Source organism: Streptomyces sp. NPDC052107 (assembly GCF_040680215.1).
Taxonomy (GTDB): domain Bacteria; phylum Actinomycetota; class Actinomycetes; order Streptomycetales; family Streptomycetaceae; genus Streptomyces.
Window position 1 is genome coordinate 1 of the sequence record NZ_JBFAWG010000060.1, and the last position, 40789, is coordinate 40789.

Annotated in this window: 31 protein-coding genes and 3 pseudogenes; 22 read left to right on the plus strand and 12 right to left on the minus strand. The window is 69.5% G+C overall.

The window, feature by feature from the left end; all coding sequences use genetic code 11:
• Positions 1–378 precede the first annotated feature (378 nt).
• The 3 genes from AB0M27_RS35900 to AB0M27_RS35910 all read left to right on the plus strand — a co-directional run bounded on the left by AB0M27_RS35900 (position 379) and on the right by AB0M27_RS35910 (position 4759).
• Complete coding sequence (locus AB0M27_RS35900; RefSeq protein ID WP_365728234.1) at positions 379–1377, plus strand: fatty acid desaturase; 999 nt, start codon at positions 379–381, stop codon at positions 1375–1377.
• A gap of 213 nt (positions 1378–1590) precedes the next feature.
• On the plus strand, positions 1591–1914 hold the full coding sequence (locus AB0M27_RS35905) for a hypothetical protein (RefSeq protein WP_365728236.1): 324 nt from the start codon (positions 1591–1593) through the stop codon (positions 1912–1914).
• 172 nt (positions 1915–2086) lie between these two features.
• Positions 2087–4759 (plus strand): glycosyl hydrolase, encoded by a 2673-nt coding sequence (locus AB0M27_RS35910; protein WP_365728238.1) that lies wholly within the window; start codon positions 2087–2089, stop codon positions 4757–4759.
• Positions 4760–4842: 83 nt separating this feature from the next.
• Here AB0M27_RS35910 and AB0M27_RS35915 read toward each other — a convergent pair whose 3' ends face one another.
• The 8 genes from AB0M27_RS35915 to AB0M27_RS35950 all read right to left on the minus strand — a co-directional run bounded on the left by AB0M27_RS35915 (position 4843) and on the right by AB0M27_RS35950 (position 14715).
• Positions 4843–4989 (minus strand): hypothetical protein, encoded by a 147-nt coding sequence (locus tag AB0M27_RS35915; RefSeq protein WP_365728240.1) that lies wholly within the window; start codon positions 4987–4989, stop codon positions 4843–4845.
• Between the two features lie 533 nt (positions 4990–5522).
• Positions 5523–5936 (minus strand): carboxypeptidase-like regulatory domain-containing protein, encoded by a 414-nt coding sequence (locus AB0M27_RS35920; protein WP_365728242.1) that lies wholly within the window; start codon positions 5934–5936, stop codon positions 5523–5525.
• A gap of 1267 nt (positions 5937–7203) precedes the next feature.
• Positions 7204–9120: an exo-alpha-sialidase gene (locus AB0M27_RS35925; RefSeq protein ID WP_365728244.1), complete on the minus strand. Its 1917-nt coding sequence runs from the start codon at positions 9118–9120 to the stop codon at positions 7204–7206.
• A 138-nt stretch (positions 9121–9258) separates the two neighbouring features.
• The gene (locus AB0M27_RS35930; protein WP_365728245.1) at positions 9259–9714 is read right to left on the minus strand and encodes a hypothetical protein; all 456 of its coding nucleotides are present in this window, start codon (positions 9712–9714) and stop codon (positions 9259–9261) included.
• Positions 9715–10862: 1148 nt separating this feature from the next.
• Positions 10863–11000: a hypothetical protein gene (locus AB0M27_RS35935; RefSeq protein ID WP_365728248.1), complete on the minus strand. Its 138-nt coding sequence runs from the start codon at positions 10998–11000 to the stop codon at positions 10863–10865.
• A gap of 469 nt (positions 11001–11469) precedes the next feature.
• On the minus strand, positions 11470–12927 hold the full coding sequence (locus AB0M27_RS35940) for a HAMP domain-containing sensor histidine kinase (RefSeq protein ID WP_365728249.1): 1458 nt from the start codon (positions 12925–12927) through the stop codon (positions 11470–11472).
• A 171-nt stretch (positions 12928–13098) separates the two neighbouring features.
• Positions 13099–13881: a class I SAM-dependent methyltransferase gene (locus AB0M27_RS35945; RefSeq protein ID WP_365728251.1), complete on the minus strand. Its 783-nt coding sequence runs from the start codon at positions 13879–13881 to the stop codon at positions 13099–13101.
• A gap of 150 nt (positions 13882–14031) precedes the next feature.
• Positions 14032–14715, minus strand: a complete 684-nt coding sequence (locus AB0M27_RS35950) for a PepSY domain-containing protein (RefSeq protein ID WP_365728253.1) — start codon at positions 14713–14715, stop codon at positions 14032–14034.
• A 123-nt stretch (positions 14716–14838) separates the two neighbouring features.
• On the opposite strand from AB0M27_RS35950, the pseudogene AB0M27_RS35955 reads away from it, so the two are divergent.
• The 4 genes and pseudogenes from AB0M27_RS35955 to AB0M27_RS35970 all read left to right on the plus strand — a co-directional run.
• A pseudogene (locus AB0M27_RS35955) lies at positions 14839–15030 on the plus strand (response regulator); the annotation flags it as partial.
• A gap of 643 nt (positions 15031–15673) precedes the next feature.
• On the plus strand, positions 15674–16417 hold the full coding sequence (locus AB0M27_RS35960; protein WP_365728254.1) for a beta-phosphoglucomutase family hydrolase: 744 nt from the start codon (positions 15674–15676) through the stop codon (positions 16415–16417).
• Positions 16414–18810 (plus strand): glycosyl hydrolase family 65 protein, encoded by a 2397-nt coding sequence (locus tag AB0M27_RS35965; RefSeq protein WP_365728256.1) that lies wholly within the window; start codon positions 16414–16416, stop codon positions 18808–18810. Before AB0M27_RS35960 ends, AB0M27_RS35965 begins: the two co-directional genes overlap by 4 nt.
• Before the next feature lie 37 nt (positions 18811–18847).
• A pseudogene (locus AB0M27_RS35970) lies at positions 18848–18994 on the plus strand (IS5/IS1182 family transposase); the annotation flags it as partial.
• Positions 18995–19163: 169 nt separating this feature from the next.
• Here AB0M27_RS35970 and AB0M27_RS35975 read toward each other — a convergent pair.
• Together AB0M27_RS35975 and AB0M27_RS35980 are read right to left on the minus strand one after the other, a co-directional pair.
• The gene (locus AB0M27_RS35975) at positions 19164–19736 is read right to left on the minus strand and encodes a dihydrofolate reductase family protein (RefSeq protein ID WP_365728259.1); all 573 of its coding nucleotides are present in this window, start codon (positions 19734–19736) and stop codon (positions 19164–19166) included.
• Between the two features lie 142 nt (positions 19737–19878).
• Complete coding sequence (locus tag AB0M27_RS35980; RefSeq protein WP_365728260.1) at positions 19879–20043, minus strand: hypothetical protein; 165 nt, start codon at positions 20041–20043, stop codon at positions 19879–19881.
• 494 nt (positions 20044–20537) lie between these two features.
• On the opposite strand from AB0M27_RS35980, the gene AB0M27_RS35985 reads away from it, so the two are divergent.
• From AB0M27_RS35985 to AB0M27_RS36040, 12 genes are all read left to right on the plus strand, one after another.
• Positions 20538–23276 (plus strand): insulinase family protein, encoded by a 2739-nt coding sequence (locus AB0M27_RS35985; protein ID WP_365728262.1) that lies wholly within the window; start codon positions 20538–20540, stop codon positions 23274–23276.
• Positions 23273–24643: a TldD/PmbA family protein gene (locus tag AB0M27_RS35990; RefSeq protein ID WP_365728264.1), complete on the plus strand. Its 1371-nt coding sequence runs from the start codon at positions 23273–23275 to the stop codon at positions 24641–24643. The genes AB0M27_RS35985 and AB0M27_RS35990 overlap by 4 nt, the downstream gene beginning before the upstream one ends.
• The gene (locus AB0M27_RS35995; RefSeq protein WP_365728266.1) at positions 24640–25956 is read left to right on the plus strand and encodes a metallopeptidase TldD-related protein; all 1317 of its coding nucleotides are present in this window, start codon (positions 24640–24642) and stop codon (positions 25954–25956) included. The genes AB0M27_RS35990 and AB0M27_RS35995 overlap by 4 nt, the downstream gene beginning before the upstream one ends.
• Positions 25953–26228: a PqqD family protein gene (locus AB0M27_RS36000; protein ID WP_356310670.1), complete on the plus strand. Its 276-nt coding sequence runs from the start codon at positions 25953–25955 to the stop codon at positions 26226–26228. The genes AB0M27_RS35995 and AB0M27_RS36000 overlap by 4 nt, the downstream gene beginning before the upstream one ends.
• On the plus strand, positions 26225–27160 hold the full coding sequence (locus AB0M27_RS36005) for a prenyltransferase/squalene oxidase repeat-containing protein (protein ID WP_365728268.1): 936 nt from the start codon (positions 26225–26227) through the stop codon (positions 27158–27160). The genes AB0M27_RS36000 and AB0M27_RS36005 overlap by 4 nt, the downstream gene beginning before the upstream one ends.
• Complete coding sequence (locus tag AB0M27_RS36010; protein WP_365728270.1) at positions 27157–28683, plus strand: alkaline phosphatase family protein; 1527 nt, start codon at positions 27157–27159, stop codon at positions 28681–28683. Before AB0M27_RS36005 ends, AB0M27_RS36010 begins: the two co-directional genes overlap by 4 nt.
• 297 nt (positions 28684–28980) lie before the next feature.
• Positions 28981–30297 (plus strand): radical SAM protein, encoded by a 1317-nt coding sequence (locus AB0M27_RS36015; protein WP_365728272.1) that lies wholly within the window; start codon positions 28981–28983, stop codon positions 30295–30297.
• Positions 30294–31409 (plus strand): radical SAM protein, encoded by a 1116-nt coding sequence (locus AB0M27_RS36020; protein ID WP_365728274.1) that lies wholly within the window; start codon positions 30294–30296, stop codon positions 31407–31409. Before AB0M27_RS36015 ends, AB0M27_RS36020 begins: the two co-directional genes overlap by 4 nt.
• Entirely contained in the window at positions 31409–32707 is a 1299-nt protein-coding gene (locus AB0M27_RS36025) for a radical SAM protein (RefSeq protein ID WP_365728276.1), read from the plus strand. The genes AB0M27_RS36020 and AB0M27_RS36025 overlap by 1 nt, the downstream gene beginning before the upstream one ends.
• 39 nt (positions 32708–32746) lie before the next feature.
• The gene (locus AB0M27_RS36030) at positions 32747–33961 is read left to right on the plus strand and encodes an MFS transporter (protein WP_365728278.1); all 1215 of its coding nucleotides are present in this window, start codon (positions 32747–32749) and stop codon (positions 33959–33961) included.
• Positions 33958–34941 (plus strand): hypothetical protein, encoded by a 984-nt coding sequence (locus AB0M27_RS36035; RefSeq protein ID WP_365728280.1) that lies wholly within the window; start codon positions 33958–33960, stop codon positions 34939–34941. Before AB0M27_RS36030 ends, AB0M27_RS36035 begins: the two co-directional genes overlap by 4 nt.
• A gap of 12 nt (positions 34942–34953) precedes the next feature.
• On the plus strand, positions 34954–36303 hold the full coding sequence (locus AB0M27_RS36040; protein ID WP_365728282.1) for a DUF455 family protein: 1350 nt from the start codon (positions 34954–34956) through the stop codon (positions 36301–36303).
• Here AB0M27_RS36040 and AB0M27_RS36045 read toward each other — a convergent pair.
• A pseudogene (locus AB0M27_RS36045) lies at positions 36304–36742 on the minus strand (oligopeptide/dipeptide ABC transporter ATP-binding protein); the annotation flags it as partial.
• A 109-nt stretch (positions 36743–36851) separates the two neighbouring features.
• Here AB0M27_RS36045 and AB0M27_RS36050 point away from each other — a divergent pair.
• From AB0M27_RS36050 to AB0M27_RS36060, 3 genes are all read left to right on the plus strand, one after another.
• Positions 36852–37160 (plus strand): helix-turn-helix transcriptional regulator, encoded by a 309-nt coding sequence (locus AB0M27_RS36050; RefSeq protein ID WP_365728283.1) that lies wholly within the window; start codon positions 36852–36854, stop codon positions 37158–37160.
• Positions 37160–38683, plus strand: coding sequence for a helix-turn-helix transcriptional regulator (locus tag AB0M27_RS36055; protein ID WP_365728285.1), 1524 nt, complete (start codon positions 37160–37162; stop codon positions 38681–38683). Before AB0M27_RS36050 ends, AB0M27_RS36055 begins: the two co-directional genes overlap by 1 nt.
• A 197-nt stretch (positions 38684–38880) precedes the next feature.
• A complete protein-coding gene (locus AB0M27_RS36060; RefSeq protein ID WP_365728287.1) occupies positions 38881–39456 on the plus strand; it encodes a transcriptional regulator in 576 nt (191 codons plus the stop codon).
• Positions 39457–39807: 351 nt separating this feature from the next.
• Here AB0M27_RS36060 and AB0M27_RS36065 read toward each other — a convergent pair whose 3' ends face one another.
• A complete protein-coding gene (locus AB0M27_RS36065; protein ID WP_365728288.1) occupies positions 39808–40314 on the minus strand; it encodes a hypothetical protein in 507 nt (168 codons plus the stop codon).
• Positions 40315–40789 lie beyond the last annotated feature (475 nt).

A 40789-nucleotide genomic window follows, 5' to 3' on the forward strand; every position in this document is an offset into this window, starting at 1 on the left:
CTCGACACCTCGAAGCGTGAAGAACGGCCGTCCTGCTGTCCCGAGAACGAACCAAGATCAGCGGGTCAGGTGAACGGCCGAGGTTAAACACCAAGCTGAGAGCGCACGGAGGCCCGCCTGCCCGGATCTGGCCGAACTTGAGGGTGCCAACCTGCCTACATGTCAATACGGGCCCTGTCTCGACTTGGTTGAGCCAGAAGCCGACGGAGATTCAGTCCCGCGACGTTCATGCCCTGGACATCCGCGACGACCTGCGCGGATGCCGCCCAGTGCGATCCTGAGCCCAGGACCGCCGAGCGCGTTCGAAAGCACTCGGGCGCGTGATCCAGGTCGGTCCGGCGCCGGCTCCGAAAAGGCTTGAGCGATGACGAGGAACCGATGAACCCGAGCGACGTCGACCGTACCGAACAGACCGCTGTCGAACATGATGCCGATGCCGGGGTCAAGCCGCTGCTCGACGCCCCCCAGACGGCCGCGGCGGGGGCGGCAATGTGGATCTTCGTCGTCGGCCCGCCGATCTCCCTGATCGCCGTGGTGCCGTTCGTGTGGGGATGGGGCCTGTCCGCGCTCGACGTCGGCATGGCTGCGGTAGCCTACCTGGTGTCCGGCTTCGGCCTGACGGTGGGTTATCACCGCCTCTTCACGCACCGCGCGTTCAAGGCACGGCGGGGCCTGCGGATCGCCCTGGCCGTCGCGGGTTCGCTGGGGGTCGAGGGCTCGCCGGTCCAGTGGGTGGCGAACCACCGGCGCCACCACGCCTTCGCCGACCGCGAGGGTGACCCGCACTCACCCTGGCGCTACGGGACCGATACCCGCGCGCTGCTCAAGGGACTTCTCCACGCGCACATCGGCTGGATGCTGAAGCGTGAACTGAGCAACCGTGCCAGGTTCGCGCCCGACATCGCCGCCGATCCCGATCTTCGGCTCATCGGTCACCTCTTCGGGTCACTGGCTGCCGTCTCGCTCCTGGCCCCGGCGCTGGTCGGCGGGTTCGTCACGGGCACCTGGACCGGTGCGCTGACCGGCTTCTTCTGGGCCGGCGTGATCCGGATGGCGCTGCTGCACCATGTCACCTGGTCGGTGAACTCGATCTGCCACGTCGCGGGCAGGCGCCCCTTCGCCAGCCGGGACAGGGCCACCAACTTCTGGCCGCTCGCACTGCTGTCCTTCGGCGAGAGCTGGCACAACTCACATCACGCCGATCCCACGGGCGCGCGCCACGGCGTGCTGCCGGGCCAGCTCGACCCGTCGGCCCGCCTCATCTGGATGTTCGAGAAGCTTCGCTGGGTTCACGACGTACGCTGGCCGAGCTCGGACCGTCTCAGCGCTCGACTGCTGCCCAAGCCGGGTGCCCCGCACGGGTCCGCGGGCTGCTGACGCTCGGACAACGCGTCGCCGCGGTTCCCGTGCCGATGGGACACAGCGACGGCGCGGGAATCACCGGATACTTGGCGACGGTGACCGGCTTGCTCCATGTGCGGCCCTGGTCGCTCGACTTGACGCCGGTGCTGTAGTCGATGTCGTACGTCTGCCAGCCGAAGACGTCATAGAGGGTGTCGGTGCGCGGGTCGACGAGGGAACGCCACCACCTTGCCCGCCGCCTGGCTGGTCACCTTCCCCCGTGATGCGGAAAACCGTGCGACCGAGCGCCGTATTTCCCGCGTCTTCGACTGGCTCAAGGCCCCTTACGCCGGAGGCCACTTCCTCGGCGACTATGAGGGCCATGCTACAGATGGCCGCTCCGCTGTACGGCCGCTGTTCGTCGAGACCAACACCAACGTGCCGCAGGACTCCACGGACGCCTACAGCGGGCTGTTCTCCACCGGCAGGGACGACGGCGCCTCTGCTGCGGTCGCGGCCACGCCGCGCGCGACGGGAGCCCTGAAGGCTCGGCCGCATCGGTTCGTCCGGTGATCGGAGCGCGCTCGAAACACGCTGTGGCGAGCGTGACTTCGGGTTCATCTGAGGCGCAAGGTAAACAACCCACCATTTTTCCTGTGAGCCCTTTGTGTGACTGTTGTGGTCACGCCAAGATCCCCTCTGCGCCCGGCACACCCCCATATGCCCGGCGCAGGGAGGAGAGGGCATGTTGCCCCCGAAGCACCAGCGACGGTTCATAACCTGCACCGTCGTAGCAGCTGCGTTCGGACTGGTAAGCACCCAGTCGTTCGCGGCGTCGAACAACGCAAGACCCCGGCCCTGGCAGGCACGCCACCTGGCCGCCATGGGCCGGCAGCACATCAAGGCGGTGCACGCAGGCCATGAAATGTCCGCGTTCGCCGCGGAGGGCGATGACGACGGGGCCGACGAGGCGGAGAACTCCGCCGAGGCGACGGCCCAGTTCACCGAGGCCCGCACCGCACCCGGCGTGGTCGCGCCCGGCGCCTACGGGGCGGCCTGGCAGCAGATGCAGTCGATGCGGCACACGAACGGCAGCTGGGACCACGTCACCAAGAAGGCGTACAACGCCGACGACCCCCGCTACCGGGACGTGAACTCCAACTCCAGTGGCGGCGCGGGCGACGTGACCGGCCGGATCACCGGGATCGCCGCCGACGACCAGGGCTATGTGTACGCGGGCGGCGCGAACGGCGGTGTCTTCCGGTCCGCCACCGGTGGCGGGCACTGGAAGCCGATCTCCGACAAGCTGCCGTCCCTGTCGACGGGCACCCTGGCCCTGGACGGCCAGAAGCGACTCTGGTACGCCACGGGCGAGTCCAACACCGGGGCGACGTCCTTCGTGGGGACGGGCGTGTACGTCCTCAAAGACCCGCGCCACGGGCAGTTCCAGCCCGGCGACCGCGTCGGTGGTGCCGAGCTGGAGTCCACCGTCATCCACGCGCTGCGCTTCGCCGGCACCAAGGTGTGGGCAGCCACCAGCACCGGGGTCTGGTCGCACTCCACGACCAGCCTGTCCGGGCCCTGGAAGCACGAGTTCGCCCCCAACCCGGACTATCTGCCGGGCGGTTCGAAGGCGGACGACCCCGGCGCGCCGTACAAGAACATCGCCAACGACATCGCCGTAGACCCGAAGGACCCGGACAAGGTCCTTCTTGCGGTGGGCTGGCGCGGCGGTGACACCTACAACGGGCTGTACGCCAAGCAGGACGACGGCAGCTGGAAGCCGGTCAGCGGCCTCGGTGACCTGCCCACCAGCAGCGCTGATGTCGGCAACATGACGTTCGCCGCGGCGGCCGACGGCTCGCGCCTGTACGCCATCGACCAGTCGCCGGCGCAGATGGCGGCCAACCCGGACAGCGGGCTCAAGGGCGTGTATGCGTCGAAAAACGGCTCGCCGTTCGGGCCGTGGACGCTGATCGCGGACTATACCAAGCTGAAGGCGTCCGGGTCGGCCCTGCAGAGTGCCGGCTACATGCCGGGCATCCAGTCCTGGTACAACCAGTTCCTCCAGGTCGACCCGGCCAATGCTGACCACGTCTACCTTGGTCTGGAAGAGGTCTTCGAAACCAAGAACGGCGGCTCGACCTGGACGACCCCGGGTCCGTACTGGAACTTCCCCTTCCCCTGCTGGAGCATCGACCCGGTCAAGCAGACCGGCGACTGCTCACCGACCACGCACTCCGACCAGCACGCGGTCGCGATCGGCAGCTACAAGGGCAAGAACTGGGCGTACGTCGGTAACGACGGCGGCATCTACCGGCGACCGCTCAACGGCGCCGTCGACTCCGGTGGCCACGCCAAGGACTGGCAGTCCCTCAACGATGGCACCATCGACGCCCTCCAGTACTACTCCGTGGGCGTCGGCAAGGACCTCGACCGGGGCGGCGTCTCCGTCACCGGTGGCCTGCAGGACAACGGCCAGTCGATCCTGCGCGGCCACGACAAGGTCATGGGCTCCAACTTCGGCGGCGACGGCGGCGACACCATCGCCGGCACGGCCAACGGCTGCAACATCGCCGCCGAGTACGTCTACCTCGACATGTGGGTGACGCAGAACTGCGGCGTGAACGACGGTTCCTGGGCGACGGACCCGACCAAGGCCACCGAGTACGAGGTAGCCCCGCCGGACAAGGACCAGGGCGGCGCGGGCGCCCGCTTCATCGCGCCGATCACCGCCGACGCCAAGGACACCAACACCTGGATCGCCGGTGGCCGGCACGTGTGGGTGAACACCAAGGGTTTCGCGATCCGCTCCGGCAAGGAGTGGGCGAACGCCTATGACCTCGGCGAGGGCCACGTGGCCACGGCCGTGGCGTCCTCCGGCGGCACGGTCTACGTCGGCTGGTGCGGCCCCTGCAACAACCAGGGCTTCACCCGGGGCATCGCGGTCGGCAACGCCGACGGCACCGGCTGGCACCAGCTCAACCTCCCGGTCGACGGCACCATCCCCAACCGGTACGTCTCCGGCTTCGAGATCGACCCGGCCAACGCCCAGCACGTCTACGTGGCGATCAACGGCTTCTCCCGCCGCTTCACCGAGGGCCCGGGCGCGGGCGTGGGCCACGTCTTCGAGTCCAAGGACGGCGGCGCGAGCTGGACGGACATCTCCGCCAACCTGCCCGACGTCCCCGCCGACACGGTCAAGCTCCTGCCGAACGGCGGCCTCGCCCTCGGCACCGACCTGGCCACCTTCTACCGCCCCGCCGGCGCCAAGAACTGGCTGGTCCTGGGGCACAACCTGCCCACCACGGCCGTGATGCAACTGCGCCTCGGCCCTGACGGCAAGCTGTACGCCGCCACCCACGGACGCGGCATCTGGTCCTTCGACGTACGGCGCCTCAAGGGCCGTAAGGACTGATCCGACCGAGTACGCCACGCCGCACGACGATGGCCGGTGCGAACCCCGCTCCCGGGGGCGCACCGGCCGTATGTCGTTCGGGCTCACTGCACCGGATACGCCGCCACACTCAGCCGAAGCGCGAAGAGGGGCGCGCTCTCGGGACCCCAGGTCACGGCCACCGTCCCGGTGCGCGCGGCACGCACCGTGACCCGGGTGACGCCCTTGCTGTCGGTTCCGGAGGAGGTCACCAGCGCTAGCATCGGATTGCTGCTACGCGGTTGCGGTCAGGGGCCCTGGGCGCGGGGCTCCAGGACCACGGTCACCGTCGTACCGGATCGCACACACAGGGCATGGACGGAGGCGTCGCCGGGGCCGTGGGCGACAGTGGCGGAGCCCGCATCGCACCCCGGGGACGCGGAGGCCGTCCCATGAGGGGACGGGGCTCGTGTCGACGGCGACGACGGTGGTGTCGCCGACCTTGTTAGGGAGGGCGAGCCGGGGGATCCAGGCGTGCTGGGGCCGCCCTCCGAGGGAGTAGCGGCGGGCGGACTCGCGGAAGGAGGCGGCGGTGCCGAGCCGGCCTCCGAGTCGCCGCCGCTGCCTGCGCAGGCGGTCAGCAGACAGGACAGCGCAACCAGGGCGGCCGCGAGCGAGGGCCAGGATCCTCGACCGCGTCTGCAGTCCTCCATCATCATGACCACTCCTTCGCACCACCGGATGTCACTGCGACGTCCTCGTCCGCCGTCCGGTTCCCGCAGCACCCGACGAGCAGCGGAGGGCCTCAGCGGATGCCCGAGTCGAAGGGGATGACGATCGTGGTGAACCGCCCGCTCGTGACGGTGACGGACACCGGTTGGGCGATCGGGGCGACGGCGCCGGTGAGGTTGGCGGGGCGGACGGTGTAGGTGCCTGGCGGCAGCGAGACACGGAAGTGGCCGTCGGCATCGCTGGTGGTCTCGGCGACCGTCCGTTCTGGATCGCCGCTGGTGATGGTCAGCCGGGCACTCAGAGGCCGGTCGGGACAGGGGCTCCCTTCGCGGACCACTGGGCAGCCGCCGTCGACCATGGTGCGGCCCTTGATCCCGGAGTGGGGCGCGCCCGGCGAACCGGCTCCGTGAGAGTCCCCGCACCCGGCGGCCAAGACCGCGGCGGCGAGCGCCAGGGCGGCGAGCGCGGTCCGAAGGTGGCTCTTCATAAGGGTTGGACTTCCCACGGTGCTGGTCGGTTCCTCTGCGGGTAAGGCCCGGAAGGCCGGGCGGAGACGGTCCTTCGCCCGGCCCCGGAGCGCTTGCTGCGGGTGATGCTAGGAGAACAGAACGTTGTGCGGCTCGGGGTAGGCGCCGGCGGCGCCGCAGTTTCCGCCCTTCTCGCATAGCCGGCGGCGACCCAGCGGGTCGGGTCGGACTGGTAGGGCGCGCGGTGAGGTAGTCGCCCCAGCGGGGCAGACCAGCGTAGGTGCAGGTGTTGCCGGCACCCCGCAGGTAGTAGTTCGGGCTGGTGTCGATGGCGTTGGCGGGCTGGGAGTTGATGCCGCTGCCGGGGTAGTAATGGGTGCCGGCGGTGCCGCCGCCCCGGGCGAATTCCAGACCCACCCGGCCGAGCGAGTTGGGCGCGAGCGAGGCGAACTGGATGGCACCCCAGCTGCCCCACAGGTCACCGGAGCCGTTGAGGTTCTTGTCGGACTCGTTGAACCAGACGAACCGGGTGTAGGGGAACGGATGGCTGCCGTCCTGCTTGGCGTTGAAGGAGAAGCCGATGAGTCCGGTGGTCCGGTAGGCGCCGAGGACGCGGGAGTCGGCGTACTGGCACCAGTTGGTCACCACGCCGTCGGTACTGGCGCAGTTCTGCCCGCTGTTGCGGGTGTAGAAGCCGTAGGAGGGGACGGTGCGGTCCCACCAGGAGTAGTTGCCGGAGTTCTCCGGCCACGCGAACACGCGGAACGAGCTGCCGTTGGTCTGGCCCCAGTTGCTGCCCCAGTAGCGGGTGTCGGTGGACCCGGGCACCAGCTTGAAGGTGAGGTTGTCCGTGCGGGTCAGGTAGCTGTAGCTGAACCCGCTACAGGTGCTCATCGGACTCTTCGGTAGTCGTAGCAGCCCGGCACCGCTTCCCCCGCTGCTCGGGAAGAAGTTGGTGGAGATGTTGACGTTGCTGTTGCTGATGGACATGTCGCGGCATCGATCGCCACTCCCCCCACACGTGCTGGGCAGAGCACTGCCGTCGCACGCCAGCGAACCTAGCGACCCGTGACCGGCGCACCAAGAGCCATGGGAAAAGAACCGGAATGGGTCCGAATTCCCTTCCAGTGAAAGGAAACTGGAATATCACCAGGCCCGCACGATGGCGGTAGTCGCGGTGCCTGCGGGGTTGCAACAGCGCATAACAGCCAAGTTCTCACCCCAGCACGTGGCCGAGGTGCGCTCCGGCGGACACCGGAACGCACCTCGGAGCGGACAGTGGAGAGGTCAGCGCCGGACGGGCAACGGCACGGACCCAGCGGACCGATGCGGTGCGGCGACTGTCGTCGCGCCGTGGGTGGTGGAGCGCGCGCTGCCGCCGGTGACGGTGAGCGGGCCGGCGGTGTAGAGGGCCTCGTCGAAGGCTTGCCCGTTGGCCGGGGGCTTGCCGACGGCGAAGGCGGAGACGGCCTTGCCGCTGATGACGGAGGTGGAGATGTAGTCGCCGACCATGCTGCCCTGCGTGCTGTCGGCGATCTGGGACAGGGACATGGGGCCGGCGACCGTGGTCGGGCTGCTCCAGGTGCTGCCGCCGTTGGCGGAGGAGATGTAGCCGACCTCCAACTGGCAGGTGGACGCAGTGCAGTTGGCGTTGGGGTAGAAGTAGTAGTAGAGGCCGATCTTCGCCGTCGCGCCGGAGGTGGCGGGGTCGATGCCGATGCCGGGGATGAAGTGGTCGACGCCGCTGGTGGTTGCGTCGATCGGGACGCGGGTCACGGCCGACCAACTGGTGCCGTTGGTGGAGGTGGCGTAGACGATGTCGTTGGCCGGGCAGCCGGAGCGGAAGCGGCAGTCCTGCCAGGCGACGTAGATCTTGCCGGAGCCGTCGATCTCGGCGGACGGCAGGCCCTCACCGTCGCGCAGGTTGCCGGCCACGCCGTGGCTGGAGACGTTGGCGATCAGCGTGCTGGAGGACCAGCTGGAGCCGCCGTTGGTGGAGCTGAATGCCCGGACGGCGCTGCCGTTGGCCGAGTAGGGGACCACGACCGCGCCGTTGGGCTGGACCAGAGGCTGGCCGCCCAGGCCGCTCGGGCCTCCGGACGGTGCCACCGGCGTCGACCAGGTGGCGCCGCCGTCGGTGGAGCGGCTCATCACCACCGCGTTGCCCGAGGACGTGACGTCGACCTCGACGTAGCAGGTGCCGTAGTAGGGGCTGGTGGCGGAGTTGTCGCAGACGATCCACTCCTTGTCGTAGCCCTTACCGTCGTTGCCTACCGCTATCACGGGGTTCTGCCAGCTCGTGCCGTTCGTGGAGCGGCTGACGGTGACGCCGGCACCGTTGACGTTCGAGTCGATGACCAGACCGGCGACCATCCAGGTGCCGTGCTTGGCGTCGTAGGCCACGGCCGGGTCGGAGACGCGGGCCCAGCTGCCGCCCCCCTGGTAGGTGGTGATGCCGGGGAGCATGCCGTGCTGCCAGGTGGTGCCGCCGTCGGTGGAGGTGTTCCAGCCGATGTCGGAGGAGCCGCCGTCGGTGAACCGGCCGACCTGGGAGGAGGCGACGATCGTGTTGCCGTATGCGAAGGTGTCGGGTTCCAGTTCGGTGGCGTGCTGGCTGGAGGTGTTGGTGAACGGGTCGGTGCTGACCTGGGTCAGGCCGGGCGGCGGGGCGGCGGTGGCGAAGGCCACGTCGTCGTAGAGCGTGTAGGTTGCGTCGCCGGTGTAGTTGTCGTCGTGGCTGACGAGTTTGAGCGTGTAGTTGTGCCCGGCGGTCACGGAGGACGTGACCTGCTTCCAGCCCTGGCCGTTGGTGCAGGTCTTGGCCAGGACGGTCGTCGTCGTGCCGGCCGTGGTGTCGGCGAGGGTGGCCGTGGCCCAGTCGTAGGTGAGCGTGTCCGGGCAGGTCACGCTGTACCAGAACGACACCTGGGTGGCGCCGGTGGGCGCCGTGAAGGTCTGGGCGATCGAGGAGTCGCCGTTGGTGGGTGAGGTGCCGCCGACCCGGGCGGCGTACGTACCCGTGTGGGCACCGGAGCCGACCACGGAGGTGGTTCCGGTGGAGGTCCAGCCGGTCAGACTGCCGGATTCGAAGCCGCCGTTGGAGACGTCGGCCAGTGCCGGGTGAGACGCGAGAAGGAGACCGCCCAACGACAGCAGGGCGGTGGTGGCGGTCGCCACGGATCTACGGACAGCAGTGCGCGACATGAGGAGACCCCTTGTCGTCGATGGGGGGGGAGTACGCCCTCAGACGAGGACGTTCGAGGTGGGGCGGAACACCGGCGCAGGGCCGTTGGTCCGCCCCGGGCACGACGCTTCAGAAACCGATCTCTGGCCCGACGCCGGTCAGGACAGAGTCACGTCGTCGTAGCGGGTGTACGTGGCGTCACCCGTGTAGTTGTCGTCATGGCTGATGAGCGTGAGCGTGTAGCTGTGCCCGGCCGTGACCGAGGCGGTCTTCTGGAGCCAGCCGGACGACGACACACAGGTCTTGGCCAGCACGGTGGTCGTGGTGCCGGTGGTGTTGTCCTTGAGCGTGGCCGTGGCCCAGTCGTAGGTGAGCGTGTCCGGGCAGGTCACGTTGTAGTAGAAGCCGAGCGTGCTGGTCCCGGACGGGGCCGTGAACGTCTGGGCGATCGAGGAGTTGTCGTTGGTCGGCGACGTACTGCCGGCCCGGGCGGCATAGGTGCCGCTGTGCGCGCCGGAGCTGACCACCGAGGTGGTCCCCGACGAGGTCCAGCCGGACAGGCTGCCGGTCTCGAAGCCGCCGTTGGTGATCGCGCCGCCGCTGCCGGAGGTCACGATGAGCGCGTAGGTCGCGGTGTGGGTGGCGGAGACGTCCTTTACCGGTGGCGGTGATGTTGTACGTCCCCGCCGGCGTCGACGAGGAGGTGGCCACCGTCAGCGTGGACGAGCCGTCCGCGGTGACGGAGGAGGGGTTGAAGCTCGCGGTCGCACCGCTGGGCAGCCCGGACGCGGACAGGCTCATCGACTGTGCCGAACCGGAGGTGACAGCGGTGGACACCGTGGTGGTCGCCGCATTGCCGGCGGCCACACTGGACGAGGCCGGGCTGACGCCGATCGAGAAGTCGTTGGTCGCGGTGGAGCCACAGTTGGGCAGGGTGAACGAGGCCAGCCTGGTGTGCCAGTTGAAGTTGCCGTTGGCGGGGAGTCGGGGCCGGTGTCGGCCGAGTGGTGGGCCGCCGGGGTGTGGGGTGTGGGGTCGGCCTGGGCCGCGGGAGCGGCGAGCCAGAGGGCGGGGACTGCGGTCAGGATCGCGGTGAGCGCGGCTATGCGGCCGCGTCTGCGTCTGGATCGGGACACGGAACATCCTTTCGGCCAGCCGGAGGTCGCCCGGCATGTGGGGAGGAGAAGGACGTTCACGCCGATGGAGCGCGTGTTCGCAATCCGGGATGCTTGCACCGGACATGTCACTCAACAAGAGAGATGCAGCCGGTGTGGCGCGAAGCAACCGAGAATTTACGCAGTGCAGTCAACTCACAGTAAAAACACAGGGTTTCCTCTGTATCGGCGCAAGGGATTTCCCTGTATCGCCCGTAACCGGAGAGCGAGAGCCGCCGGACCACGCAACGGATCGAGCGACAGCCGCGTCCCCACTCTTGGACTGTCCCGACTCCACCTGGGGGCATCGTGAGGCACCGCCGCACTGGCGCCCGTTCACCAGTGGTGCTCGCCCTCATCGTTTCAGCCGCCGCCTGCACATCGGACACCGGGGTCACCGCGCCCGCCAAGAAGAGCCCCTCGGCCCCCGCCTCGACCCGGTCGTTCCTCGGGAGCCCGACCCTCGCCGGGTCGGCCGCCTCCAGTTCCGCCCGACGGTGCCTCATCGGTACCGTCACAGTGCTCTACCCGCCGGCCGACAACCCCCTGCGCACCGCCTGCCTCCACATCGGCACAACGATCCGCATCACCCTCAAGTCGTCGGCCAACTACAGCTGGGCGACGGTCAGGAGCTCGAACCCGAACACCGTCACGGTGCTCGACGACCACACCATGCCCGGCGGCACCCACTCCGCCAGCGCGCCCGCCGCCTCCGCGGGTAGCGCCACACTCAACTCAGCCGACACCTACACTCCCGACCGACACGGCCCACCCTCGCGGGACTGGCGACTGACTCTCACCGTTGTCCCGTAACGGTCGTTCGCCTACGACGGTTCGACGTCCATCAGCAGCCGCCAAAGCCGCGTCTGCGGCCCGAACGGGTCCCCGCGGAACGACGACGATGCCTGCACACCGCGGTGGTCGTCGCTGTCGCACGGGCCTGGGTGTGCCGGTGCCCCCGGGCCACGTGGCTCTGGCCTACCTCACGGCGAGCAGTGCGGCGGTGCTGGTGCCGACACCGGGCGGTGTGGGTTCGCAGGACGCTGCCCTCGCGTTCGCGCTCGTGACAGCGGGCGTGCCCGGGTCGCCGCCGCCGCGGCGGTGCTCGGCTACCGGCTGCCGACGGTGTGGCGTCCGCTGGTGCCGGGGCTCGTCACGCTGGGAGTGCTTGTCCGGCGTGGGGTGCTCTGAGGACGCCCCGGCCGGTTCTGCCGATCAGCGAGGCGTGGCGGCGGAGTCGGCCGTCGGCGCCGTAGGAGGGTGTTCGACGCGGGAGGCAGGGGCGACGGTGAAGCCGATGACGGCGCCGCCGCCGGGGCGGTTGCGGGCGAAGGCCGTGCCGCCGTGGGTGAGGGCGACGGCGTGCACGATCGCCAGGCCCAGCCCGGAGCCGGGCAGGCTGCGGGCGCTGTCGGCGCGGTAGAAACGGTCGAAGACGCGGGACAGGTCGGCATCAGCGAGGCCCGGTCCCCGGTCGCGCACCTCCAACCGCGTGCCTGTGATCGCGACTTCTATCGGCTCGGTTCCGTTCTGGTCGAATTTGGCCGCGTTCTCCAGCAGGTTGGACAGCGCCCGCTGCACCGCGGCCGGCCGGACTCGTACGACGGTGTCGTCGGCGTCGACGAGGATCTCCCGGCCGGTGCGGCGCCGGGTGAGGGCGGCCGCGTCCTCGGCCACGGCGCCGAGGGTCACCTCCGTGGGCTGCTCTGCATCCCGGTCGCCGGCGGCCAGCTCGACCAACTCATTGACCAGGTTGACCAGTTCGCGGGTCTCGCTCTTCACGTCCGCGATCAGGTCCGCCTTGGCCTGCGGCGGGAGTCGGTCGATGCGGTCCAAGAGAGCCGCGTTGGCCTGCAGCGAGGTCAGCGGGGTGCGCAGTTCGTGCCCCGCGTCCTGGATCAGACGACGCTGGATCTCCTCGGACGCGGCGAGCCGTCCCAGCATGCCGTCGAACGCCCGTCCGAGCCTGCCGACCTCGTCCTGTCCGGCGACGGGGACCTCGGTGTCGAGCCGGCCGGTGCGGGCCACGTGCTCTGCGACCCGGGTCAGCCGAACCAGCCGTCCGGCGATCCTGCGCGCCAGCCACCAGCCCGCGAGGCCGGCCACCAGGATGACGACGGCGCTCAGCTCGACGGTGCGCTCCTTGAGTTCCCGGAGCAGGTCCTCGGTGTCGCTGTACTGCTGGGCCACCTGTACGGCGCCCCGCCCGCCGCCGAGTGCGACGGTGGCCACCCGATAGCGCTCACCCTCGATCTCGGTCTTGTAGTAGATGGTGTGCCCGGCCTTGCCGTGTGCGGCCGCGGCTCGGTCGGGGGCGCGGACCTTCAGCGCCGGGAAACCGCGTTCCTCGACACGGCCCGCGGCACCGAGGACCTGGACGTCGGTGCGGATGCGGCGCGAGAGGTCGTCGCGGGGACTGTCGGTGTCGGGGCTCACGCTGAAGTAGTCCGCCGGCGACAGACGGTGCTGGGCGACCTGCTGGTGGAGGTCGCCCACGACGCCGCGGAAGACGTCGTCCTGGTCGACCCGCACCATCTGCGCCGCCACGTTGTAGCTGACGAAGCCGCCGAGGAGGGTGGTGGCAGCGGTGACGCAGGCGAAGGAGAGCGCGAACACGGTGCCCAGGCTGCGACGGGGACGCAGGATCGTGAGCCGCTGTCGTGTGCTGTCCATGGGTGGGGCTTCCTCCGGGACGGTCGGCGCAGCCAGTGTGCCTGGCCGAACCCACCGACGGCAGCGCCCGAAGGCTGTCGGCAACTCCTCTTACCGGCCTCTCACCAGGTCTGATGCATCTGCTCGCCAAGCCGAGCGGACCCATGGAGATCGATGGGTGTCGCTGAACCGCTACGCCGCCATCGCGTGCGTGACCCGGATCTTCGACTGGCCGTGCGGGCGCCGTTCCCAGTCGTCCATGAAGCGGGCGCTCAGACCGTGCCGTCCAGCCAGCGAGAGGAGGGTTTCGGTGCGGTAGTAGAAGTCCTCGTGGAGCACCTGGTGCTCGGTGCCCTCCGTGCGGTCGAACGTGAAGTCGAAGAAGCCGCCGGGGGCCAGCACCCGCCCGACGTTGGCCAGGCACTCGTCGATCACCTCGAGCGGCGAGTGCGAGAAGACGCTGTGGGCGTGCACCACGGTGAACCAGCCCGGGGGCAGGAAGTCGAGCGTCAGGTTCTCGACGAGGGCCAAGTGGGGGAGGCGGCCCTGCAGGCCCCGGCGGACGAGGGTGCGCTGTGCCTCGAGGAGGATGTCCGGCGAGATGTCGATCCCGTAGTAGTGGCCGGGTGCGAGGTAGTCGATGAACCGCCACCCCGCGCGCAGGTTCCCGCAGCCGATTTCCAGCATCCGGTCCTGCGGCTTCACCCTGTGTTCGAGCAGGTAGTCGAACTGCATCTGCCCGAGTGCCAGCCAGCCGGCCTCCGAGCCGCTGCCGACGGCACGCTCGGGGCTGCGCGCGGTGTCGGAGGCCATGACGGCGCGGTAGTACGCGACGTGGTCACGGTGCCGCAGGCCCAGCCAGGTGTTCCGCGCGGCCCGGCGCAGATAGGGAGGGATCCGACCAGGGTGCCGTACGGCATAGCGCAGCTTGTGCCCCAGAGACGACCTGTTCCTCGACAGCTCGGGCTTCGGCATGGCTGCCTCCGTGATCCACGACAGCCCCCGCCTGGCAGCGTAGCCCGGCGCACGCGGTACGGCCTCCCCACAGCGCGGTGTGACCGGGCGGGGCGGGGGTGTCCGCCGGAGCGGTCCCCGCCCGGTCCGTCGTACGCCGGTGCTGTGCCGTCAGTCCTCGTCGTGGTCGCCGGAGTCGTTGCCGTGGTGGTTGTCGTCGTCGGTCTTGGCGGCCGTGACCTTGCCGTTGGCCGCGTCAACGGTGACCTCGTGGTCCTTGCCCTTGGTGTCCGTCACGTCCACGTGCCAGGCAGTGGTCTTGCCGTGGTCGTTCTCCAGGCCGGCGGAGGTCGCGGTGCCCTTGACCTTGGCGAGGGCGGCGTCCACGGCCTCGGCCAGGTCGGTCTTGGCCGACTTGGCGAGGGCGGCGTCACCGCTGCGGTCGTCGGAGCCGTTGTCCCGGTCGGGCTTGGTCGCGGTGACCTGGCCGTCGGTGCCGTTGACGGTGACCTCGTGCTCGGTGCCCTTGGAGTCGGTCACGTCGACCTTCCAGACCGGCTTGCCGTTCTGGCCCTCCAGGTCGACGGCGGTGACCGTGCCCGCGACGGACTTCGTGGCGGTGCCGGCGGCCTGCTTGATGTCCACCTTGGCGCTCTTGATCAGCGTGGCGTCGTTGTCGTGGTCGTCGTGGTCGGTGCCGGGGGAGGTGGTGGCGGCCACCTGGGTGTCGTCGTGGTCGCCCTCGTCGGTGAAGGCGGTGGCGGTCGCCGCTCCGGCTCCGCCGAGGACCAGGGTGGCGGCGAGCGCGGCGACGGTACGGCGGCGGCCGGTCAGCGTGTGCTCGAGGGACTTCATGAGGTTGCCCTTTCTACCTGGTGACTGTTTCGTTCTGACGCCGTCCACCATGGGCGAGGGATCCTGAAGCTCCGCTGAAGCTTCCTGAAGATCACTTCAGGAAGGGGCTGAGACGCTGGACGCATGCGCCTGCTGATCGTGGAGGACGAGAAACGCCTCGCCACCGCCCTGGCCCGTGGCCTGGGCGCCGAGGGCTTCGCCGTGGATGTGGCCCATGACGGCGTCACCGGTGTGCACTTGGCGCAGGAGCAGGATTACGACCTGATCGTTCTGGACATCATGCTGCCCGGCCTGAACGGCTACCGCGTGTGCGCGTAGCCGCGGGCCGCAGGTCGTGACACGCCGATCCTGATGAAGCCGATGTCGGCCAACTCGTGGGTGATCCGTTGTGCGGACCACTTGTGCTCGCGCCGCCAGATCCCGATCTTGTCGATCACCCGCGCGGACCACGCGTTCGGATTCCGGCGCGGGGTCGACGGGCGGTCTTGCAGGCCAGCCTCACGGCGTTCCTTTTTGGCGTTGGTGCCCCCTCGACGGTCCGGGGCATCCGCGCGGGTGCGGAGGTCGTACCGCGGTCCATCTCCGATCGGACCGGGGCCTTCCGTCGGCGGCAGCTCTGTCGCTGCCGCGCCTGTCCCTGGGGAGGGGAGTTGTGTGAAGACGCGCCCTGACACAGTCCTTGGTCGCCTCGCCGTGGCTTCCCGCCCTCCATGGCCCTGGCTGCGCATTCATGTAGCCAGTTGGCGGACCCGCATCCTCCTGGCGGGTGGCGCTCAAATCCGTGAGCGCCCACTCACCGGCGGCCCGGTCACCAGGCTGCGCGCGGCCGCCGCCCGCCACGCGTGCTACTCGCACGGCATCAAGGCCGCCCGCACCGCCTCGACCGACCGGGTGTCTCCCTGCGTGCCGGACGGTGTCCTGCCGCGCCCGTCCGCAGGTGCCTTCTAGCCTCTACGGCATGCTGGGGCTTCCTGCGCACGTCCGTGCCTGCCTGTTCGACCTCGACGGGGTGCTCACCCAGACCGCGAAGGTGCACGCGGCCGCCTGGAAGGAGATGTTCGACGGATATCTCCGCGAGCGCGCGACGCGCGAGGGCACCGAGTTCGTGCCGTTCGACGAGGTCGGTGACTACGACGAGTATGTGGACGGGCGGCCCCGTGAGGACGGCGTGCGCACGTTCCTCGCCGCACGCGGGGTGCACCTGCCCGAGGGATCACCGGACGACCCGCCGGAGGCGGAGACGGTGAACGGCCTGGGCACCCGGAAGAACGAGCTGGTCCTGCGGCGTATCCGCGAGGAGGGGGTGGAACCCTACGACGGCTCCGTCCGGTTCGTGCACGCGGCGCGGGCGGCGGGCCTGCGCTGCGCGGTGGTGTCGTCGAGTGCGAACACCCGGGACGTCCTGCGAGCGGCCGGCATCGAGGACCTGTTCGAGGAGCGGATCGACGGAGTGGTCGCCCACGAGCGCCGGCTGCGGGGCAAGCCCGCCCCGGACACCTACCTGGAGGCGGCCCGAGGGCTCGGCACGGATCCGGGAGAGGCCGCGGTGTTCGAGGACGCCCTCGCCGGCGTCGAGGCCGGGCGGGCGGGACGGTTCGGTGTGGTGGTGGGCGTCGACCGGGTGGGCCAGGCGGAGCAACTGCGGGCCCACGGCGCCGATGTGGTGGTCCGTGACCTGGCCGACCTTCTGGAGGACCGGTGATCACCCATCCCAGCTTCACGGTCGAGCCGTGGTGTCTGCGCGAGACCGAGCTGAACCTGGACGTGCTCGCGCAGAGCGAATCGGTCTTCGCCCTCTCCAACGGGCACGTCGGGTGGCGCGGCAACCTCGAGGAGGGAGAGCCGCACGGACTGCCCGGCGCATACCTCAACGGCGTCCACGAACGGCATCCACTGCCCTACGCCGAAGCGGGCTACGGCTATCCCGAGTCCGGCCAGACGATGATCAACGTCACCGACGGCAAGATCTTCCGGCTGCTGGTCGACGACCACCCGTACGACCTGCGCTACGGCCGACTGGTCGCGCACGAGCGCGTCCTGGACTTCCGCTCGGGCATCCTTAGCCGCACCGCACGATGGACCTCACCCGGCGGTCGTACGGTGCGGATCTCCTCGCGGCGGCTCGTGTCCTTCACCCAGCGAGCGGTGGCCGCGGTGGTGTACGAGGTGGAGCCGGTCGACGGGCCGACCACGGTGGCCGTGCAGTCCGAGCTCGTCGCCAACGCGCAGCTGCCGCGATTCGAGGGCGATCCGCGCGTGGCCGCGGCGATCGAGTCACCGTTGGTGGCCGAGGAGAACTTCGCGTACGACACCCGGCTGCGGCTGGTGCACCGCACCGACCGCAGCGCGCTGCGGGTGGGGGCAGCGGCCGACCATCTCGTCGAAGGGCCGGAGAGCACCCGCTGGACGGCGCAGTGCGAGGCTGACGTCAGCCGTCTGACGGTGACCGCGGATCTGGTGCCCGGGCAAACGCTCCGGCTGGTGAAGTTCGTGGCGTACGGCTGGTCGGGGGAGCGTTCGCTGCCGGCGGTGCACGATCAGGTGGACGCGGCGGTGGCGGCCGCTGTCAGCACCGGCTGGGACGGTCTGGCCGCGGCACAGCGGGCGTACCTGGATCGTTTCTGGGCGGGCGCGGACGTCGAGGTCGAGGGCAGCGCGCGCATCCAGCAGGCGGTGCGGTTCGCCCTCTTCCATGTGCTCCAGGCGGCGGCCCGTGGTGAGAACCGGGCGATTCCCGCCAAGGGCCTGACCGGAACCGGGTACGACGGGCACTGCTTCTGGGACACCGAGTCCTACGTGCTCCCCGTGCTGACGTTCACCGCTCCGGAGGCCGTCGCGTCGGCGTTGAGGGCGCGTCACCAGATGCTTCCGGCGGCGCGGGAACGCGCGCGTCAGCTGGGGCTTGCCGGGGCGGCGTTCCCTTGGCGCACGATCGAGGGTGCCGAGTGTTCCGCCTACTGGCCGGCCGGAACGGCCGCCTTCCACATCAACGCCGCCATCGCCATGGCCGCCGACCGGTACGTCATGGTGACCGGGGACGAGGACTTCGAACGCGGTGAGGGGCTCGACCTCCTGGTGGACACCGCGCGGCTGTGGCGCTCGCTCGGACACCACGACGCGGAAGGCGTCTTCCACATCGACGGGGTCACGGGGCCCGACGAGTACAGCGCGATCACCCGCGACAACCTGTACACCAACCTGATGGCCCGGCAGAACCTGGTCTCGGCCGCGGACGCCGCCGTACGTCATCCGGAACGCGCCGCGGAACTCGGTGTCGACGACGAGGAGTCCGCGGCGTGGCGGGACGCCGCGGCCCGCATGGCGCTGCCGTACAACGACGCGCTCGGCGTGCACGAGCAGTCGGCCGGTTTCACGAGTCTCCAGCGCTGGGACTTCGAGGCGACCCCGCCCGAGAACTACCCCCTCCTGCTGCACTACCCCTACTTCGACCTGTACCGCAAGCAGGTGGTGAAACAGGCCGACCTGGTGCTGGCGATGACGGAGTGCCCGGACGCCTTCTCCGACGAACAGAAGGCACGCAACTTCGCCTACTACGAGGCGCTGACCGTCCGCGACTCCTCCCTGTCGGCCTGCTTCCAGGCGGTGCTCGCCGCCGAGACCGGCCATCTGCGCCTGGCCTACGCCTACCTCGGCGAGGCCGCGCTGATGGACCTGGACGACCTGGAACACAACACCCGTGACGGGCTCCACATCGCCTCCCTCGCCGGGACGTGGATCGCGCTGGTCGCCGGCTTCGGAGGCGTGCGCCGGTACGCCGGCGACGACGGGAAACCGGCTCTGCTGGCCTTCGCACCGCGCCTGCCGGAGGAGCTGTCCAGGGTGGCGTTCACACTGCTGGTACGCGGATGCAGGCTCAAGGTGGACATCGGTTCGTCCCATGTGCGGTACCACCTGGTGGACGGCGATTCGCTGGTCGTGCTGCATTACGGGGAGCCGACGACCCTGACCGCCGACACCCCGGTGGACCGCCGTCTGCCGCACGCACCCGTGCGCCCCGAGCCCCAACAGCCCCCGGGTCGCCGCCCAGTGGGACTGCCCACAGAGGAGGAGGACCGGGCGGTGCCACAGGAGTAGGGCGTGCCGCTGCGATGGGCTGAGCAGCTGATCGGATGTGTCTGTCCGATGGGCGATCAGTGATGCGATGCGGGACCAGATCGAGCCATTGATGCCGGCCGATCCGGTTCGTGGGCGACGGCGGGCCGATCACCGCGGCACGATCGAGGCCATCGCGTGGAAGTACCGCACCTGCTCGCCCTGGCCGCAGAGCCGGGCTCCTTCAAACTGCGGGGGTCCGCTGGGAAATGCGGGCCGGCCGAAGGGCGAGCTGTGTTGCCCGGCCCTTGCCGCTGGCGGATCGGCTGGTGCCATCGCGGCCGGGTGGCGTCCGTCCTCGCAGGCGCCGGCAGGGCTGGATGCCCGGAGCATCGTCAGTGGATTACGTCGAAGACCTGCTTCTGCAGACCGTTGCTGTAGGTGTCGTGCTCGACGAGCTCGAGCTTTTGCGTGTCCTTGTCCGTGGTGCTGAACAGGCGCTTGCCGGCGCCGAGCAGCAGCGGGTAGACGAGCAGATGGTAGCGATCGATCAGGCCGGCGTCGGAGAGGCTGTGGTTGAGGGAGGCGCTGCCGTGGACGATGATCGGGCCGCCCTCGGTCTTCTTCAGGGCGGCGACCTCGTCGAGGGAGCGCAGGATGACGGTCTCGCCCCAGTTGGAGACCAGCTTGTCCTCGGTGAGGGTGGTGGAGACGACGTACTTGGGCATCAGCTTGTAGTGCGCGAACTCGACCATGTCCGGCCAGACCGGGCTGAACGCCTCGTAGCTGACCCGGCCCATCAGGATCGCGGTGGATTCCAGCTGTTCCCGCTCCTTGATCTCGAATGCCTCGGGGACGAACTCCACTTCCTTGAAGGTCCAGCCGCTGTTGCGGTAGCCGGGTTCGCCGCCCGGCGCCTCGACGACGCCGTCGAGCGAGATGAAGGCGGTGCTGATCACGGTGCGCATGGGATTTTCCTTGGTGGTGTAGCTGCGTGTTGCAGGGCTGCTGGTAGGCGTTTGCGCCGTGTGCGCGGCGGGAGTGTCCGGAAGGAGTGGGGGCACGGACCGCTGCGGGTGCAGATGATCCGGTAGTGCCGGGCGCGGGGCGTCAGGCGATGAGGCCGGTCGGCCACCGCTGCCAGGCGGCCTCGGCGCCGTCTGTATCCGTGCCGAAGAGGTGGTGGCGCCTCGGCACGACGCCGGGGGAGTGGTGGAAGGTGGGGACCCCGTCGTGGGAACGGACCGCGATGCGTTCGTCGTCCGACCGAGTCAAGTCGCCGTCCGATGACGGTAGTTGACCTCCCGTCGGGGCGTGGCGGCCGGTCGGACCGGGCTCGGTCGGGGCGGCGGGATCCGGGACCGTGTCAGGTCCAGGGACGCCTCGGCCGCGGCGGGTTCTTCGATCACAGTGACGTCCAGCACCGCTCCAGGATCTGACCGACAAACAAATTTGTCAAGGACGGAAAAGTTGTCGGTCGCCTTGTCCTGGGGCGCGACTGCGGCCCGGTGGTTGACCTGCCGACTGTGGCGGGGATGGCCGCAACCGGGATGACCCGTCGGCCAGGTTGGCCGGTTCTCGGCGTTCTTCGGCTCGAATGAAGAATTCCGAATACGGACGATCAATGCTCCTCATTTCTTTTACTTCTCGGGTGTGGCGATCTTTGTGAGCCCGGTGTAGCGTCCCTGCCAACCATCGCTTTCCGCCAGTAATCGACCAAGCGGCTCGGGTACCCGACGAAGATCGCAGCCGCCACGGGGGTTGATCGAGTGGAGCACGGCTTTTCCCTACTACGCAGCGCGTATCTTTCCGACGACGGGGCAACGGCAAGCTTATTCAGGCACGCGGTGACGGGCGCAGAAGTCCTGGTGGTTCCCTGCGCGGACGAGGAATGTTTTCTCGGTGCGGGTCTGCGCACTGCACCGGACCAAGATCTCGGGATTCCACACGTACTTGAGCATCTCGTCCTGGCGGGATCCCACGCCTTCCCGGATCTGGATCTCGTAGGAGCCCTGCTATTTGGCTCGCCGGCCACATTTGCCAATGGTGCTACACGCCCCGACACCACCGTCTACGGGGTTGCGACCAGGGGCCGGAGAAACCATCTTGCGCTCATTCCGATTCTGGTCGAGACACTGTATCGGCCGCAGTTGTCGGCCACGGTGTTCGAAGAGCTGGTCGGCTCTCCGGACGGAAGCGGCGCCGGAGTGGTCGTCAGTGAAATGACGGGTGTGTTCGGGAGCCCCGATCAACTGCACCCGCTCGAAGCGCGGCGTCAGCTCCTCGCGGGGCATCCCTGCTCCGGTGTGTCAGGGGGAGATCCGGCCCGGCTCAGGAAACTGGCGGTTGGCGATGTGCGTGCTTATCACCGGGTGCATTACGTGCCGTCCAACACCTTGTTCTTCCTCTACGGAGCCGTGGATGTGACCGCTGCCCTGTCGGCGCTCGCCGCGGCACTGGGCGATGTGCCGGGCAGCCCGGCCGCGGCGCACACCGGTCCCTCGGCCAGGGGGCCGGTGCGGGCGGTGACCCGGGCCGTCGCCGGGTCCACGAGTGTGGCCGGGGTCAGCTGGGCGCTGCCGTCGCTGACCGATGCAGCGAATCGTTTCGCCGCGCGGGTGCTCGCACACGCCCTGGCTGATCCGATATCCGGGCTGCTCGCCGGCCGGTTGGCCGCGCTCGGCTCCCCGAGCAACCGGCCCGCCCTTGAACTGCACGGTTGCACTCCCGTCTTCGGCGTCGCGGTCGGCGACGTCACCGAGGATCGCCTCGACACGCTCGAGCGCACCGTCACCGCAGCGATGACCCAGGTGGCCGACGAGGGCCTGCCGGCCGCCGACCTCACCCGGGCGTGCAACCGCGTCGAGATGACGCTCCGGCAGCCGCGGGCGGGCGGTGGGGGCGCGGGGCGCGCACTGTTCGACCGAGTGATGACGGCTTGGCCGTACGGCGCCGACCCGCTCGCGGAACTACGCCTGGACGAGGCGTCGGCCCGCGTCCGCGCATGGTGCGAGGACCCCGGTGGGCACATGCGCCATCTCGTACGCACCTGGATCAGTGAGAACGAGCACCGGGTCACCCTGCTGACACTTCCCGGAGACCCTTCACGGGACCTTCACACGGAAAAGAATCAACGGCGCAAGAAAGCGTCCGGATCCGCCCGGCGTAAACGTCGGCCGCCGCTTTTCGGTGACTTCACCATGGACCATGCATCAGAGGTTCCGCAGGAGGTCAGCATGGCTGCCACGGGCATCCCGGTGCAGCACTGCACACTCCCCACGCACGGGCTCGTCCATCTCGACGTCGCCGTTTCGCTGGCCGGTCTGCCCGCAGAACTGATTCCCCTGGTTCCGGTATGGGCACGAGCCGTGTCACGCGCCGTCGAACACGAAGCCGCGGACTTCGGGGCGAGGGCTCGGCACTCGTTTCTCCCCGGCCCGCCGCGAGATGGTGACGCCTATGTCGTCCTGCACACACAATGCCTGCAGCAGCACGCCGAAATGCTGACCAGCACCCTGGGACGGGTCATACCGGGAAGCATGTCCGCCGCCGAGGTGAAGACCGCGGCGGAGGCACATAGGACCTTTTTGCGCGCCCTCCGAGGACCGCGGGTCCACCGGCTCGTCGACACCCGGCTCTTCAGCGGAATCGATGTCGAGGGATGTCTGGCCGAACTCGTCTCCGGAAAGTCGGCGTGGGACAGGCTCGCCAGCGCTCCACCGAATGCCGCGCAGATCGCGGAAATACGGGGCCGCATCCTGGGACGCGGACGAGTGTTTCTCGGCCTGACGACCGCGTGGGAAAAGGAAACCGACCGGGCACGCGCCACGGCGGAACACCTGGCGGAACAATTGGCCGGGCACCGGACCGAACTCGTCCCCGAACCGCCGACAAACGGCTGGGGACCGGCCGAGCCACCGCGTCTCGAGGTCCTTGAGGCACCGGCTCCACTCCACACCGTCGGCTGCGTCCTGCACCCGTCGTACGGCTCCGTCACTCCCGAGCATCAGGCGGTGGCGAGCCACCTGACCGGCGGCTGGCTCATGAAGCACGTCCGGGAACGAGGCGGCGCCTACGCGGGGCTGATGGACGCCGACGATCTGCGCGGCACGCTGCGGCTGCTGTCCCTGCGGGACCCCCGTGACGCCGGCACGCTCCGGGACTTCCTTCGCCTCGGCACGGAGCTGGCGGCGCTACGGCCGTCGAAGCAGGACATCCGTCACGCCGTCCTCGGGGCCGTCAAGCAGATCGTGCCCGCGGGCACCGCGGCTGAGCGCGGGCTCGCCGCACGCCGGGAGTGGCTGGCCGGGCGCCCCGCCACGGACATCGCTCGCAGAGTGGAGCGGCTCGTGCACACCGGTCCCGAGCACTTCAGTGAAGTCGGCGTCCATCTGGAACGCCTCGCGGACCAGGGGACGTTCGTCGCGCATGCGCCGCCGGACGACGTCGCGGAGACCGAGGACCGGCTGCGCCGTGCTCTTGAGTCGGCACCGGAGACGGCCCGGTGACGCCGCCGGAGTCCGCTGCCGTCGTCCTCGCGGCCGACGTGCTGTCACGTATGCGGCGCGCCCTCCCGGGGGCGCGCGCCGTCGAAGTCTTCGTCGACCAGGCGCTCTCCGTGGAGACGGCGGCACTCGGCGATCAAGTCATCCGCCACGAGGAGCGGCTGGTCGGAGGCGTGGGAGTACTGATCGAGCAATACGACGGCACCACCTGCCGCCTCGCCACCGACAGCCTCACGGACCGGGGCATCGACGCGCTCGTCCGCCCAGAGGCGAGCGAGCCGGGGAACGATGGCCCGCAGGACGGCCTCCTTCCCGCCCCCGCCCTGCCCGGGGACGCCCTCGCCCTGAACCGAGCCGCATTCACCGACGCCGCCAGGGGGGCACACCCCCACGACGGCGGTATCAGAAGCCGGGCCGCACACCACCACCGCGTCTGGGCGGTGGCGCACTCCGACGGCCGGCGGGCCGGCGGCCACTGGTCCGGAAGCGAGCTCACCGTGCGCTGCCAGATGGCCGAAGGTGCCCGGAAGGCGACCGGACAGCACACGGTCCGGACGCGGACGGCGGCCGGTCGGGCCGACGAAGCCTGGGATCCCGCGGCCGCCGGACGCCTCGCCGCCGCCTCCGCGCGGCACGTGCTGGACAGCGTCGAGTGCCGACCCGGGTTCCTGCCCGTGATCTTCGCGCCGGCGGCAGGAGGGGTGTTCGTGCACGAGGTGTGCGGCCACGCCCTGGAGGCGGACGTCCTCGAACGTGGCTCCGTCCTGCGCGGCAGGTCGGGGCAGCGGCTCGGTCCCGAAGGCCTGACGGTGGTGGACGACCCGCTCCTCCCGGGCGGCTGGGGCTCGTACACCCACGATCACGAAGGTGCCGCGGCCAGCCCGGTGACCCTGCTGGACCGCGGGCGCCTGACCGGATGCCTCACCACCCGGGACACCGCGGGGTGGAGCGGCCGGCACAGCACCGGCCACGCCCGCAGACCGGGGCACCGGCACCCGGCCCTGCCCCGGATGAGCAACACCTACGCCCTGCCCGGGACCCAGTCACCGGAGCAGATCCTCGCGGACACCGCCGGCGGCCTCTATGTGAGCACCATCGGCGGTGCCGAGGTCTCGCCCAGCAGCGGGGCGTTCTCCGTCCTCGTACGCGAAGGGTTCCTCATCGAGCACGGCCGGAAAGGCCGCCCGGTGTCCGGGGTCCGGGTGATGGGCGAGATCCTCTCGACCCTCCGCGACATCGACCGGGTCGGCGACGACGTGCGGCACCGTGCGGTGCACTGCAGGAAGGCGGGGCGGTGGGAGCCGGCGGGCGTGGGCCAGCCCACGCTGCGCGTCAAGGCCCTGGCCGTGGCACCCGGAGGTGCCTGGTGATCCCGGACGCCACAGCGCTGCTCGCCGACTGCCCGGACGACGCGGAGATCTACGCCGAATCCTACTGGAGCGACGCTCTGCAGCTGACCGACCGGGGTTTCGACACCACGGTGACCACGACGGCGGGCGCGGCCGTACGGTGCTTCCGACGGGGCGCTGTCGGCTTCTGCGCCACACACGACCTCGGGCCCACGGGAATCGCGAGGGCCGTGGCCGCCGCCGCCCGAGCCGCCGAAACCGTCGTACCGAACGACGCGGAACTGCCGGCCGATCCGCGACGGACGCCCGACTTCGTGGCGGGGCCGCGTCTGGCCGATGTCCGCCGGGTGGACCTGGGCGAAGCGCTCACGGCTGTGCGCACCGCTCTGACCGATCGGCGCGATGCCCTCTGCACTCCGGTGACGCTCAGGGCCGAACTGGGCCGCCGCCGGACCGTGATCTGCAACGGCACCGGGCTGGCCCGCGCGTTCGAAGAGGCCTATGTGCACGTCAGCGTCTCCGCCCTGGTACCGGACGAAGGGGGACACGGGATGGGGCACGCCTCCTGGTGGGGGCGGGACCTCGGCGATCTACCGGTGCACGACTTGGCCGGGCAGCTGGTGACGGACGGTCGGGCGCGCCGGGCGTCGAGCAGCCGCCGGTTGCGCGGCGAGCCGCTGCTGGTCACGGCACCGGTCGCCGCCCGGCTGCTCGCGCAGTGCGCCGGTCTGTTCGTCTCCCCGGCCGCACCGGGGCCGGCGGACCGGCCTCTCCCCGCCGTCACCGTGGAAGACGATCCGACGGCCGTGGACGTGGTGGGCGCCGCACCGTTCGACGGCGAAGGGATCGTGACCGCGCGCAAGACCCTGATCGACGCGGGCCGGCGGGTGGGACGCCTCGGCGACCACCACACCAGGCGGCGCACCGGTGACCCGCTGGCCTCCGGAAACGTCCAGCGGACCTCCTACACGCAATGGCCCGCCGTGGGGGTGAGCGTGCTCACCCTGCGTCCGGCGCACGCGCCGCGGGACGCGCTGCTCAAGGCGGCCGGCGAGGGCTTTTTGGTCCAGGGGGTGCGAGGGCTGTCCGCGGGAGAAGGCCGGCTGAGCGCCGAACTGCTGGGCGTCCCCCTTCACCAGGGCGAACCGGCCGGCCGCACCGTGCGCGTTCCGCTCACCACCACACCGGCCGCCCTGCTCGGTTCCATCGAGCAACTGGGCACCGCGGTGCACCGGCACGGCCCCGTCGGCGCCCCGGATCTGCTGCTGGACGGGGCGCGCCTCGCCGCCGCACACCGTCGTCCCATCTCTAGCCACCAGGGAGAGCAGTCGTGACAACCGTCTATCGACGCAACGACCAGATCATCGATCGAGTGGAACCCGACGGCCAGTACTTCCTGTTCAATCCGGTCACGGCGAAATTCAGCAAGCTCAATCGCATCGCCGGCGTGGTGTGGGACCTGCTCGGTGACGCCCGCGATCTCGACGGACTGACGGACGCCATGCTGAAGCGGGTCAAAGGGGTCGACCGGGGCAAGCTGCAGTCCGATGTACGGCGGCTGCTCGACGACATGGAATCCCGGGACCTGGTGGTCGTCGAGCCATGAGGATCACCGAAGGCAGCAGCACCGCGGAACTGGCCCGCGCGGCGGCCCGGGACGCGGTCGCATGGGTCATGGCACAGCCGCCCGACCGGTTCGCCATCGACGCCCAGTGTCTGGTGGTCGAGTCGGGCCTGGCGCCGGAGCCGCCCTGGCTGCGGCCCACGAAACTCGAGCTCGTCCATGGGGCACGGCTACCCGAGGGCGGCTACGAGAGCAAGTACGGTGGCGGCGAACCCTCGGTGCTGTGGACGGCCGACGCCGCGCGGCGGCTGCACCTGGACGGCGACGCGCGGTGGCTCGCTCCGGCACTGCGCTGGCTCGAACAGCGCCAGCTCCGCGACGGAAGCTGGGTGGAGAGCGACTCCGTGCCGTGGGCCCGCAGTTGGTACCGCGCACCGCGAGCGCATGTCTGGATCACCGCGGCGGTCGCGCAGTCGCTGTGCAACGTGATGGAGGCGGCCGCGCTGACGGCCAGGGCCATGACGTTCCTCGAACGGGGCGCCGGCCGGTACGGCAGCCTCGCCGAAGGGCCCAATCCCGAACTCGCTCTGCGTTTCGCGGGATTCGATCTCTTCAGCACGGCCGTCGTCGTCGACCTGTACCGCCTTGTCCGCCGCCCCTTCCCGGCGGCCGCCACGGCCGCGGAGCACCTGCTCGCCCGGCAGGAACCGGACGGCAGCTGGGAGCAGGCCACAGATCCCACGCAGGCCGTGCTGGGCGCTCTGGTCCAGCTCGGTCACGCCCGGCGCCCCGAGGTCGCGGCCGCCGTCAGGGCCCTGACCCGGTGGCGGAACGAGGACGGAAGCTTCACCCACCGCCCCGGCGATCCCGGCGACTGGACGCTCACCGCGTACACCGCACGCACCCTGCACCGCTATGCGGTGGCCATGGGCGACGACCCGGCGACAGCCGACGGCACGAGGAGGAACCGATGAGCGCCGTGGACCCGCAGGCCGCGATAGTCCTCGCCCCCGGGCTCGACCACCACCTGCTGCGCGGCTGGATACGCGCGGGCCTGCTGCCCCACCTGGCCCAGGCGATGGTGCGCGGTGGTCTGCGCCCGGCATACCCGGCCGGGCCCACGGACCCCGCGGCGTTGTGGCAGACCGTACTCGGCGACTCCCCGGACGCCTCCGACGGCCTGCCGGCCCGGCTCAGCGACGCCGGCCACGACGTGCTGACCGTGTTCCTGCCCCGGCACCGCGCGGCGAACGGCGTGCGCAGCCCGATCGCGCCGCCGCCCGTCCCGCACGACTGCACTCCGATGGACCCCTACATGGTCGTCCTGGAGGAAGGGGCGACGGAGCCCGGTAAGCCCGTGACGGGTGTGGGAGGCACGGCCACGCTGCAGGGCAACGCCGGCGAGCCGTACCCCGGGCTCACCCTGGAGGCGGCACCCGGTGACGACGGCCGTCGACTGCGGCTGCGCCTCGCGGGCCACGAGACGGTCGTGCCGGAGCGGGGCTGGAGCCCGTGGGTCGCCTTCGACTCGGCCCGGGGAACAGCGGTGAGCCGGTGCGCGGTGCTGAGCACCTCACCTGTCGTCGTCTATGTCGCTCCGCCCCAGGACGGTGCTCGCTCCACCGCGGGTCCGGTGCCGCTCACGGGGACGCCCGGCACGCTCGCCGCCCACAGCGACGGGGTGCTCGACGACGCGCTGGTGTCCGAGTTGCTGGCCGACTGCGGGTCGCGGGTGAACGAGATCATCACCGCGGCGGCCGACGAGCGCCCGTCCGTGCTCCTGGCCTGCGTTCCCTACATAGAACCGGCACAGCACCACCTGTGGCACCAACTCGACTTCACAAGCCACTGGTTCGACAGCCGTGAGCATCCGCAGCCGGCGGTGCTGCAGGCCTATCTGCAGCTGGACGAGCTCGTGGGCGCGCTGTCCGCGACGTATCCGGAGTTGTTGATCGCCTCACCCCATGGATGCCAGTCGCTGCGTGCCACGGTGGATCTCAACGCCTGGCTGCGCGCCAGCGGCCTGCACGGGCAGGCCCACAGCCCGGACGGCCGCGGTCTGCGGCTGCGTCTGCGGGGCCGGGACGCGGACGGTGTGGTGTCCGCGGCGGCCGCGCCCGCCCTGCTGGACGAGATCGCCGGCCGGCTGTGCAACCTTGCGGAGATCGACGGCTCGGGCCTGGTCGTCAGCCGTGTGGAGATCGCCGAGGGCGACCCCGCGTTGCGCTCGCCGGACGAGCCCGACGCCCTGGTCCACTTCACGCCGGGGCACCGGGCCCGGCGGGAGACCGACCGGCCCGCCGCGGGGGATGTGGTGCTCGTCCGGTCTCAGCTGCGGATCAGCGGCCACCACTGCGATCTCGATCCGTTCTTCGTACCGGGCGGGGTGCTGACCACCCGTCCGCCCGCGCCGGGTCCCGTCGCATGGCGCGGCCTCGCGGCTCTGGTGGACGAACACCTCGCCGCGGCCGAGCCGGTGCCGGCCCGGCACCACTGAACGCCTGCCCCCCGAAGGGCACCTGGGATGCCGTCGAGCCTGCCACGGAAGGAGGTGACTGGCATGGAGCACATCGAGACGCTCGAGACCTCCGAGGACGAGCTGCTGGCGTACAGCGAGCCCGAAATCGACGACATGGAGGATCTGGACCTGTGCATGGCCTGGGCGGCCTGAGCCCGGCAACGGCACGTTCGCACCTCGATAGCGACGGCATCCCACTGAGTTGCTAGCCATGTGCCCTTCGGGGGGCAGGTTCCACCAGCTTTGCACAGACCGCGGCAGGAGGAGCGGAGTCATATGCGAGTCATGCTGATCCACCCCGGCGTGCCCGAGTACGGGGGCCGGGAGAACTTCCGGGCCCATTATCCACCGCTGGGTCTCGCCTGCGTGGCCGCTCCACTGGTGCGGACGGGACACGAGGTGGTCGTGGTGGACTGCGCCGCGGAACGCCTGTCGGACCAGGACGTGGTGCGACGCGTGGCCGACTACGGCGCAGACGTGGTCGGGTTCCGCTGCCAGTTCATCAACTACCCGCTCGGCCTGCACATCGCGAAGGAGATCAAGAAGGCGCATCCCGAGGTGGCCGTCATCTTCGGCGGACCGCACATGGGGCTCGTCGCCGAGCAGGGCCTGCGCGACCACCCGTACATCGACGCCATGGTCCACGGCGAAGGAGAACACGCCCTGCTCGAGTACGTCCAGGCGCTTCCCTCGAAAGACCTGGGCTCGGTCAAAGGACTGGCGTGGCGGAAACGTGACGGCACGGTGGTCCACAACGGCCGGCGCGAGGTCCGCAACGGTCCGATGGATTTCCCGCAGCCCGCCTTCGAGGTGCTGCCGATGCACCTGTACCGGCTGGCCAACTTCTTCTCGCTGGAAGGCCATCGAGGCTGCCCCATGAAATGCACCTTCTGCGCCTTGCCGCAGGTACAGACGCGCCGGGTGCGCTACAAGAAACCCGAGGCACTGGTCGCCGAGATGGAAACGCTGGTCCAGGACTACGGCATCAACCGCTTCGACTTCATCGAGGTGAACTTCACCATCAAGAAGAGCTGGGCGCACGAGGTCTGCGATCTCATCATCGAGCGACAGCTGCCGGTCCAGTGGATCTGCCGAAGCTATCCGGAACTCGTGGACCCTGCCGTGCTGCACAAGCTCAAGGCGGCCGGCTGCTACCGGATCAACTACGGCATCGAGTCGGGGTCCGCCGAGGTCCTGCGCAACTACCGCAAGGTGACCACCGTCCGCCAGGGCCTGGACGCCATCCGATGGAGCAAGGACGCCGGGCTGACCGTCTACGTCGACTACCTGATCGGCGGCCCGGGTGAGACATCGGCGACCGTCGAGGAGACCATCGACTTCCACCACGCCGCGCAGCCCCACTTCGCCGACGTCTCCATGGTCGTCCCCTTCCCCATGACGCCGATCTACGACTCGCCGGAGGAGTTCGGGGTCCGGGTGACGGACGACCGGTGGTTCGAGGACCTGGAACAGACCTCGAAATTCCCCTTCGTGCGGGCGATGGAACTGAAGCATCTGCAGAAGGGGGAGCTGGAACGACTCTGGCTGCACGCCGTGAGGAACATCATGTTCGACGAGGAGGCCATGACGTGAAAGGGCCGGTCCCCACCTTCAACTATCCCATGTCGGTCTACTGGAACATCACGTCCATCTGCAATCTGCGCTGCGACCACTGCCTGTCCCGTTCCGGAAAGAAGCAACCAGGTGAACTGACCCACGACGAGGCGATGCGGCTCGTCGACGAACTCGTCGAGAACCGGGTCTTCTTCCTCTACATCGCGGGCGGCGAACCCCTCCTGCGCAAGGACCTGTTCCAGGTGATCGAGCGGGCGCGTGAGGGGGGCGTACGCGTCTACATGGCCACCAACGGAACGTACATGACCCCCGAGAAGGCCGCCTGCATCCGGGAACTGGAGCTCGAGGACGTCCTGGTGAGTCTCGACGGGGTGGACGCGAAGACCCATGACACCTTCCGTCGCGTCCCCGGAGCGTACCGGGACGCCCTGAACGCGATGGACACGCTGCTGGAATCCGGCGTGCGGATGAGCGTGGGCACCGTGGTGTGCCGCCAGACCGTCTCCCAGCTCGACGACATGCACGCCCTCTTGAAGAACAAGGGCGTACCTGTGTGGCGCCTCACGGGCATGTGCCCGGTGGGCAGGGGGCACGAGATCTACTACCAGACCGGCCTCGGCGTGGACGAGATCCGCCATCTGGCCGACTTCGTGGCGGAACACACCGGTGATCCGGACATGCGAGTGCACCTCGACGACCCGCTGCCCATGAAGATCTGGGCACTCCAGGGCAAGTCCCCGGTCCAGCCCGCCAAATGCGGCGCGGGCCGCACCCTGTGCTGCGTGCAGTACGACGGCACGGTGACGCCCTGCGTCCTCTTCGACCACCCCGTCGGCAACATCAAGGACTCCTCACTCGGTGAGGTCTGGCGAAGCGCTCCCTTCTTCGCCGGCATGCGGGACGTGTCGTCGACCACGCTGACCGGCAAGTGCACCAGTTGCTCGAAGGTCGTCGACTGCAACGGTGCCTGCCGTGCCCACGCCTGGTTCGAGTACGGCGACCTGAAGGCGCCCGACCCGGTGTGCCTGCGGGAGGACATTCCCGACGACTACGTACCGCCGCCGACCGTCCGGCGCACGCTTCCGGTCGTGTCGGTGACCTCGGCGGGCGGACGCGGTGGTGCTTGCTGATGCGGGTGCTCCTGGTCAACGCGCCGACCCCCGGGTACGCGCTGCAGCCGTATCCGCCACTGCAACTGGGGTACCTGGCCGCGGCACTGAGGGAGTCGGGGCGGCATGACGCGGCGATCCTGGATCTGGGGATCGAGGAGCACACTCAGGCCGAAGTCTCCGCGCTCATGCAGGACTTCGACGCGGTGGGCCTGTACTTCGTCACCATGAACTGGCACGAGGGGATGCGCCTGGCGGGGCTGGCCAAGCAGCTGGGGCTGCCCACGATGGCAGGTGGCCCGCATGCGGGGCTGGTGCCGGAGGAGTCGCTGCGCCACGGGGCGCTCGACTTCGCGTTCGTGGGTGAGGCCGAGTTCTCCTTGATCGAGCTCCTGGACGCGCTGGAGTCGGGGAAGCCGGTCACCGACATCCCCGGGCTCGTGGTCGCCACCCCCGACGGTCCACGTCGTCATCCGCAGCGGGCGCGCCGCCCCGACCTGCGGGAGCTGCCCTGGCCGGCGCGCGACCTCATCCCCATGGCGCGCTATCGAACGGTGTCGGACGACACCAGTGCGCTGGCCAGCCGTGGCTGCCCCTACCCGTGCAGCTTCTGTGCGATCAGGGTGATGAGCAACGCCAGCTACCGGAGGCGGGCCCCCGAGGACTTCGTCGCGGAGGTGAGCCACGTACAGCGCACCTACGGCTTTGACCGGTTCACGTTCTTCGACGACATCTTCACCATCGACCGGCGCTATGTTCTGGCGCTGTGCGCGCAGATACGGGAACGCGGACTCGACATCACCTGGTCGTGCGAGACCCGGGTGGACCGGCTCGACCAGGAGATCCTCACCGCCATGCACGACGCCGGCTGTTACCGCATCTTCTTCGGTGTCGAGTCGGGCAGCCAGCGGATCCTCGACAGCATCTCCAAGCGCACCCGCGTACAACAGATCAAGGACGCGGTGTCGATGACGCGCGCCGCCGGGATCCGGACCGTGATGTCGGTGATGGTGGGCACCCCCGACGACGACGAACAGAGCATCCGCGACAGCATCCGGCTGACACGCGAACTGGACAGCGACGAGGTGTGGTTCCAGCCGTTCGCGCCGTTCCCCGGAACGGACATCATCCCCAAGATCCAAGACCTCCTGGACGACGACTGGATGGAGATGTACCACCGGCTCGATCTGCGCTCACCGGTGATGCCCACCAGGAACCTGTCCTTGGCCGAGGTCCGGTCCCTGTATCTGGAAGCCGTGCTGTCCACCGGGAACCGCGGCTGGGTCAAGCCGCCGCAGGCGAGCCACACGGTGAACTGAACCGAGACACAAGCCCGATGATGGGAGCGACCGCGGAACATGAAATTCCTCAAACCCGGCATCATGGGCCTGATCGTGTTCTCCGGGATCACCATGCTCACGGTGGGCATGGTGGCCCCCATCCTGCCGCTGTATTTCAAGGACGCGGGCCTACCCGTCGGCGAGAACGGTGCCGTCGTGGCGGTCAGCGGTTTCATGAGCGCGTTGGCGGCGCTGTTCGCGGGCAACGCGGCTGACCGTTTCGACCGCAAGAAGTTCATGGGCGTCTCGGGTGTCGTCCTCGGCGTGCTGCCGCTGGGGTACCTGGTCGCCCATTCGACGGGCGAGTTCGTGGCGCTGCGTGTCCTGCAGGGCCTCACCGCGCCGCTGGCCGGTGTTGCCGCCCAGGCCATCCTCATGGAGCTGGCTCAGCGCTCGGGCCGTCGCGGTGAGGTCCTGGGAGCCGAACGCACCGTCTCGTCGAGCACGTTCGTGGCGGGGCCGGTGCTCGGCGGCGCGATCGGCGGCTTCCTGGCCCTGCGTGCGGTCTTCGTCGTGCAGGCGTGTCTCCTGATCGCGGCCACGCTGTTCGCCCTGTTGCTGCTCCGTAAGGAGGAGGGGCCGCCGCGCCAGCCGGTGAAGCTGCTGTCGCTGCCGGAGATCCTCAAGGACAAGGTCACTCTGGCCCTGCTCACGCTGCTCCTGTTCGACTTCATGAACTTCCAGGTGCTCACCTTCGTCCTGCCTTTGTACGGCAAGGACAAAGGGATCAGCGCGGCGACCATCGGCCTGCTCATCACGGTGCAGTCACTCGCGTACGCCCTGCTTCAGGGACCGGTGGGCAAGCTCGCCGAGGGCAGGCGCGCCATGCCGGTCCTCGCCGCCTGCACGGTCGCGGGCGGCCCCGTCGTGTGGCTGTGCTCGCTCACCGACGACCCGCTGGTGATCGGCGTGCTGATGGTGCTCTTCGGGCTTGCCTCGGCCCCCGTGTTCCTCGTCGTGATGATGACGGTCGCGGATGCCGCCGGGGAACGCGCCGGAGTGGCCATGGGCCTGATCAACTCGGTGATCTACGTGGCCGCCGGGCTCGCTCCGCTGGTTTCCGCGCTCCTGTCCGAGCTGAGCATCCGGCAGGGCTTTCTCGCCCCGGTGCTCAACTCGCTGCTGTCGATCCCCCTCGTGGTGGTCGTCTGGCGCTGGGCGAGGGATGAGCAGCCGCCCGAAGCCGGGGCCGAGCAGCCGTCCGACGCCGCGACCGCCGTCGAAGAGAAATGACCTCCACGATGCGGCCGCCCGCGGTCGTGGACCTGGACGCGGCCGTGACCTGCGCGCGGGCCTACATCGAGCGGCGTACGGGCGAACGCCCGACGGTGCGCGACGCGCGTCTGGACGACTCGACGGGCTCGGCTCCGCCCCGCCTGTCGGTCGTCACCGATCAGGCGGAACACCTCTTCTTCGTGCGCCGGCGCAACGTACTGCAGATGCTGTGGATGGCGAAGGAGCTGCGCGCAGCGGCGTGGCCGCTCGCCGGGCGAGTGTATCTGGAGGCGTTACTGCCGTTCGCCACCATGGCGTTATCCCCCGCGGTGATGCGCAACGGCCGCGTCGCACAGCCGTTGAGCCTCGTGGCACGCACCCCGGCGGGCACGGACCCGGCCCTGCTGGGTTGCGTACTGGACGCGCTGGGCCGTTTCGATCGGGTGCGGCCCCGCTCCGGATCGCTCCAGGCGGAGCTGTCCGATCTGCTCACGGTGCGCCATGCGGGCGCCGCGGCACTCGACCCGGTCGCGGCACGACGGCTGGTGGAAGTCACCGCTCGCTGGAGCGGGCTGCTCGACGGGCAGCGGGTGGGACTCACTCCGCGCGACTTCTACCGGAACCTGCTGGTCGGGACGCCACTGCTCACGCCCGGTGCGCCGGCCTCACTGACCCTGATCGACTTCGGCGAGTCGCAGAAGTACTGCTGCCGCGGCGAACGGCTCGCCCAGCTGTGCGTCCACCTGGTGCACAGCGCGGGTCCGGCCGGTATCGCCTGGTCCGAGACCCTGCTCACCGCAGCCGCCGACCGTGGCTGCGATCTGCGCGCACTGCCCTTGTTCCTGGGGCTGTGGACCGTGCGCTGGTCCTTGTGGAACCGGCCCGGCGGTCTCCCGGAATGTCTCGACCTGCTGCACCAGGCGCACCCGGGGGAGGACGAGCGGAGCTCAGACGGATTCGTGTCCGCCGTCTTTCGCACCCTGCTGTCCTTGAGGTGAAGGGAGAAGGAAATGACCACAGCCGACCCGGCCGCAGGGGAACGGATCTCGGTCGACGAGGCGGCCGACAGGTGGGGGCGCATCGCCTACGCCTTCGAGCGCGCGTTCGAACTCACGGCCGGGTGGATCCCGACCGTGCCCGAGACACTCGGCAAGGTGGCACTCGGTCACATGCTCTACCTGGACGCTCTGGCCGTCGACGCCGTCCATGACCGGCTCGCGGGGCTCCTGCGGCCGCACGAGGCCGGTGGCGACGAGCGGCCGCACGCCGCGTACGTCGCCTTCACCAACGAGGCCGTTGACCTTCGGGACTCCGCCGACCGCGCGGCGGCGCTCCGGGCCTGGCACGCCGACATACGCTCCGCCGTGCACACCTATCTCGACCGGACGGACCACGGCTGGGACGAACCGAGCCTGCGCACCGCGCGCACCGTGCTGGGCCTGCTGGACGACATCGACACGAGGCTGGCCTCATGGCGACCGGCCGCGAAGTCCCCCGGCGCAGCCGTGGCAGCGCTGCTGGGCCTCCTCGAACGGTCGGGCGGATGCGCCCGGCCGGGTACGGCCGGCCAGGACGCCGTCGAGCGCCGACGGCCGGCCCCCGTGCGGACACCGCTGCGACAACCTGATCTGACGGTGCTGCCCGCCGACGCATTCCCCGGCGGATTCCGGCCCGAGCCCGGTGAACGGATGCGCTATCAGCTGCACACCATCGCCTTCACCGTGGAGATCTGCGCGGTGGAGGTCTGTTCCCAGGTCATCGTCCGGCACCCGGACATCCCCTGGGAGTGCAAGCGCGACCTCGCCCGTCAGGTGGACGACGAGGCGCGGCACTTCGAACTCCTGGCTCGCCGCGTCGCCGAGCTCGGCGGACACATGGGCGACTATCCGATCCACCACGGGATCTGGGACTACTTCACCCTCGGCGCCAGTCCGCTGGAGGAGCTGTGCATCCAACAGGTCATCCAGGAAGGCCACGGCCTGGACGCCGACGTGATCTTCGCCGATCTGTGCCGCAAGGACGGGGACAGGGTCACCGCCCGGCTCTTCGACTTCATCGGCGCGGACGAGGTCGGGCATGTGCGCATCGGCACCACATGGATGCGGCACTTCGCGGGCGGTGACGACGACCAGGTCCTCCGGGTGTTCGAGGACTGCTACCGGCGCCTCGAAGAACATGCCTTCGGATCACGTTTCGTGGTCCAGGAGAAGGAGCGGCTCCTCGCCGGCATGACGCGGGCGCAGGTTACCCGCGCGCGACAGACCGTGCTCGACACCATGGCGCGCGCCCTGCGCAAAACGCCCGGAGGCGCTACGGGTACGGTCACCCGCGGCACCTCCGGGCCCGACGGTTCCGACTGATCAGGCCTGTTCGTCGGCCGTTTCGGCGGAGTGCTCGGCAGACTCGGAGTCCTCGGCACGGACGGTCGCCCCGGCTTCGGCCGAGTGCGCGGCCTCCGCGGACTTCTCCAGGCGGCATCGCCGCGCAGCTCGTCGGCCTCCTTGGCGGCCGTCAGCAGGACGGTGTCCTGAGGGGCCTGGTCCGCGAAGTTCTGCGGGTGCCGGCAGGGCGACGCGTTCGCCGGGGCGTAGCTCCAGCAGCGGCGGCTCGGTGGCGCGGCACATTGCCGTTACCTTGCAGCGCGGGATGTGAAAGCGGCAGCCCGAGGGCGGCGGGTTTGGCGAGGGTACATCGCCCTTGAGCCCCGATGCGCTCGCTCTTCGCGACCTTCCGTTTCGGGTCCGGGAGAGGCAGCGCCGACGGCGGTTCCCTGGTGTACGGGTGCATCGGCAACTTGTGAGCTGGTGATGGTCGGCGAGCTCCACATCTTGCCGAGGTACATTACCGCTTCCACGACGCAATGCGAAATACGTATAAAACATGCGTGGCTATTGGTAGAGTTCGCGTCATGGGTATGACTCTGGAGCAGCGGATGCGGTCGGCTGTGGCGGCGCTTTTGCATGCGGCCGGTGAGTCGCAGACTGATCTCGCTGTTGGCCTCGGAGTGAGTCAGGCTCAGGTGAGCCGACGTCAGTCGGGTTCCGCTGCTTGGAGCCTGGCTGACTGTGACGCGGTCGCAGCGCACTACGGCATCGATGTCCTTGATCTTCTGGCGGGACCCACCCGGGCTGCGGAGGCGCTGCCTGCCGAGCGTCGCCGCGTTCCCGGCCGCCGTGCTGCCACCGCAGGCGCTGCGAGCGCCGACGAAGGAGTGTGATGACCGACTTCGGTGCGATCGACGCGCTGCTGGCGGGGGCCAAGAGGGAGGTGGCGCTGCCGCCGGTCGAGGAGCGGCGTGCCCTGCGTGAGGCGCTGAACGTCTCCCGCGTCCAACTCGCCCAGGCCCTGGGGGTCAGCCCGTCCACGGTCGGGGGATGGGAGTCGGGGCGGGACCCGAGTGGCGAAGTGCGGGAGAAGTACGCGTACTTCCTCACAGGTGCGCGGACCAAACTGGCCGCCGAGGAGCCCTCGAAAGCCCCGGCCGACGAGCGCCGGGACATCGTGCCCGCGCCAGCCGAGCAGGGCCTCAGCCCGGGTGACGATGTCGAGAAGCTCGCCGTGCCCCGGCCCTGCGTGCTGTGCGGGCAGGCCGCCCACCACCAGGTCGCGGGATTCCCTCAGCATCTGGACTCCGACGACTGCGGCACCGCCAAGCCTGCGCAGACGATCGGGCCCACAGTGCCGGGGGAGCCGGCTCCGCCCAAGGAAGCCCGGCGTCCGGAACCCTCCGGCCACCCCGGGCAGCAGGAGCGCGGGGTCAAGGTTGTGCCTGTCGGCCGTCGGCTGAAGACCGCCGACGCCCCAGACCTGATCGGCTCCACCGTCGCGGCCGCGCTCGGCGAGCATTCCGGCGATGTGGAGGCGGCGACCAAGACGCTGGTGAAGCGGGCGATCCCGGACGCGATGGCCTTGCTGGACCAGACCCGCAAGGGCGGCCGGTACGAGGTGGTCGCGCATCCGTGGCTGCCCGACGTCCTGCGCAAGCCGTCCTCCCGCGGCGCTGACCAGATCTGGGAGGCCCGCCCCAAGTGGGCGAGGCCCGAGCTGCCGCCGGGGGAGCACGAGGTCACCGCACTCGACATCAACGGGGCCTATCTGAGTGCGCTCAAGACCCACCTGCCGCTGGGCCAGCTGGAGCACTCCACGGGTAACCACCACGACCGGCGCCGCGCCGGCGTGCATCTGATCAGCCCGCCCGACTGGGCACACGACGCCTACCTGCCGAACCCGATCGGCAGCCGGGACGAGCCGGGCCCGCTGTGGGTGACCGAATCCACCCTGCGCCTGTTGTTGCGGATCTCGGGCCCGAAGTATGGGCTGTGTGACCCGCCGGAGATCCACGAGTCGTGGACGTCCGGGGCCACGGAGGGGCTGCTGGAGAAGTTCCGTGTTGCGCTGAAGGACGCCCGGGACCAGGCAATCGCCGAGGGCGACGAGGTGACGCTGGAGTACGTCAAGGCGATGTACTCGAAGTTCGTCTCCACGTTGGGGGAGTCGAACTACAACCGGGAGCTGTACCGCACCGACTGGATGCACCTCATCCGCTCACAGGCCTTCGCGAACCTGTGGTGGAAAGCCCACCGCGCGTACGACGAGGGCCTGTTGGTCGTCCGCGCGATGGGTACCGACGAACTCCACGTCATCGGCAACTGGCGCGCGGTCTTCCCTGAAGGCCGCGGCGTCGCCGAGGTGAAGGTCAAGGACGTTTACAGTGTCGGCACTCCAGGCACGACGGACTAAGGAATCAGCGACGGCCGTACGGACAGGTGGTGACACCGGATGGAATGCGCCAGAGACGCAACTGGATGGCATCCTTTCAGATTCCGGCAAGGAATTCTGGGATGGTGGGTCGTTTCAGCCCTCAATTCCTGTATGGTTGATGATTGGATTGGGGCTCCTGAGTGACTATCAATGGTTCGTGGGGCGAGGGGTAGAGGGTGCCGGATAGAAATATCGAGTTCGGCAGATATGGGGCCAGTGGCGTCAAGGGGCATGAAGCGGTGGCGCGTCAGCTTGATGCGTTGGCCAATTTCATTGCTACCCCAGTGTCGCAGCGGCGCGGCTTGCTCGCGCGGCTCCACTATCTCACCCGGACCGATCGCGCTCGTCAGGCGGCCCGCGAGGTCGGTCTCACCGTCAGCGACCGGACCGTCAAGGCGTGGCTGGAGGGCAAGCGCAGCCCGTCGAAGAAGAATCTGCAGGCCATCGAGGTCGCTTACCGTTCGGTACGTCGTCACAATGTGGCCAGGTATTTGCTGGCTCGATTGAACCGCCAAGGCCGTGGAACGCGTGTTGAGTTCCACCCGCTCAACCAGTCACAGGTTCCCCGCCCGCGCCAACGGGCCCTGTCGTTCCGCACACTCAATGTGCGCCACTGGGACCGGATCGTGGAAGCATGGGCCAAAGACGACGACGAGGCTCTGGACGAGGCCTGGGTCAACGACGCGGTGGCGGACCTCGGCTCCGAATGGGGTCAGTACGAGTACGTCACCACCGTCGGATTCGCTGCCTGACGTCGGGAAACGGCCTGGGTTCGTGCCGCTGCCGGGCGTTTGTGTGGGCTCGTCCTGGTACCTGTGAACGGCCCTGGTGCGCCGCTTGGCGGGTCAGCGAACGTTCGTTGGCTCAGCCGCTGTTGCGGCCGTGTGCCCTTCACGCCACGGCGATCGCATCCTTGCCAGACGCACACGCCGCGAATATCGGGTCGATCTGTACACCCGCGATCTTCATGCCTGGGCCGGCTTGCCGCTGATGGTGGATGGCCTGGGATCGAGCTTGGTTGCGGCGTCGCCAATGGGACCAATCGAGCCGGTGGGCCGTGCCGTGGACGGCCCAGCCTTCTCACCGGGCGGGGGCAGGGTCAGTCAGCGGTCGAGGTCGATCGTGAAGCGCCTCGTGCCCGTACCGATCGTGTCGGCGTGGACCGAGCCACGAGCCCGGTCGAATGCCCCGGTGCCGCCGGTGATCGCGTTGTCGAACGAAGGGGGAGGGCCCGGCTTGAGAATGCCGAAGACCATCCCCTGCACGGTGAGTTGGCCGCCCGGGAGGTTGTAGTTCACGACGCACTCCTCCGCTCCGCCGTTGTCGACCCGGGTGGTGGTGCAGGTGCCGCCGGTGTCGCCGACCTGGTTGCCGTGCTGGTCGAAGAGGTCCGAGCGGAAGACGGTCCGATCGCCCTGGGCGGGGCTGCCGCCGGGGTTGACGGGGAAGCGCGTCTGCTGCGCGAGATGGCCGATGAGTGTGATGACTCGGTCTCCGCCCTTGGCATGGGCGAAATCGGTGTCCGTCGCGGCGGCCGCGACAGGGGCGCCGGCGAGAAGGGTGACCAGCGCAGTGGCCGTGCCGAGACAGGCTGCCCTGATGGGGCGCATCGTGTGGCTCCTGAGGTTGACGTTCATGGATGGTCAGGTGCCGCATTCATAACCTCGGCTCTGCCGCCGCCCGGAACGCCCCGGCGCGACCCACCGTCAGATCCGACCAGTCGGACCAACCCGGGACGAGAGACGGCCCGGCCGACCGCGCACTACGAAGATCGCGATCTACAACTGGAGGTGTGCCACGAACACTGAGAGTGAGGTTGATGTAGGCAGAGACCCTGCTTGATGTGGTGCTGTGCGGAAGATGAAGGTCTTGTGGCCCTTCGGCGTCGCCCTGCGGTGGGAGGCGTCAAACCGCCCCGAGCTGCGTTGGCTGAAGACCGTCGTGGTGAGCGTCCGGGGAAAAGGCGCCGGTCAGGCGTCAGGTGGGGACCGGAAGGCGAACGCGAGTGAACCGCTGATGACGTGTCGTAAGTAGTAGGTGACATCGAAACCGGGGTGACTTCAGGATCCCGGGACAAGCCTGGCG

Coding starts and splice junctions, on each gene's coding strand:
- AB0M27_RS36035 (WP_365728280.1), top strand. CDS start 33,958: ATGACCTCCACGATGCGGCCGCCCGCGGTCGTGGACCTGGACGCGGCC.
- AB0M27_RS35900 (WP_365728234.1), top strand. CDS start 379: ATGAACCCGAGCGACGTCGACCGTACCGAACAGACCGCTGTCGAACAT.
- AB0M27_RS36055 (WP_365728285.1), top strand. CDS start 37,160: ATGACCGACTTCGGTGCGATCGACGCGCTGCTGGCGGGGGCCAAGAGG.
- AB0M27_RS35910 (WP_365728238.1), top strand. CDS start 2,087: ATGTTGCCCCCGAAGCACCAGCGACGGTTCATAACCTGCACCGTCGTA.
- AB0M27_RS35940 (WP_365728249.1), bottom strand. CDS start 12,927: ATGGACAGCACACGACAGCGGCTCACGATCCTGCGTCCCCGTCGCAGC.
- AB0M27_RS36015 (WP_365728272.1), top strand. CDS start 28,981: ATGCGAGTCATGCTGATCCACCCCGGCGTGCCCGAGTACGGGGGCCGG.
- AB0M27_RS36025 (WP_365728276.1), top strand. CDS start 31,409: ATGCGGGTGCTCCTGGTCAACGCGCCGACCCCCGGGTACGCGCTGCAG.
- AB0M27_RS36005 (WP_365728268.1), top strand. CDS start 26,225: ATGAGGATCACCGAAGGCAGCAGCACCGCGGAACTGGCCCGCGCGGCG.
- AB0M27_RS36065 (WP_365728288.1), bottom strand. CDS start 40,314: ATGCGCCCCATCAGGGCAGCCTGTCTCGGCACGGCCACTGCGCTGGTC.
- AB0M27_RS35925 (WP_365728244.1), bottom strand. CDS start 9,120: ATGTCGCGCACTGCTGTCCGTAGATCCGTGGCGACCGCCACCACCGCC.
- AB0M27_RS35950 (WP_365728253.1), bottom strand. CDS start 14,715: ATGAAGTCCCTCGAGCACACGCTGACCGGCCGCCGCCGTACCGTCGCC.
- AB0M27_RS36040 (WP_365728282.1), top strand. CDS start 34,954: ATGACCACAGCCGACCCGGCCGCAGGGGAACGGATCTCGGTCGACGAG.
- AB0M27_RS36030 (WP_365728278.1), top strand. CDS start 32,747: ATGAAATTCCTCAAACCCGGCATCATGGGCCTGATCGTGTTCTCCGGG.
- AB0M27_RS35960 (WP_365728254.1), top strand. CDS start 15,674: ATGCTGGGGCTTCCTGCGCACGTCCGTGCCTGCCTGTTCGACCTCGAC.
- AB0M27_RS35975 (WP_365728259.1), bottom strand. CDS start 19,736: ATGCGCACCGTGATCAGCACCGCCTTCATCTCGCTCGACGGCGTCGTC.
- AB0M27_RS35920 (WP_365728242.1), bottom strand. CDS start 5,936: ATGAAGAGCCACCTTCGGACCGCGCTCGCCGCCCTGGCGCTCGCCGCC.
- AB0M27_RS35945 (WP_365728251.1), bottom strand. CDS start 13,881: ATGCCGAAGCCCGAGCTGTCGAGGAACAGGTCGTCTCTGGGGCACAAG.
- AB0M27_RS36010 (WP_365728270.1), top strand. CDS start 27,157: ATGAGCGCCGTGGACCCGCAGGCCGCGATAGTCCTCGCCCCCGGGCTC.
- AB0M27_RS36050 (WP_365728283.1), top strand. CDS start 36,852: ATGGGTATGACTCTGGAGCAGCGGATGCGGTCGGCTGTGGCGGCGCTT.